Consider the following 57,403-nt stretch of genomic DNA (forward strand, 5'->3'; position numbering starts at 1 on the left):
CAGATGGAGCACCAGGATTTGTGAGAGGTATAAGGATTACTTCATACCCTACAGGTGTAGCTAGTATTGTGATCAATGGTGTAAGCTACTCCTCTGGAGTTGATTCAGACATTGCGTCTCTGATAGCCATGGAAATTCCTACCGATGAGTTTGGCAATCCTACGGTCTCGATCAGTGTTGATCCTACAGAAGATGGTGCTACAACTGTAGTGATACCTTTTGTGGCAATAGATAATCTAGGATACGAAAGTTTAAATACTGGAGAAGCTATTCTTAACCTTAATTTGGCATTGGAGATCATAGCCAATGACGATGATTTTGGTGTTCATCCAGTTGATTTCGGTGGAGAGTTGGGAAATATCCTTGCTAATGATCTTCTCAATGGAGCTTCAGTGGATATATCTCTTGTAGACTTTGAGGTCTTTGATTTGGGTGGGCTTCAGGGCTTGGTGATAAATGCTGATGGTACATTGTCATTGATACCAAGTCTTAATCCAGCAGGCACATATATTTTAGAATACAGAATTTGTGAGATTGCTAACCCGACTAACTGTGACACAGCAATTATTACGCTTGTGTTGGAGTCTCTAAGGGTTGATCTGTCTATAGCGAAGACATCGAATGAAGTAGAAATTTGGGAAGGTGATGAGTTTGAATACCAGATCAGAGTCAGCAACATTGGAGGAACTGATGCCACGGAGGTTGTCATCGAAGATGTACTTCCAAATGGAGTAAGCTTCCAAGGCCAATCCTTCACAAGCTCAGTACAGGGACTTCAGGTGAACTTCAGTGCACAAGGTGGCAGGTTAACATGGAGTGTACCATTTATGCCAGCAGATGCAGTAATCGATATTACGGTAAGAGTTAGTGCAGATGCCTTGAATGGAACTTCACCACTTACCATCACGAATGTGGTGACTGTGAGAAGTTCCGAAGAAGATGTGAACCCAGGTAACAATACAGATACAGATGTGAATACGGTAAGACCGTTCTTCATACCAAATGTGATCACGCCTGACGGTGATAGACGTAACGATACATTTGAGATCAAGGGTATCAACAAGTTTGTGAGCAATGAAATCGTCATTTTCAACAGATATGGTGATCATGTCTATGAGGCTAGCAATTATCGAAATGATTGGGGTGCCGATAAACTACCTGCTGGAACATATTACTACGTGTTCAAAGCCAAGGATAGAGCAGGGAGAGAGCACGTCTTCAAAGGATGGATCCAAGTGATGAAGGATTAATGATAGTTAAAAGCATCAAAAAGTTGCTGGGTAAATAAAAATCAACCAAGCTTGCTAGTGTAGATCACACGAGTAGGCTTGGTTTTTCTTTCTATAAGAACCAAGTATCAAATTCATCCTTCAATCCTCATCCTTCTAAAACCCCTAGCCCCAAAAAGGCAAACTGATTGTAGAAATGAAAACAATAATTATAAAAAATAGCTCCGTAAGATCTACTTGTAAATGCCAAGCTCAATAATACCTATCCACTAATCAAACCGCATAAAATTCGAAGGCTACTCATAAGGATCTAAAAATCAATGGGGTAATATTATTCTACAACAGAATACGCCTAGGAAGCAAAAGATTGATAGCTTTAAATCAACCATATATTCCGATAATCGATTGAATTATCAAATAAGAGATCTTGCTTCTACAAAATTCAAAATATAGATGTAGGTTGACGTTTAATAAATCGAACTCAGGTTATTAAGTACAAAGTGCCAAGTGTAATCTACAATCTACAATAGTCTCAACTTCTAAAAAGCCTCTCCAATAAATAAATAAAATCCTGATCCTTCTGCGGTAAGTGCGTAGTCAATTCTAGTGTAAATGTCTTTTTTTGGAAAAAGCAAGAATCTTAATCCACCACCAGCTGACCACACGATATGGTTTAGACTAAGATTGGTAAAATCTGGAAAAACTGTCCCTAAGCCTCCGAATACAGCAGCACCTATTCTGTTGGAAAATCCAAGTGGAAGGGGTAAAAAGCGCATTTCTACTTGTGAGGCAATTTGATTTTTGTCCCGAAACCTTCCTAAATAGTATCCTCTCATCATAGATTCTCCACCTAGCAAAGCAAGTTGATTAAATGGAACATCACCAGTGTTAAATTGAGCTAGTAACTGAGCAGCAAAAACGTTGTGCTGACCTACTGGCCTAAAAATTCTTGTGTCTGAAATAATTGTATTGAAACCAAAGGAGCTGACTGCTGGTGAATAGCGCAAATAGGCTAATTCTGAGAAAAATCCATCTCTTACATTGAGTACGTTGTGTCGATTGTCATATACGATCCCTGCACCAATGCCAAAATTAGTGGAACCACCACTTCCTAGGGGTAATTCGTAATTTGGGGCATTTGCTGTAGTTTTAAAATCCACTGCAGCTAACTTTTGAAAGTCAAACTCTACGCCTGCAAAGAGGTTTTTTGCTAATTTTCTCAAGACCCGCTCTTTTATCAAAACCTGATTGGCATCTACAAGTGCTAAATAATCAGGAGATGTACCCATACCAATTCCATAATATTTTAGTGGAAAGCTTTGAGCCCTTATATTCCCTAAAAAGAACCAGTTATTTTTGTCAGTATATATGGCGTGGTCTAATAAAAGTCCATATTGATTTTCCAAAGTAGCAAAAGTAAACCCATTGATTTCACTTAATCTATTGGTTGTATCTCTTTTGGTATAATAAACATACAACGTAGAAAATCCAATTTCCCAACTTGTCTCTGGAGTATAGGCTAAAGTTGGATATACTAAAAATTGTGGCTGACTAATTTCAGAAGTATCATTCAAGACCTTGTTCAGATACCTTTTTACAAATGACTGTCCATAGCCAAGTTGGCAAACTGATATCAAGAAGACTATTGATAGGATTTTTTTCATTGGAGAAAAAGAATAGATGAATTCGCCTTACAATGTAAGTAATGGACTTGTGTTCTACGTTGCCTGAGCATTTTTAATTTTTACTTTAAAAAAATTTCATTGATTGAAAACTTTGCAAGAGCATATTGAAATATCTGAAAATCAATGACTAATGCTATTTAAATCTTACTATTTTACCATGTGATTTTGAAGTCATTTTTTCAGGAATAGAAGCTGTAATTTCTTTATAGAGTAATTCGACAAGTTTTTGTTTCAAAAAGCTTCTTGTTAAAACAATACTCACTTCTCTAGTCGGTTCTTCTACAGCAAATGCTCTTAGCCTAGATTTTTCCTTATCACTCATGGACAATGTGGCTAATTCCGGGAGTAGCGTAACTCCTTTGTATTCATTTACCATGTTTTTCAAGCCTTCCAATGATCCACTTTCATAATGAAAATTCATTTTTTGGAATTTATCTTGATTACATAAGTTAAGTACTTGATCCCTGAAACAATGGCCTTGCTGTAAAACCCATAAATCTGTCGTGTCCAAATCTTCAATGCTTATTTTTTCTTTTGACAACAAGGGATGATTTTCTGAAAGATATGCATAAAATTTTTCGTAAAACATGGGCTTTTCTACAATGCCGTTTTCTTCTATGGGGGTGACAATGATTCCTAGGTCTATTTCATCATTCTTTAGTTTTCTAATCACTTCCTCTGTCACCATCTCTTCCACTTGAAGTTGGACTTTGGGGTATTTTTCTATAAACTTTTTGATAAATCTGTGCAAAAGATATGGAGCTAGCGTAGGGATTATTCCTAGTTTAATCACTCCACTGATATCACCCTTAAGTTGAGCTACGAGCTCAAATATCCCTTTGCTATGTGATACCACTTTTTTGGCTTGAGCAATGATTTGAGCGCCAGTTTCGGTCGGTATGACAGGCATTTTTGACCTATCAAATATGATCACATTAAGCTCTTTTTCTAGTTTACTGACCTGAGCACTGAGGGTTGGCTGGGTCACAAAGCAAGACTCTGCTGCATGGCCAAAATGTCTATGTTTGTCTACTGCGAGAATGTATTCCAATTGTTGGATCGTCATTGCACTTGATACGGATTTATTTGATTACTGCTTAGGTGCTCTTTACTCATCAGCTTGGTAGATTTGGAAAGTCAAGCTATAGAGAGGTTTTTAGTCCACTGTGATTTCAAGTTACAAATATAAAAATCTTTTTGCTTTATTTAGATTTGATTTAAATAATGATTAATTTTGCCCTCATTAAAATCAAATGCACAATAATAGAAGTTAACTTAACTCAACTAAAGTTTATAGTAAGTTTCTATTAAGAAATGGATGAAAATTAATTACGCTTTCTATTATTCCTATAGTTTAAAAAAATCAATCATATGAACAACATATTTAATTTTGTGATTTTTGGTTTTGCAATCTGCATTTTATTCTCATGTGGTGAGTCCTCCCAAGAAGAAGTGGTCAATGTCTACACTCATAGGCACTATGAAGCAGATCAGCAGCTATTTGATCAATTTACTGAAAAAACAGGAATCAAAGTAAATGTAGTAAGTGCAAGTGCGGATGAATTGATTCAAAAACTAGAATTAGAAGGGCCAAATTCTCCAGCCGATGTCTTGATTACTGTGGATGCTGGCCGACTACATAGAGCTGTGGATAAGGATTTGGTTCAAGCTGTGGAATCTGAAGTGTTAGATAAAAATATCCCAGCAAAGTTCAGAGAGCCAAACAACAAATGGTTTGGTTTGACTTTTAGAGCTAGAATTTTAGCCTACAGTAAGGAAAGAGTAGATCCTAGTGAATTATCTACTTATGAAGCTTTGACAGAAGAGGCTTGGAAAGGAAGAGTATTGACAAGATCATCAGAAAATATATACAACCAATCTTTATTAGCATCCATCATAGCTCACAAGGGCGAAGGAGACGCTGAAGAGTGGGCTAAAAAATTGCTAGCCAACATGGCCAGAGATCCCAAAGGCAGTGATAGAGATCAAGTGAAGGCCGTAGCCGCAGGGGAAGGAGATGTAGCTATAGTCAATACCTACTACATCGGTATCATGCTCAATGATGCCAATGAAGAAGAAAGAAAAGCTGCAGAAAAAGTTGCATTATTTTTCCCAAATCAAGAAGATAGAGGCACACATATCAATATATCTGGAGCGGCAGTTACAAAATTTGCTCCTCACAAAGAGAATGCGATTAAGCTCATTGAGTTTTTGTCAGAGGTAGATTCTCAAAATTTTCTTGCTAGTATCAACTTTGAATATCCTGTAAACCCTTCAGCAACCTACTCTGATTTATTAAAGGCATGGGGTGACTTCAAAGCAGATGAAATCAATTTAGCAGAATTAGGAAATCATAATAGCAAAGCTGTTGTGATTTTTGATCGAGTAGGTTGGAAATAAGAAGGAGTTTTGGATTTAGTAAAACGGAAATTTTATTGGTGGAATAAGTGGATAGGTTATGCGCTCCTAATTTTGGTGATCGTTGCTACACCTATTTTCACCATTCTATTCAAGTTATTTGCAAGTCCAGGTGAGAGTTGGTCTCATATTACCAACAACCTACTCATCGGATACTTTCAAAATACCTTGCTGCTACTTTTTGGGGTAGCAGCAATGACTTTTTTATTAGGAGTCAGTACAGCTTGGTTGGTATCAAACTATGAATTCCCTGGGAGAAAATACTTTGAGTGGTTACTGATTTTACCCTTAGGATTTCCAGGCTATATCATGGCTTATACCTATGTAGGAATCCTGGATTATACTGGTCCGATCCAAACCTTTTTTAGAAATACCTTAGAGATTACGTTTAAAGGAAGTTTAGTAGATATCATGAATCTTCCTGGGGCAATTTTTATTCTATCGATTACACTATTTCCCTATGTATTTTTGATATCAAGATCTTCATTTTTGCAGCAATCCAAGACCATGCAAGAGGCTTCTTTTCTGCTAGGTGCAAATAGGAGTAAGACTTTTTTTAAGATTGCACTACCTATGGCACGGCCAGCTATAGTGGCAGGGATTGCTTTAGCCTCCATGGAAGTTTTGAATGATTATGGTACAGTGAAGTATTTTGGAGTCAATACCTTCACGACGGGGATATTCCGTGCTTGGTTTTCCATGGGAGATGCAACTACAGCCATTTACCTTGCAGCAATCTTGATGGTATTTGTGTTTTTGTTGCTTTATCTTGAGTCAGTGCAGCGAGGAAATAGGAGGTATTCTAATGTGAATGGCTTAAGTAAGCCTACAGCGAGGATTAAAGTCTCATTAGCAAAGCAATACTTCTACACTTTACTTTGCACTTTTATTTTCATGATTAGCTTCTTGTTTCCCTTCCTTCAGTTGTTAAGCTGGGTTTGGTTGACCTATGATAAAGTAGTGGATGCTCAGTTCTTACTTTTGATTTACAGAAGTTTTGGTTTGGCAGCCGTTGCGGGATTGGCAGTTGTGTTTTTGTCTGTGGTTTTATTGTATGCATTGAGATTGAGTCCTTTCAAATGGGTAAAAAGTGTCACAAAAGTAGCAACCTTGGGCTACGCCATTCCTGGTGCTGTGATTGCAGTAGGGGTAATGATTCCTTTATTGGCATTTGATAAGTGGGTATACGACACCCTGCTGACTGCCCGTGTAGCCGGTCTTTTCCTTTCAGGGACATTATTTGCACTGCTATTTGCTTATATTGTACGATTCATGGCAGTAGGCTATAATCCCGTCGAAGCAGGCTTTCAAAAAATCGGTATCCATGTCAATGAGGCAAGTAGGCTCTTAGGTGCCAGAAGCACAAAGACACTTCGGAAAATAGACCTTCCTTTGATTAGAAACACATTATTGTCAGGTGTGCTTTTGGTATTCGTCGATGTTTTGAAAGAACTGCCATTGACCTTGATACTTCGCCCTTTCAATTATCAAACCTTAGCAACAAAAGCATTTGATATGGCAACCAATGAGATGATAGCAGAATCTGCAAACGCAGCACTGATAATCATACTGACTGGAATCATACCGATCATATTTCTCAATAGAATGATCAGGAAAAGAGATTTGTAATTAGAAAATATACTTCTTAGGATGCAGATTCTAACTTTAAAAGAAATCAACAAAAAATACGATCAAGCAAAGGATTTTGCTGTCAATAAAGTATCATTTTCTGTCAACGAGGGGGAAATATTGGCATTAGTTGGCGAAAGTGGTTCTGGTAAAACCACCTTGCTAAGACTCATTGCTGGGCTCGAGCATCCTGATCAAGGCACCATTGCGCTTAGTGGTCAGGTGATTGTAGAGGGAAGAAAGTCTGTGCCTTCTCATGAACGGAAGGTAGGGATGGTTTTTCAGGATTATGCGCTTTTCCCTCATTTGACGATTTTGGAAAATATCCTTTATGGCATTTCTAAACCGAGGAAAGAAGCTGATATCATTGCCAAAGAGACTTTAAAGTTGGTAGGGTTGACAGAAGATTATGGGAAATATCCCCATCAACTCTCTGGGGGTCAGCAGCAGAGAGTAGCGCTTGCGCGTGCTATAGCACCCAATCCAAGGATCTTACTTATGGATGAACCTTTTAGTAATTTGGATGCCTTGCTTAAAGATCAAGTGAGAGAGGAAATCAGACAAATCATCAAGATGACAGGAATCACTGCCATTTTTGTAACACATGATACAAAAGACGCACTGTCCACTGCCGATAGGATTGCCATCCTACACAAGGGGTATTTGCAACAGATTGATGTGCCTAAGAATCTATATGAGAGTCCTGTCAATCCATATGTTGCTAATTTTTTTGGTAAAAGAAATGAACTTATTGCTAATCCAAGTGAGGAGGGATTTTATACAAGTTTTGGATTTATAGCTGATCCTGATGCGAAGAAATACAAATCTAAGGTCAGGTTAATGTTCAGGCCAGAGCATGCTGAAGTGGTACAGCGGGAAGGGCAGCAATTGACAGGAAATATTGTCAAAGTTTCTTATTTTGGAAGCCATCAGCTGGTGAAGATCTCAGATGAACAGGGTTACAGTGTATCGATCAGAACCAATCCAGGAAGGGTATTTGATAATATGAGCAATGCCTTCTTTTACTTATGGAAATATGATGTCGAGGAAGCTTTCTAAAGTAATTTGAAACTTGTCTCTTATTTCACGACAAGTAGTCATAAGGAGTGAGACTCAGTGAGGAAATAAAAACAAAAGCTAGTCCAAAGGGCTAGCTTTTGTTTTTATTTTTGGGCTACCAGTTTATCAGCTGGAAAACTGATTGGTATATTGGCCAATAACTGAAGTTTTTCCATTCGAACCTGATCAAATGCCATTTGATTGGCTGGAAGAATAGGGTCGGATGGTGGGATTTTCTCCTGCAACCAATCTACTTGCTTACCATTTTTCCAAAATCTAAAACACAAATGAGGCCCTGTAGCCAATCCAGTAGCTCCTACATAGCCTATTACTTGACCTTGCTTGACCCGACTGCCTGGAGTCATTCCAGATGCTATCTTGGACATGTGTAAATATTGGGTAGTGTATGTACCATTATGTTTGATTTTGACATAATTTCCGTTGGCACTTGTGTATCGTGCTTCTACCACAGTTCCGTCACCTACCGTTCTGATTTCTGTTCCCGTAGGAGCTGCATAATCAGTACCTAAATGAGGCTTGTACCTTTTTTGGACAGGGTGATACCTGTTAAGATTGTACCTTGAGCTTATTCTTGTATACTTAAGAGGGTCTCTTAAAAATGCTTTTTTGAAACTTTTACCTTCTTGGTCGAAAAAACTAATCTCACCATTTTGTTCAAATGGAATAGCGTGATATTCTTCACCTTTATGCTCAAAGTAGGCAGCTTCTATGTCCGTAATTCCAATTACGTTTCCATCCACTACTTTTTCATGATAGACCACTTTGAATTTGTCTCCTTTTTGGAGTTTTTGAAAATCTACATACCAGCCATAAAGATCTGCAAATTGGTCAATCAAGTCATTAGTAATGCCCAATTTACTCATATTGACGGATAGATTCTGATCGATTTCACCACCTAGTTCTATTTTACGAAGCTCTACAGGTTTTTCTTCTTTGTAGATTTCGAGCTCGTTAAGTTTGAAAACAATATATTCTGACGGATTTGGCTCGTAGATAAAAAATTGAGCCTGCGAGGAATCTTTTTCAGTAAGAACAGTGAATTTTTTGTTGAAGGCAATTTTTCTGACATCAAATATGTCTTTGGACTTTTTTGCTATCTCATCGATGATTTGATAGGGGACATTGAATGGAGCAAGAATGGTGGAGAGGGTTTGATTTTTGCCGACATAACCTTCGATCACATCTAATTCGTTGATCTTGATGCCATAGAGAAGTAAGTCTTCCTCAGGTTCTTCTTCAAAGTGTTCCACCATCTGTTTCTGTTCATCTTCTCCACTGAGGTCATTCCAGAGGTAATATAGGCCACTTACTAAGGCTAAGGACAAAAGACCAACGCCAATCCAATTTTTTTGCATTCTTTTATTTAATTCGGGTTCTTATTATTCAAAGAAATTTAAATTTCGGTCAATATCCAAATCTAATTTGGATAGTTTTTTGAACAAATCATAAATTACAATTCCTTGAATTTGATTTACAGCTTACTGTTGAGGTAACGTCTAGCTTTTCAAAAGATTATAAATCATGGATAATTTTGTGATTTTTTTACGGGTACCTTTGAAGATAAACTTAATCATGAATTACTTCAGGTTCTGTATCAAGTCTATGTAACGATTCTTTTTATTTTGTTATTCGGGAATAAGCCACCATACATATTCTTAAATTGACTTTAGCATAGTGCTAAACTTTATATATCTTTGTCCACTTTAATATTAAAAGATTTTAAATCATGCTTAGAACTCATACTTGTGGGGAATTGCGCCTCGAAGATGTTAATAAGAAAGTAACCCTTGCGGGTTGGGTACAACGTGTCAGAAACAAAGGTGGACTAATATGGCTTGACCTACGTGACCGATATGGTGTTACTCAATTGATTTTTGAAGAAGGATCTACAGACAAAGCATTGTTGGATCAAGCAGCTTCTTTGGGTAGGGAGTATGTAGTACAAGCCACAGGCGAAGTGATAGAGCGAGCAGCAAAGAACGATAAAATGCCTACAGGAGATATTGAGATCAAAGCAACTGACCTCAAGGTTCTCAATGCGGCCAAAATCCCTCCGTTTATCATAGAAGATGAGACAGATGGGGGTGATGAGCTCAGGATGAAATATCGCTACCTTGACTTGAGAAGGAATGTGGTTAGAGAAAAGCTACAGCTTCGTCATAGGATGATGCAAGAGACAAGAAAATACATGGATGCTCAAAACTTCATCGAAGTGGAGACTCCTGTATTGATCAAGTCTACACCAGAAGGGGCAAGAGATTTTGTGGTACCTTCTAGGGTCAATCCAGGTGAATTTTATGCTTTGCCACAATCTCCACAGACCTTCAAGCAATTGCTGATGGTAAGTGGTTTTGACAGGTATTTTCAAATCGTGAAATGTTTCCGAGATGAGGATTTGAGAGCTGACAGACAGCCTGAATTCACACAAATCGACTGTGAGATGTCCTTTGTAGATCAAGAGGATATCTTAAATACTTTTGAGGGTCTTGTAAGACATTTGTTTACAAATGTCAAAGAGGTAGAACTTGAAGAGGTGAAGCGAATGACCTTCGCTGATGCCATGAAGTATTATGGTAATGACAAGCCAGATTTGAGATTTGATATGAAATTCTTTGAGTTGAATGATCTGGCCAAAGGAAAAGAATTCCCAATTTTTGATCAAGCAGAATTGGTAGTAGGAATTTGTGCTACTGGAGCGGCGGAGTACACGCGCAAGCAACTTGACGCTTTGACTGACTGGGTGAAGAGACCACAGATCGGTGCCAAAGGTTTGGTATACGTGAAATGCAATGAAGATGGGACTTTCAAGTCTTCTGTAGATAAGTTTTATAATCAAGAAGACCTGAAGGCATGGGCAGAGCTAGCCAATGCACAACCTGGTGATTTGATTTTGGTATTGTCTGGAGATGCGAAGAGCACCAGAAAGCAAATGTCAGAGTTGAGGCTCAAAATGGGAGAAGAACTAGGATTGAGAGATAGGAATGTATTCAAACCACTTTGGGTTGTGGATTTTCCATTGCTAGAATGGGACGAGGATACCAATAGATTCCATGCGATGCACCATCCATTTACCTCTCCCAAGAAAGAGGATATACCATTGCTAGAGACTGACCCAGGAGCTGTCAGAGCAAATGCCTACGATTTGGTGATCAACGGAGTTGAAATCGGAGGAGGATCGATTAGGATACACGATAGGGCTACTCAGCAGTTGATGTTTAAGCACCTTGGTTTTTCAGATGAAGAAGCTCAGAAGCAGTTCGGGTTCTTGATGGAAGCTTTCGAATACGGAGCGCCACCACATGGGGGAATAGCTTTTGGGTTCGATAGGTTCTGTGCAATCTTTGGAGGATCAGACTCTATCAGAGATTACATTGCATTCCCGAAGAACAATTCAGGCAGAGATGTTATGATAGATTCACCAAGTTCCATCGCAGAAGAGCAATTGAAAGAGCTGTCTATACAGCTGGATGTGAAAAAGTAAAATATGTTGATAGCCAAATTGTTAGTGATTAGTTAAACGAAAATTAGAAAGATTCATTTAGTATAATTAGCTATATTTGTCTTTTGAATTTACAGTTGGTATCGTTGATTTTGATGTTTATGAAAAGGATCTAAAAAAAGCTCTTCGAGATAAATCGGAGAGCTTTTTTGATAAAATGATTCGAAACTTTCTAAAGTAACATCAGCTAATTTATTCAATCATTAAACCAAATAAAGATATCTCATTATTTTTTCCATCATCAACTAAGATCAAAATTTTATTGTCTTCGATAGCTATAACTTCATACTGATTGACACTACTCAACCCGTTTTTTGAATTTTTAAGATTGCGTAAGGAAATGTACATTTTTCCATTTTTCTCAATAATAGGCATATTAGCATTTAAATTGGAAATCTCGTAAACATCTTTCATTTGGGCTTTCCATCCATTTCTAGCATAGTTTAACTCCATTTTTTTTATCAACTTTTTACCATTTACAGCTTGTTCAATGGCAGCCTTGCTTAGGCTTTCTGATTTAAGTACTCTAGCAGTATACATTGAAGTTTTTGAAAAAACAGAATTTTCTATAGACTGATTTGTAATAAAGATATGGCTTCCTCCCCTCATAGAAGCCTCGGTTTTCAATTTGCGCATTGCCCTATTATTGATGTTATTGATTGGGGAAAAAGAGAAAAAACCTTTTGCTTTAGAGAATATTAAATCTGACTTATGCAATTCTGTTGTTTCAGAAAAGTCATCTAGAATAATTATGTCTGTAGCCTCGGTGAAGCCTTTTAAGTTCCAATCATCAGATTGCGATAAACCCTTAAATGATAAAAGTAAGAGTAATGCTAGAATTAAAGGAGATTGTTTCATAAAGTTGTAGTTAATATAGTTATAGATATAAAGTCAGAAATGCATTAAAGTTGCTTACGTTTAAGTTAGTTTATTAGTTTGGAGCATTTTTGTGTTTTAATGAAAACTTGTAAAATGGACATGATTGATTGTAATTTGAAAATTACCTTATGTAATGAGCCCTAATCCCCATAATAATCAGCAGTTGTGCTATTGTATAAGTCCCCATCACCAATACACCAGATTCTGGGAATGACTGATAGAACATGTTGATAGCCAAAATCCCGTCCGAAACCAAGAAAAATAATGCACCCAGAAATACTTGCCAGAAGCTTGAGGGGTTTGTTTTGTTAAATCTTTCCCGAGAGATCGTCACCATAGCTACGAGGACAAGCATATAGGTGATTACTGGGATTTTTAGTGACCCAAGGTTGAATTGGATGAGAAAGTAAACATAGGCTGCCAGGATGCAAATAGGAAGGTTGTAAAGGAATAGTTTGATAAAATTGACATTTCCTATTTCAAAGGGTTTTTGCTGACTGATCTTGAAGCTGATGATATAGCAAAGATGTGCGACTAAAAAGGCTCCAAGACCATATAGAAAAAAGGCAGGAAAAATTAATAGCACATCGCCAAGCCATGAAAACACAATTGCACCTAAGATCATCTTTCTGATCAAAGTACCGGCAATGTTTTTACTAATCTGCCAAAAATAAACTCCCAAGGATATCATGATCAGCGGCTTGCTATATATCCTGTAGGATTCTAGGTTATCTATTATAAAATAGAGGTCTAAGAAGCATGCTAAAAGGTATAAATAGAGCCAAACGATATTTTTGTCACGCATAAGAGATTTCGGTTTGAGTAAGTGATTATTTTGGAAAGATAGCCAATTTTTAGAATCCCATACCGCTGACCGTGATAGTTAACATTTGGATAAAGATTACTTAACATGCACCAAGGTTGAAAAACATAATAGCAGTATCAATGGCCTTTTGAGTGGTTTAAACCGTTTGAAATGTAAAAAATGGGGCAAAAAGAAAATTTCCTTCTTTTTTCAATGTTAAGGAATTGTTAAGTAATATTGTGAATTAATGTTAAAACTTAACAATTACAAAAAAAAATACTTGTCAATGTCCTATACATTTGTACTCGGAAAAACTAAGTAAATCCTAAAACTGAAATTTTAAATTTTCCACAAAAACAAAAAATTATGAGGCAATCATTACTAAAGAGTTTATTTGCGATAGCGATGCTCGTATTCAGTACGGGGGTGGTGTTTTCGCAAGGTGTGACTACTTCTGGTCTTAACGGAAGAGTTACTGATGCAACAGGAGAGACATTACCTGGAGCAAATGTCGTTGCAGTACACTTACCTTCTGGTTCAAGATATGGTGCTGTGACTAATCAAGAGGGGAGATATTCTATCCCAGGTATGAGAGTTGGTGGTCCATACACAATAACCGTTTCGTTCATAGGTTTTGAAACTGCGGGCTATGAGAATGTTTATCTTTCTTTAGGTCAAACTCAAAGTATTAATGTCGAGTTAAGAGATGATGCTTCTGATTTGGATGAGTTTGTAGTGACTTCAGTACGGGATCAAATTTTTGATGGAAACAGAACTGGAGCATCTATTAGTGTGAATTCTGACGCAATCAACAGTTTACCAACAATCAGCAGAAGTATTCAGGATTATGCTAGACTTTCACCACTTGCCTCAACTAGAGGTAGTGGCATTTCATTCGCTGGTTCAAATAACAGATACAATCAGTTTTCTATAGATGGTACTGTAAACAATGATGTTTTCGGTCTTGCAGCTTCTGGGACAAATGGTGGACAAACTGGAACTCAGCCAATATCTCTTGATGCAATTGAAGAAATAAATGTTGAAATAGCTCCGTTCGATGTAAGAATGGGTGGATTTACCGGAGGTGGTATAAATGCAGTAACTCGTTCTGGAACAAATGAGATCAAAGGTTCTGCTTACTATTTTGTAAATAATCAATCATTGACTGGTACTGGGGTTCTTGAAGATACTGAAGGACAAAGAGTCCCAGATTACTCAGAAAGACAATACGGATTTAGAGTTGGAGGTCCAATCATAAAAAATAAGTTATTCTTTTTTGCCAACGCTGAACTTACAGAAAGAACGCAACCTAAGCTTTTTGGTATCGGAGAAGGATCAAATTTGACTCAGGCAGAAGTAGATCAAGTATTAAGTGTTATTAACAGAATTGCTCCTGGAGCTGATGTTGGAAATGCGAATAGATTCAATGAAGAGGATAAAACTCAAAAGTTCTTCTTAAGGCTTGATTGGAATATAAACGATAAGAACAAGTTTTCAATAAGACATAATTATGTTAATTCTGAGTCATTGAGCATTTTTAGAAATGCAAACACATTTGTTTTATCAGGTGGAGCTCAGTTTTTCCCAAGCACAACAAATACTACAGTTGCTGAATTGAATACTAGGTTTTCAAACTCAGTTGCAAATGAACTTCGTTTAGGTTACACAACTGTTAGGGATGATAGAGGTTATGTGGGTGATCCATTCCCATTTGTTAGAGTTGATTTTGGAAACAGAAATATCCAATTAGGTTCAGAGCAGTTTGGTACTGCAAATACTTTGAATCAGGATGTATTTACTTTAACCAATAACTTGAGTATTTATAAAGGTAAGCACACAATCACTTTAGGTACACATAATGAATTTTATAGTATCTATAATTTGTTTATTAGGCAAGCATTTGGTTCTTACAGATATGCTAGCCTTGATGATTGGTTGACAGTTGGTACGCCAAATGAAGCTTTTCCATTGACTTACGATTATTCATTCTCAAATGTACCTGGCCAACCTAACTGGGGTGCGGAATTTGGAGCAGCACAAATAGGTTTCTATGCACAAGACGAATATCAAGCTAGCGACAATTTACGCTTAACTTTTGGTGTAAGAGGTGATTTGCCAGTTTTCTTTGATCAACCAACTGCAAATGAAACATTTAACAATTCACTTGCTGCCACAAGGTATGGAGTTAGAACAGATGTAATTCCTTCATCCAATATTCTATGGTCTCCTAGAGTTGGTTTCAATTGGGACGTAAACGGTGATCAAACTTTCCAAGTACGTGGTGGTGCAGGTATATTCTCTGGTAGATTACCGTTTGTTTGGTTGTCAAATCAATACTCAAATACAGGTATAGAGATAGCAAGGCTTCAAGCTCAAAGAAGCCAAAATCAATTTCCTGCTAACTTTACATTTAATCCAAATCCATTTACTCAGCCAAATGCATCGGATTTAGGTCTACCGACATTTACATCTGAAATTAATGTTACTGATCCAAAATTCAAATATCCACAAGTATTCAGACTAAACCTTGGTACAGATTATAAATTTGACAATGGTGTAATTGTTACTTTGGATGGTATTTATACTAAAAATTACAATAATATTCTATATCAAAACCTTAATATTGCAGGTCTTGAAGATTTTAATTTTACTCAGTTCCAAGGTGCTGATAATAGACAAAGATTCAATGGCGCACGAATTAACCCTGATTTTACTGATATTATTTATCTAACTAATACTAATGAAGGTTATTCATATAATTTGAGTGCTCAAGTTAGTAAGAGATGGGAAAATGGATTCTATGCTAACATAGGTTATAACCACGGAGTATCAAAAGATATCAACCCTGGTACCTCTTCTCAAGCTGTTTCAAACTTTAGAGGAGTTCCGACATTTGGAAACCCTAATAATCCGGAGTTGTCATTTTCTAACTTTATGGTTCCTCACAGACTTATTGGTACTTTAACTTATAGAAAAGAATATGCTGGTTTCTTAGCAACTTCTGTAGGTATATTCTACAATGGACAGTCTGGTCTAGGTCAATCATTTGTTTACAACGGTGATATGAATAGAGATGGTGTACTTGGAAATGACCTAATTTTTGTTCCTGGGCAGAGAAGTGATATTCTTTTGTATGATAGATATGCTCTTTCAAATGGTCAGTGGGTTCTTCAAGCTTCTGCAGACCAACAGTATAATGATTTGATGGCGTTTATAGATAATGATAGTTATTTGAGTGGTAGAAAAGGTCAATATGCTGAAAGAAATGGTGGTAGGACTCCATTCGAGCATAGATTTGATATTCGCGTTGCCCAAGAATTCTTTACAAAATCTGCTGGGAAACTAGAATTTACTCTAGATGTATTGAACTTTGGAAATATGCTTAACAGCAATTGGGGACGTTCTTACAATGCAAACAATTCTCAACCAGTTTCAGTGGCCTCTTTTGGAAGTCAATCTGGAGGAGAGCCTAGAACAATCAATGGAACTGTTACACCTGTGCCTACAGATAGACCTGCTTACAAATCTTTTGTAAGTGGCTCAGATGAAACATTTGCAGTAAATGATTTCTTCTCAAGATGGAGAGCTCAGTTTGGTATTAGATATACATTCTAAATTTCATTTACTAAATCTTTTAAAAAACCCTCAAGAAATTGAGGGTTTTTTCTTTTTAATCTGACGAAGCTTTTTCATACCTTCATAACTTATTAACAAGCTATGAATCCAATTTTTCATCACCACAAGATTGACAGGACTGTATGGGCTGATGGGCAAGAATGTCTTTTCTTTAGCGGTACTTCCTACTTGGGAATGTCTGCTTCCGAGGATTTTGCTGCACTGGTTTCAATGGGGCTAAAACAATACGGTGTCAATCATGGTCTGAGTAGGTCCAATAATCTTAGGTTGAGCATCTATGAGGAGTTTGAGACTTTTGTAGCCAAACAGGCTGGAGCTGAAAAAGCCCTCGTGTATAGTAGTGGATACTTGGCAGGACAGGCTGCTTCTAGTTTGATAGCCAAAGATATGGATGCTATTTTTGTAGCACCTGCTACTCACCCAGCGATTTTTCCTTATGGGAATGCATATCACGTATATGATAGCTTAGCTGAATGGCGTCAATGCTGTCTTGATTATGCGTCGAATCATTCTGGTCAAAAGATAGCAATTTTCACTAATGCCCTAGATGCATTGAAGCCAGAAGTCTATGATCTCTCTTGGATTGCATCGCTTCCTGATACAAATAGCTACACACTTTTGATTGATGATAGTCACGCCTTCGGAGTGATCGGAGGTGATATATATGGGAGCTACAGTACTTGGAAGCATCTGCCTGTGGAATTGATTGTGTCTGGTTCTATGGGTAAAGGGTTGTCGATTCCCGCAGGAATAGTACTTGGGAGTGCGTCTTTTATCGATCGAATGGAAATGAACGCAATGTATCGAGGAGCTTCACCACCACCACCTGCTTTCTTGTGGGCATTTCTGAATGCCCAATCACTATATAAGGTACAGTTTAGAAAATTACAACATAATATCAAATTCTTTAAAAGCTTGATACATGATATTAATGTTCACTCAGGTGATTGGAATCTTCCTGTTTTTAGACTTTTGGATGAGGCGCATGTGAAAAGTCTACAGCAGCATAAAATTGTTTTTTCTTCATTTGCTTATCCGACAGATGATGATCCTGTCGTTAGCAGGATTATCATTTCTGCTTGGCACGAAGAAGGTGATTTGATGGATCTGAAAGATGCTTTGATGAATTAGTTTTGTTGTACAAAGGAAGTTCTGATAAGTTTTTGGATAGACCTTTAATGATTTAACAGGTCACTTCTATGCAGCTTTCATACTATTTTACTTGATTTTTCTACAAACAGTTAGTCCCGTTGGGACTTTTCAATAGGGGAGAGTTTCATTTTTTCTAGAAACATTTGTGGCTATAGCTCCATAGGTGCATACTGTTGATGGCAAGTGAAAGTTCAGGAATCAATAAAAGTAATTCATATACCATGTGCTACATTGTGAATACACGTAAACCCAAAATCACTAATTTCTCATATCAAATCCCCAGTTGAGTTTGTGTCTTAAGGTGTCGAAGAAATTGTATTTTGGAAACTTTACTAATTTGGCAACAAAATTAGCTTTTCTTACCCTAAGCTCATCACCTGAGTCTATGGTTGTAGATCTGGAGTCTAGTGATACGAGGAATTTTTCCCCTCTCCCTTCTACCTTAAAACACAGCGCAGCATCATCTGGCAAGATGATAGGTCTTACATTCAAGTTGTGGGGGCTGACAGGAGTGATGACAAAATTCCTCGCATCAGGGGTGATCAGTGGTCCTCCACAGCTGAGAGAGTAGCCAGTAGATCCCGTAGGTGTAGCGATGATCAAGCCATCTCCCCAGTAAGAATTGAGGTATTCTCCATCAATGTAGGTATGAATGGTGATCATGGATGAAGTATCTCTCTTGTGTATCGTAAACTCGTTCAGTCCAAAGTTGAGTCCATTGAATACTTGCTTGTCCGTATCAACAGCCACAAGTACGCGATTCTCAACAGTATAGTCTCCATTGATAAGCAAAGCGATTGCCTCATCTATTTCTTCTTTTGCTACAGTAGCCAAAAATCCTAATCTCCCAGAGTTGATACCCACGATGGGTGTTTCAAGCTTTCCGACATAGCACACTGTGTCTAGCAAGGTGCCATCTCCGCCTATAGAAAAGATGAAATCCATATCTGCTATCATCGCTTTAGATTGGATTTTTGAATAGCTATCTATGTTGGCTTGGTATTTTTTTAGGAGTTTAGAAAAAGTGTCGGTAACAAAGATATTTACGCCATGAGCCGTCAATGCTTTAGTTAGCTTTTCAATATGTGGCGTAAATTCTTCAGGGAAGCCAATTCCATGTATGGCTATATTCATTTGTTATTTCCTTTAGATATCCAAAAATCGGAATAAATTATCGATTCTTTCTTGATCTGTGTTTGATTCTTGTTCTTCTTGATAATGATCGATTACCCGATGGCCAAATCTCTCCAAAGTAGCTTTAATATGCCTAAGTTCAGATTTGTCTACCTTTAAAGTAACTTTTATCTTGCTATCATCAAGTGGGTCTACTGAAATGAAACTAGATAACACTTTGGCATTTTCTGATTCAATAATTCTGGAGATTTCGTACATGCTATAGTCAGACATCATCATAGACAAAACCAAAACAGCTCCTTGGGATTGTATAGAGAAGCTTTCTGCAAATGCAGAAACAGCATCTTCCATGGTTATTACTCCACGATAAGTTTGGTCGCGATCTAGAACTGCAACTATATGTGACTGATGATCTGAGGCTACACGAAGTACATCATAGATATGTTTATCACTAAAAACGAAACATGAGGCCATTTCTAAGTCAATTTCAGAAATTTTGAGATTGGGGTCATTTAAAGTGTAAATGAGCTCATCACTTACAAAGCCTTTGAACATTCCTTGATCCACCACAGGCAATACACATACCCTTATCTCTTCCATCCAAGTTAGAGCCTTTTGGGAAATGTCTGTATTCTTCAATGGCGGAATCAGGTTGTTGATAAATTCGTATGCCTGCATGGTCTAAAGGTATTAAATTACTCCTTAAGTTTAAACTCAAAATTGATATAAGAAGTTTGGTTTGGGTTAAATTCGATTTAAAACAGAAGACAGAAGACAGAAGATATAAGATATAAGATACAAGACTCAAGATACAAGACATGATACATCGCTCTTGTTTCTAGTTTTAAGACTTGATAGATAAATGAGCTTATTCTAATTTTGAAGCATTAGTCTCATGTAATAGCATTATTTCGCCCAAAGCATATTTCATTTATATCTGCATTTTTTCTAATCTCTCGTTTCTCGCGTCTCGCTTCTATTTTTAAGACACAAGAAAGCTTATTTTAAATTTGAAGCATTAGTCTCATGGTAGAGCATTATTTTGCCGAACCTGTCTACCCATAGGTAGAGGCATATTTCAACTTTATTTCGTCCAAGACATATTTCGATAAAATCTACAATCTGATCCCGATAGCTATCGGGACTAAAATCCAAAACCAACCATCTACCTCTCCAAAAAAGCCCTTACCGTGTCTATCACAGCTTTTGGCTGCTCGGCGTGTAGCCAGTGGCCAGCGTTTTTGATATAGATCAGATGGTGATTTGGGAAATACTTTTCGATGTCTTCTTTATCCTTTTCTTGAATATATTTCGAATCAGCTCCTCCCATAAACAAGGTCGGATTGTCAAATGAATTATCTTGATCCAAAGCTTTTCCTACTTCCTCTATCTTTTCATTGATTACTTTTAAGTTGATCTTCCATATAAATCTTCCATCTTTGTCTCTGCCCAAACTTTTCAGCAAGAACTGTCTTATGCCAGCTTCGGGAATATGCTTGGACAACTGATCATCTGCTTCTTTTCGTGATTTGATTTGTGCCAGATCCACTGACATCAACCCTTCCAGAATAGACTGATGATGTACTGGATAGTATCTCGGTGCGATGTCTGCTACGATCAGCTTCTTCACACGGTCAGGGTATTTCAAAGCAAAATTCATAACAGTCTTACCTCCCATAGAATGCCCCATCAAGAATGCATTATCAAGCCCCTCATCTTCCATAAGTTCCTTAAGGTCTTCTACCATTACATCATAATTCCAATCCTCACTTTGAGGAGAATCTCCGTGATTTCGCTGGTCTACAAGGTACAAGGTGTAATTCTTCTCAAGCTCTTTGGCTATGCTAAACCAGTTGTCGGCAGACCCGAAAAGCCCGTGAAGTATGATCAAAGGCTCACCAGAGCCGGTTTTTTTAAAGTTTAGTTTCATATAATTGTGTCTTTTACAAAGTCTACGTCTAACCTACTTGTCAAATTTCTAATTGTCTCCTATACATCTGAATGGTGTTTTCTAGACCATAATAAAGTGCATCACATACAAGTGCATGCCCTATAGATACTTCGTCAAGAAAGGGAATATTTTCTTTGAGAAATTTCAAATTATGCAAATCCAAATCATGGCCAGCATTGATCCCCAGTCCAAGTGATCTTGCCAATTCAGCTGCTTTGACGTATGGATTTACTGCTTCCTGTTTGTTCTTTGTAAATTGTACTGCATAAGGTTCAGTATAAAGTTCTACCCTGTCTGTTCCTGTAGTCTTTGCTGGTTCGAAGTATTTTTCTTCTGGGTCAATGAAAATAGAAACCCTTGTGCCATAGCCTTGTAACTCTGCTACCACATCCTTCAAGAATGATTGATGAGTGATCGTATCCCAGCCAGCATTGGAAGTGATGGCCGTAGGTGGATCTGGGACAAGTGTAGCTTGTGCCGGTTTTACCCTTTTGATCAGCTCCAAAAACCTTTCATCTGGATAGCCTTCTATATTGAACTCAGTAGTCACTGCTTCGCTCAAGTCCAATACATCTTGGTATCTTATATGTCGCTCATCTGGGCGTGGGTGCACTGTGATGCCTTGTGCACCAAACCTTTCCGCATCTAATGCTACTTGTACCACATTGGGATTATTGGCACCTCTCGCATTCCTGATAGTGGCTATTTTATTAATATTTACGCTTAACTTGGTCATTTTCCTAGATTAAAAGATAATTTTGTGGCAAATTTACACCTATAACACAAACAACAAGGTAATGAGTTTAAAGCTAAGTGTAGAAAGTGAAATAAAAAAAGCCATGTTGGCTAAAGACAAAGATAGGTTGCGCGCATTGAGAGCAATCAAATCTTTGATTATGTTGGAAGAGACAAAAGGAGGTGCTGCATCTGCACTATCTGAAGATGATGAGATGAAGTTGCTTACCAAAGCGGCTAAGCAGCGTAAAGATTCCGCTGATATTTATCAGCAACAAGGAAGAGAAGACCTGTATGCGGTGGAAGTTGCCGAACTTGAGATCATTTCGGAGTTTTTGCCTAAGCAATTGACAGAAGAAGAGCTTGCAGTTGAGCTGAAGCAAATCATAGCTGAGGTAGGTGCTACCAGCGCAAAGGATATGGGCAAAGTGATGGGGGCAGCAAGCAAGGCTCTTGCTGGGAAAGCTGATGGTAAGGCTATTTCAGCCAAAGTAAAAGAACTATTATCCTAAATTGATTTGGCCACGCTAGATTTTATCATTCTAATTATTCTTGCTATTGGTGCCTACAGCGGGTACAAGCAAGGCTTATTTGTTGGGGTGATTTCCATTGTGGCTTTTTTTCTTGCCATTTTGATGGCATTTCAATTGATGGATTGGGGGGCAGAGATGTTGGCTACTCGGGTAGAGAACCTTACATTTCTACTCCCTTTTATTTCATTCTTGATCATTTTTCTGATCGTGTTGCTCAGTGTCAGGGCATTGGGATTATTGGTCAAAAAAACCATAGACCTCACCATTTTGGGATCTTTGGATAATGTTGCTGGAGCAATTCTAGGTTTTTTTAAGACAGCCTTTGTCCTTAGTCTGTTGCTATGGGTTGCAAATTCTTTCGAATATGAGCTTTCAGCTGATTGGATACAGCAATCGTCTTGTTATGCTTACCTTCAGCCTATAGCTCCAGTTACTATTAACATCCTCGATGCCTATACGCCAATTGTCAAAGAGGCTGTTACATCTATTCAATTACTAGTAAATTCAGCTACAGATGCTACTCTTGATTGATAATTTTGATTCATTCTCTCACATATTGGCAGACTATATCAAGCAGACTGGGAAATCAATCAAGATAGTCAGAAATGATGTGAGTCTGGAAGAACTCAAAGAGTATTCCTTTGAAGGGATAATTCTCTCACCAGGTCCTGAAACGCCAGCAAAAGCTGGGAATTTGATGGGTATCTTGGCCTATTTTCAAGATAAGTTACCGATACTTGGGGTATGTTTAGGGCATCAAGCTATCGGGGAGTTTTTTGGGGCAAAGTTGGTAAAGGGTCTTAGGCCAGTCCATGGCAAGGTGCATAAAGTAATTAAAAAGACTGATCATCCCATTTTTCAACATATTCCAAAGGAGTTTGAAGTAACAAGGTATCATTCACTGATTCTTCAAAACCTTCCTTCATGTCTCGAGACATTGCTCACAACTGACCAAGAAGAAATCATGGCGATAGCACACAGAGATCTTCCAATCGTCGGTATTCAATATCATCCAGAGGCTCATTTGACGCAATATGGCTACCAGTTGATAAAGAATTGGGTTGAATTGTTGTAGGAGAGGCAGCGAGAGATTTAGAGGCGAGAGACGAGAAGCGAGAGACTAGAAATTGAGATACAAGAAACAAGAGCGACAGTGCAAGCTTATTCAATGATCCAGCTTGATTTTCATGCTCCTGAAAATTTCAAAACGCGAAATTTTCAGGCCAAACTTAGGTATGCCATCTTATTCATTGGGTTAAGTCTAATTAAAAGCATACATCTTCATTTGCATACTTTGAAGTTGGCATACTTGAGACTTTTTAAGTAAGCCATAAAAACTTTTATTTTTTTCTTAAAATTCTTGGAACATTATATATATAAATATATCTTTAGTTTTAAAATTTTAAATTATTTAATCATGAAAAAATCAAATTATTTTCGGTAATCGCAGCCCTTTCAGTATTTTCGTTTGTTGGGCTAGTTCATTTTGACAGTCAAGAAGTAAACGCAAGTTCTGGAGTGGATATTTGCGAGTACACTGCAAAGACTGGATGCACTACTCCTCAAAAAACTAATACTTGTCCTTGTGAAAGTAACGATACATTATCGATATTTTGATAGGTAATAGTTGAGTGATATAGCGGAGAGATCATATAGCATTCTTCCTCTGTATCATAGATCTATATTTTTGAAGAATCAAATTTCTTTAAATGAAAAAGACGATTTTATATAGCTTATTTTTGGCTCTGATCACTTTGTTTTTCTTGTCTTGTAAATCAGACACGACAATTGACAAAGTCTTGCTTTCTTATGAGGTTCTCGAAAGAATACAAATCCCTCTGGATAGTAGTGTATCCACAAGAACCATTAAAACTCAACTTATTGAAACGGACTCAACTCGTATTTTGGCCGTAATGCCTTCCAATACCATGAGTATTGACTTTTATGATTTAAAGAATGGTGAAAAATTCCATTCGATCAAATTCTCCACTGATGGGCGACATAGAGTCAATCGATTGAACGGATTTGAATATCTAAATGTAGATACCGTTTTTGTAGTGAACTACCCTCCAGCTATAATGATTTTTGATTTTGAAGGAAATAAAATTAATCAAGTCAAGATAGAAGGTGAAGACCAATACGTTCAATCTATCATGTCTACCAACTCTCTTCCGCTTTTCATTACTCAAGGTAAAATACTCGGTGCATACCCCTTTATTACTAGGTTTTGGGAAACTCCAAGTAAACAAGTCTCTGATTTTAAGCATATATATGAGATAGATAAAAAAAATGACTTATCATTAGCTTGGAAAGAATTTTATTTACCCAATGGATTTTGGGATAAAGGAAAAGTATCCCCTAGTTTTAGTTGGGCTTTAAAAGGTGACTCAATCCTTACTTTGTTTAACGAAGATCCAAGAATTCAGATTTTTTCTATCTCTCAAAATCGTGTTTTGGACTTGGTTGAATTACAAGCTCCTGAACGTTTTGAATTTGTAAGGTACTTCAAAAGACCTGATGGAAATAAAGGTGTTCTGAATGAACTTGATAAAGGCGTATTTAGAAATATCATTTATGATGCTTATAGAAAAGTTTATTATGTGTTTTATGATCTCCCAGCAAATCCAGAAAAGTATGTGATTCCTATATATGAACTTCATGTAGTCAGGCCCGATTTCAAAATCTTTGTCTTAGATGAAAAGTTTAATTATTTAGGGGAATCAAAATTTATCGATTTTGAAGGAGATTCCTATGGCGCTTTTGTAGGTAAAGCAGGGTTATATTTACCAGTCAATGGAGAGTACAATGAATATTATACTGAGGATTTTTTGCTCTTTGATGTCTTACATTTTAATCTAACCGCGAGTAATGAATAGGGCTAATTTTCTCATCGTTTTTTTAGTATTTCTTCTATTCCAATGTAGTTCAAAAAATGATGAATATGAATTCGTAAAAAAGAAATTCAATATCTCAAAAGAAATAGACTGGGTACTTGTAATCAATCCATCAGCTTGTAAAAGTTGCCTGAATTCTTTTTTTGAAGAATTTTCAAAGAAGAATCTTGATAATGATGGATCAATAATCATTTTAAGTCCAATTACAAAAGATTATAAGAACAACCCTCACTTATCTGAGCTAGGGATACCCTTATTTTTTGATAAAGATTTATTTTTTAATGAAAGACAATCACTTTAAGGTAACAGATGAGTTAATTCTATTAAGGCCTAATGTTTATTTTAAATTTAAAGTGAATGAAATTGAAAAATTGATCGAGCATATCCAGTTTTTCTAATTTTCCAATTTCTTTCTATTTTCCAATCTTTATGCTCACTTTACCAATGATAGGCTGAAAAGCGGATAGATTGACTGGCTCATTTAGCACATTTTGAAAAAATCAATAAATCTATTTAATTCGCAAAAAAATCGGGGTGTAGCGCAGTCTGGTAGCGTACTTGCATGGGGTGCAAGGGGTCGCTGGTTCGAATCCAGTCACTCCGACATAATTCAAATCCTTGTTTTTTTTGGCGAATTACTCGCATCTTTGTCCCATATATGGATTTTACCGATCCAATTCATTTATTACTTAGATAAAAATACTGTGATTCATTCCCAAAATAAGATTTCCACTTTTACCATTTGTATGATCGTGACTAGCATACTTTTTAGCCTTTTGATATTTTTTCATGGAAGTGAGTTCATTTCACTCACTGTCAATGCTTACCATAATCCTTTCTTGGATGTATTCTTCAAGTACAATACACATCTTGGAGACGGATTGATCTTTCTACTTTTCATACCCATTATCTTCATGCGAAAGTATGGCTATGGTTTGATGGTGAAATTGGCTGTAGTGATTCACATGATAATTGTTTTTGTGGGAAAGCAGATCATATTTCATGGTGAGCCGAGACCCATGAGTGTATTTGAAGGGATGTCAATTCACTTAGTGGACGGAGTGAAGATTGCCTACCTCAATTCGTTCCCATCTGGGCATTCTGCCACAGCATTTCTTTTGGCGGCTATACTTGCTTTAGGTAAACCAGTAAAGCCAGTTTATCAAGTCTTGATCTTTCTTGCTGCGGTGATTGTTGGTTTTAGCAGGGTTTACTTGATGCAACATTTCTTGATCGATGTCCTTGCAGGCATGTGGGTCGGTTACGGTTCATTTTGTATTGCGAGCTACTTGGTTGCTAAGTTTCCCGAATCTTGGCGAGAATTTCACTTGGGAGAATATTTTCAAGCCAAGTTTTCTGGTCGCTAGTCCTATTCACTCGGAGATCCTACAAGCTGAACAATTACAGATACAGGTGTTTCAAAAAGATCGTTTGCCTCGGTTAGTATTTTGAATGTGTAGCCCTCATCTTCAAATTGCTGAATTGAACTTTTCCTGGTGATTATCAAATCCCCTGTCTTGGCAGTCGCAGGATCTATCAAAGGAATAGGTCGCTGCAGGTAAAAGACAAAAGAAGGGTTTGGGATTCCATAGTAATAGATGTTTTCTTGACCTTCCCATACATGCTGTGTTTTGAGGACGGGGTTTTGCTTGTCTATAGCAGGCATCACCCAAAGTAGAAAAATAAGTGTGACCGTAGCCAAGCTAAAAGCAAGACTTCCGAAAGCATAAGGTAGTTTTTTTCTGAAAGTAAAGAAAAATGAAAGTGACAAGGGTATCAAGGCTATCAAAAAAAGATAGGCCATAGGGTGGATATCTTGGATATAGTCGATTTGCGCAAGTCCAAAACTCCCGCCAATTCCCAGTCCTAAGACCAATATTGTACTTGTAATGAGCAGGGTAAGTTGAATTTTTTGATTTAATCGTTCACTAATGAATATGGCCAATAGGATCATAAGCCAAGGATATGCTGGTGTGGTATAATTGGGCAGTCTCGTAGATGCAAAGCTAAAAAACATAATAACAGCTACAGCTGCAATACTTGCGAATAGCAACACATCAGATTTTTGTCCAATGGCCTCCTTTTTTGACTTCAAGACAAATCGAAAAGCAGCTGGAATGTATAGTACAAATGGGAATATACCCAATGCCACAAATAGCCATGTTTTCAAAAACAAGCCTCCATGACCTTCCATAGGTGCTCCAAATCTTGACAAATTATGGGTCAAGAAAAACTCTTCTAGCCAGTTGCCGCCTGTTCGGATACCTACGAGAATGTACCAAGAGCTAGCGATGGCAAGCAGCATCACGATAGGACCAATTCGGAACCATGGGCCTAGCCTAAACTCCCTTTTAAGAATGATAAAGGCAAGAAAAGTTACTGTATAAAGCAATATAGCAACTGGGCCCTTTGTCAATGTTGCCAATGCTAAGAAGGCGTAGGAAATGTATTGAAGTTTTGGTTCTTGGTAGTTGCCTTGATAGTATCTGAGTCCATACAGGTAAGATACTGTCAAAAAGGAGATCAGAAATGGATCAGGCACTGCCATGTGAAATTGGATCATCCAATGGATGTTTGCAATACTAAGTAGAAGGTAAAAGATGGTAGCTCGATCTCCAAACTGTTTTTTGAGGAAGGCAGCACACATCCCAATACAAAACAAACCAGCGAGTGCAGGGAAAAAACGAGCTCCAAATGGTGAATAACCAAAAAGCTTATACCCAGCCATAAAAAAGTAATAATGCAATGGAGGCTTATCAAACCTTGGCTGATCGTTGAAGGTTGGAAGGATAAAATCGTTCCTTTCTAGCATCTCATAAGCTGCCACCGCATTTTTTGCTTCATCTAGGGCATAGATACTTAGCTTTCCAATGCCAGAAAAGTGAAGCAAGACAAGTATGCCGAATAGTAGGATGTAAAGAATATTTTGCTTAGAAAGGGTCGAATTCATGTCCAAAATTAAGACATGAAATGGTAAATCCCATAAGCTTTCATTTTACTTGACGAATTTATCAAGTTTATCAAAAGAGAGTTTGGATTATATAATACCTAAAATCCGCAGACCTTTCAGGGTTTTATAGACCAATAATCAGTCGTTAGAAATATTCGAGGCAAACCAGGGAGGTCTATTGATGTTATAAATCAATTGATTTCAGCGTCCTCTTGCAGATAACAAGAATACTGCGATCAGTCCAAAGTGGGGAGGCTAAGCTTGTATTTTACTGCAACTAGTCTTATACTGATCACTACAGACATCGATATCAAAAGATTATAGTCCCTCTCAAGGCCAAAATGATTGAGTATCAAATATAGAATAGCTCCTGCAAGGCATGCGGAAGCGTAGATTTCTTTCCTGAAAAGTATCGGTATTTCATTGGTCAATGTATCTCGCAAAACACCACCCATTACAGCAGAAAACATCCCCATGATGGCAGCGATTTCTACACTTACACCAAGGCTTAGGGCTTTTTCGACACCAAGCACGGTAAAGAATCCAATCCCGAGGGTGTCAAATAAAAACATGGTTCTTCTCAACTTTAGCAAGTGTTTTTGGAAAAGGAAGGCAGCCAGGATTCCCCCAAAAATCGCATATAACACATGCACATCTCCAATCCACACCAATGGATAGCTGCCTAAAAGAATATCTCTCAAGCTACCACCACCAATCGCAGTGATAAATCCTGTGAAGCCAGCGCCAAACAGATCATGCTCTCGACCTCTTACAGCCAAAGCACCAGAAATGGCAAATACAAAGGCTCCTGCCAATTCTAATGGGTATTGTAAATCCAAAGCTTGCGTTTTTGTTAGTTTTAGCATGGCTAAGTTAAGCAAAATGAAGATTGGAAATGTAAGGTTTGTATGATTATTCACTCCCTATGTAGCGTTTGATTCATTCCTCTCGTCTAGTTGAAAAAATGTCACTATTATGAAATACTTGAAAATTAGCTTTTTACTTTGTTTGGTGATGGCCCTTGCTGCATTTCAATGTGAAGACATGTCTCCAAACGAAATGGTGGACTGCATCGATCCAAATAATAAATACAAAGATGTAGCTTGTCTTATGATCTATGATCCAGTATGTGGCTGCGATCAAAAAACTTATGGCAATAGCTGCGAGGCTCAAAGGGCAGGAGTAAAATCCTTCACAAAGGGAACATGTGAATAGTTATTGAAACATACATTTGCCTAATAAGAGAAGTGTTCTAAAATTTCCTAATCTCAAAGTAATCCTAAATTATCTGATTAGCAGTATTTACAGAAGCACAAATTTTAATGATTATCCGCAATTACACTAGAGAAAGATTTTTAGGTAAAAATGATTACTTCTGGATCAATTTCGAAAAGACAGAATAAAATATCTACTAATATCCAAAATCAACAAATATCTGAATCTTAAATTACTTAAAAGATCAGGTTAGCTATATTTTTACAGATATACATATTTTTTAAATTTTTCAGCATATTCCAAACTAGCTACTGCTCGATCTTGTTATAGACCCTATATGAAAGGATTCAGATTTACAAAGTATACACCTTCGCAGGATCCTGAGAAAAACAATTTCGAAAATCTCCTGCAGATTTTTTTGCAACTCGTTACCATGACTGGAGGGGACGTCGCTGAGGCACTCAGCTGGTTGACCAATCTTGATAAACAATACAATCTCACCAATGCCAGTTATGGTATAGGTGACTTTATTGATGAGCTCAAGTCAAAAGGATACCTTACGGAAGAGAATCAAAAAGGAGAGTTCAAAATCACAGGAAAAGCTGAGCAGACGATCAGGAAGTCTGCGCTGGAGGAGATTTTCGGGAAATTGAAAAAGTCCAAAGGAGGTCAACATAAGACTACCTTCTCTGGCCCAGGTGATGAAAAAGGGTCTGATAGGAGAAACTACTCCTTTGGAGATAATTTAGATCAGATTGCTTTGACAGACTCGCTACGCAACGCTCAGGTAAATCATGGTTTTTCTGGGGATTACCTTCTTACAGAAGATGATCTTGAAGTGGTCGAGAACGAAATGCGTACCCAGACTTCAACAGTTTTGATGATTGATATCTCTCATTCTATGATTTTGTATGGGGAAGATAGGATCACTCCTGCTAAAAAGGTGGCAATGGCTTTGGCGGAGTTGATCAAAACCCGTTATCCTAAGGATACCTTGGACGTGATCGTGTTTGGCAACGATGCCTGGCAGATTGAGATCAAAGATCTACCTTACTTGCAGGTCGGTCCCTATCATACCAATACAGTGGCAGGGTTAGAGCTGGCAATGGACCTTTTGAGAAGAAGAAAAAATCCCAACAAGCAAATTTTTATGATCACTGACGGTAAGCCTACATGCCTGAAGGTTGGCATAAAGTATTATAAAAATAGCTTTGGGATAGACAGTAAAATCCTCAATGAGACGCTGAAACTTGCTGCCCAATGTAGGAAATTAAAAATCCCAGTAACCACTTTCATGATAGCTTCTGATCCTTATTTGAAAGAATTTGTCAAAGAATTCACAAAAGTCAATAATGGAAATGCTTACTACAGCAGTTTGAAAGGACTTGGAGATTTGATTTTTGAAGATTATAGAAAAAATAGAACGAAAAGATTATAAAATGATGGAATATAGTCAATTGAATACAAAGGATTTGTTGGAAATCAGGACTTTGGGAGAGCTCAAAGCTGCAGGTTATACGTCAAAATCTATCAAAGAGGAATTGAGGCAAAATTTGATTAAAAGCATTAAGTCAGGGGAGAAGGTTTTTGAGGGGATCTGGGGCTATGAAGATACCGTGATCCCCGATATCGAGCGTGCCATACTTTCTCGGCACAATATCAACCTACTTGGACTAAGAGGTCAGGCGAAGACAAGAATAGCAAGAATGATGACATTTTTGTTAGATGAATTTGTGCCAGTGGTAGAAGGTTCTGAACTCAATGATGATCCTTTGATGCCTATCTCATCATTTGCTACCAGTCTCATAGCGACCAAAGGAGATCAAACGCCTATCACTTGGTGGCATAGGGCCGATCGATACACCGAAAAGCTTGCCACGCCAGATGTGTCTGTAGCGGATCTTATCGGTGATGTGGATCCTATCAAAGCAGCCACGATGAAGCTTTCCTACAATGATGAGCGCGTGATACATTATGGACTTGTACCACGATCGCATCGCTCTATTTTTGTGATCAATGAGCTCCCAGATTTGCAAGCAAGAATACAAGTAGCGCTTTTCAACATCCTGCAAGAAGGAGATATACAGATCAGGGGATTCAAGTTAAGGTTACCTTTGGACATACAGTTTGTATTCACTGCCAATCCGGAAGATTATACCAATAGAGGATCTATCGTGACACCTCTCAAGGATAGAATAGAGAGTCAGATCATTACCCATTATCCAAAATCAATAGAGATAGGAAAACAAATCACATCTCAAGAGGCTAATCTAGATGGAAAGCCATTGGAAAAAATCCACATGCCAGAGTTAATGAAGGACTTGATCGAGCAGATTGCTATAGAAGCTAGGCATAGTGAATATGTAGACGAGAAGAGTGGCGTTTCAGCCAGATTGACGATTTCGGCATATGAAAACTTGATTTCGGCAGCAGAAAGAAGACTCTATATTCATAATGAGCAAAATACAGTCGTCAGGGTATCTGATCTGATAGGCATCATTCCTGCGATCACAGGTAAAGTAGAGCTAGTCTATGAAGGGGAGCAAGAAGGTGCTGGGCTCGTAGCCTATAATTTGATAGGCAAGGCTATCAGGACATTATTTTCAGACTTTTTTCCTTCTCCAGAACAAAAGAAAAAAGAGAAGTCAGGAAATCCCTATGTGCTGCCATTATCGTGGTTTGGAGAAGGTAATACGCTTGATCTCATTGCTTCACAATCTGACAAAGCTTACAAATCCGCCTTGCATCAAGTTCCTGGATTGGAAGAAATTGTGACTACACATGTTCACGAGCTGACGGAGAAAGAAAGGGAGTTTTTTATGGAGTTTGCCTTACATGGCTTGGCTGAATATAGTCAATTGAGCAAAAAACTCCTAGATACAGGCATGCAGTTTAAGGACTTGTTCAGCTCGATGTTTGATATGGGAGCTCCAGATGAGGATGATTTTGAGGACGAAGAGGATCTTTGATCAAGCTGTCTTACACATTGCGTGCTCAAAATGTAGAAAGTTTTGCAAAGTTTATTGTTATATCCTAATGCAAAATATGCAATGAATGGACGGTTTTAAGCATAAAAAAGCCTTGCGCTTATAGAAAGATGCAAGGCTTTTTTATGCTTTTAGTAGTTTACTAAAATCCGCAGACCTTTCAGGTTTTTATTGACTTCCTATCAGTTGTTAGAAATGATCGAGTGAAACCAGGGAGGTCTATTATCACTATAAACCAATCAAATACAACATTGTCTTGCGTATTTAAAGAGTTTCTTAAAGAACTCTTTCCGCTTGATTGAAAAAGAAGTTGCCTTCGATGGCTGCATTTTCATCAGAATCAGATCCATGTACCGCATTAGCCTCTATGGATTTTGCGAATATCTTTCTGATAGTTCCTTCAGCAGCATCAGCTGGGTTGGTAGCACCGATAAGTTTACGGAAATCTTCCACGGCATTGTCTTTTTCAAGAATAGCGGCGAAAATTGGCCCAGATGACATATAAGCACAAAGATCCTTATAGAAAGGTCTTTCTTGGTGTACTTCGTAGAATTTTCCTGCAAGTTCAGCTGTCAATTTTGTTGCTTTCATTGCTACGATTTTGAAGCCAGCTTCTTCGATCATTTTCAAGATTGCACCAGAGTTGCCAGCTTCGAAAGCGTCAGGCTTGATCATGGTGAAAGTTCTGTTAGTTGCCATATTTATAGTATTGTTGCTTTTTTGAATTCGACTGCAAAAGTACATGAAATATATGAAGTTCCGAAAGAAGGAGGTTAATTCTCTGTTATCACCCTAAGCTAGAGAAGATTATGATAATTGGGAATTTTGAAAAATAATCATGACCTTTGCAAGCTGTCTTCTCTCAAAGGGAAACCACAAAAGCTTAAAAATGCAATCAATAGAGTTATTTAAAAATAAAATTGCCTCACCAGCCAAGATTGTAATTACTACTCATCACAAGCCAGATGCTGATGCATTAGGTTCGTCTCTTGGGTTAAAGAATTACTTAATCAAAAAGGGCCATGAGGTCAGCGTCATCACCCCCTCTGATTATCCTTCTTTTTTACACTGGATGAAAGGAAATGATGAAGTGATTAACTTTGAAGCTCCAGATCAGAAGGAAAAGGCCATTCAAGTTATCAAAGAAGCTGAAATCATCTTTTGTCTTGATTTTTCTTGCTTGAGCAGGTTACAGTCGATGGAAGAATATGTAAAAGATTCAGAGGCATACATTGTCAATATTGATCACCACCAAGACCCAAAAGATTTCAGTCAATTTAGGTATTGGAGTACTGAGGCAGCAGCCACTTGTGAGTTGGTTTATGAGCTGATAGTAAAGATCGGTGACAAAGAACTTTTGGACTCTGACATTGCGGATTGCTTGTATGCAGGCATCATGACAGATACTGGTGGATTTAGACATCCAAATACTACCAAGAATGTACACATGATTACAGCAGAGCTCATAGCCTTAGGTGCAGACAATACCAAGATTTCAAAGCTAATTTATGACACCAATAGCGTCAATAGGCTAAAGTTTATTGGTTTTGCTATTTCAAGAAGATTAACAATCAATCAAGATTTAAGAATCGCATACTTTGCCATTTCTAAAAAGGATTTGAAAAAATATGCCTCTCAGACTGGTGATACAGAAGGTCTGGTGAATTACGCTTTGTCTATAGACGGAATCAAAATTGCGGCCCTTTTTACAGAACGTGAAGATGGTATCAAAATCTCATTTAGATCTGTGGAAGATGTAGCTGTCAACAAGTTTGCTCAGGAGAATTTCAATGGAGGTGGACACAAAAATGCATCAGGCGGCAAGTCAGACTTGACTTTGACCGAAACAACAGAGAAATTTGAAAAATTAATCAAAGAGAATATTAATACTTTATACAATCAATTAGACCTCATCCATGAAAAAAATTAAAAGCGTTTTATTGTCAGCAGCAGTTCTAGCTGCGGCTGTTTCTATGTCAGCTTGTACCAAGACCAAGAAGACTACATCTGATGGCATAGAGTATACTTATATCAAAGAGGGAAAAGATAGCCCAAAAGATGGTGAGTATGTTTTATACAATTTGATTGCAATGACAAGTAGTGATTCTACTTTTATCTCAACTATAGATGATATGGCACCTCAAGTGTTCCAATACAAGGATTCAGCTAATACTAATCTTGGTGTAGAGGAGATCATCCTTGGGTTAAGAAAAGGGGATAGCATCACATTTGCTGCTCCGGCAGCCAAAATATTTGGTGAATTCAACGTGCCATTTTTCCTTAAAGCGGAGGAAGATGTGAAAATCAGACTGGGTGTAATTGATGTTTTGGATGAAGATGGCGTGCAAGCATATTTTACAGCACTTCAAGATGCACAGATGAAGAAGCAATCTGAAAAGGCCGCTAAGCAACTTGAAACGGATGTAAAACTGATAGAAGAGTATATTTCAAAAAATAATTTGAATGCTACTAAGACAGAATCAGGTCTATTTTACGTCATAGAAAGAGAAGGCAGTGGAGATCAGATTGAAGCAGGTCAGACAGCTGAAGTAGACTATGCAGGCTACCTATTGGACGGAACTATCTTTGATACAAGCAACAAAGAGAAAGCCCAAGCAGGCGGTGTCTACAATGAGCAAAGAGATCAAATGAATGGATATGAACCATTGGAAGTTCAAGTGGGTGTAGGTAGAGTGATTCCAGGATGGGATGAAGGTCTATCATTATTGAAAAATGGTTCAAAAGCTAAATTTTTGATACCATCTACTTTGGCTTATGGTGATAGACAATCAGGTGCTGTGATCAAGCCGAACTCCGTTCTGATCTTCGATGTCGAAGTAACGAATGTAAAATAATTTAAATAACTCTATGAAAAAGTTAAGCTTTCCAGTCATTGTAATCATGTTGTTCTTTTCATGTATCTCAGAACAGGAGAATTACAGTATCAGACTAGAACAAGATAAAGAAGCTATCCAAGAATATCTCGCTGAAAATCCAATCGATCATGTACATAAATTTGAAGATGTTAATAATGGCGTCTACATATTTTGGGAAGAGAAGATGGGTGGAGAGTATGAATTTGTATTAGGAGACACTTTGTTTATTGATTATACTGGTAAGTTGCTGACCAATAGGGTTTTTGACACTTCCTTAGAAAGCGTAGCAAGAGAAAATTCGATATTCAACTCTCAGAGAACTTACAAACCATTGGAATTTGTAGTTGGTAGAGATGGTTTAATAGATGGATTCTTGTTTGCTTTAAGTAAAATGCAACAAGGTGACAAGGTAGTTACTTTATTTCCTTCTTTGTTTGGCTATGGAAATCAAGCAAGTGGAAGTATTCCGCCAAATTCACCATTGATCTTCGAAATTCACCTTGTGAAGGTTGGTCAAGTGAAAAAAGACGATTAGAATTTAAAAATAAACTTTCTAAATGAGAAAATTACAGTTATTGCTATTGATTCCTATTATAGCATTCATCAGTTGTGAGGAGAGGAATCCTTTTGGACCTCCGCCTTACGATGTAGAAGGAAATCTAGCAAGAGACAGAGGGATTATTGATGATTATCTTGCAAATACTCCCATAGATAGTTTGTACAGAATTCATGATCGCTCTGGTGTGATAGTGATAGTGCAAGAAGAAGGTACAGGTTCTAGGCCTATTACTAACAGTGTAGTATATACAAACTATATAGGTAGCTTACTTGATGGAAGTATTTTTGACACCAACATTGAGTCAGTGGCGAGAGAAAATGATCTTCATACCGAAAATAGGACTTATGTTCCTCTTGTTTTTACAATTCCAGAATTAAACAGCACGGGATCTACCATACAGGGATTTGGCTTGGGCTTTAGAAGACTGAGATCTGGCTCCAAAGGGGTACTAATCATCCCTTCGCCTTATGGCTACAGAAATTCCGAATCAAACGAAAATATCCCGCCAAACTCTGTATTGAGATTTGATGTGGAGTTTTTGGGACTAGATTAAGGATAATATTCAAGAGGCAGCGTTTTCGCTGCCTTTTTTCTTTGGGATTGATTCGATATTTTTCTCTATATTGAGGTCAAAGTGAAGTTTTTAATGAAATAAGCCCAAGACCATATGAAGATCGCCTTAATAAAAGAAGGTAAACTCCCAGCTGATCGAAGAGTGGCATTCACTCCTAAGCAGCTTTTGGCCATTCAAGAAAGTTATCCAAACCTTAGTTTTAAAATTGAACCATCAGAGGTCCGGTCATTTGATGACGAGGAATATCGATCTTTAGGTATAGAAGTAAATGCAGATATTTCCGATTGTGACATGATGATAGGTATCAAGGAAGTTCCCATCAGTCAATTGATACCACAGAAGACCTTTGTGTTTTTTTCACATACCATAAAAAAGCAGCCCTTCAACCGACCATTGCTAAAGGCTGTTTTGGCAAAGCAGATTAGATTAATTGATTATGAAGTCATAAAAAATGAAGAAGGCGAGAGGTTGGTTGCTTTTGGAAGATGGGCAGGCATTGTGGGTGCGTATAATGGACTTTGGACCTATGGTCAAAAGTCTGGACTATACTCCATTAAACGTGCTTTTATGTGCTTTGACCGAGTGGAACTGGAGCAAGAGTTGTCAAAAGTAAAGCTTCCTCCTATCAAAATAGTAGTCACTGGTACGGGTAGGGTGGGGAAAGGTGTAGTAGAGGTATTGCTTTCTGCAGGAGTGGAGCAAGTTGATCGACAAGCATTTTTGACTTCATATTTTGATAGTCCTGTTTTCACCGTTCTTTCTTCGGCTGATTACAATAGGAGGAAGACAGATGGTGGATTTGATAGGTCTGAGTTTCATCAAGACCCCAGTCGCTATGAGAGCCATTTCTTGAAGTTTGCAGAGGTGAGTGATATACTTATGGCAGCAGCATATTGGGACAATCGCGCTCCAAAATTGTTCAACTTTGCCGATATTCAATCAGAGGATTTTAATATATCAGTCATTGCTGACATTACGTGTGATATCCACGGTTCTATCCCCACCACAATCAGAGCATCAAAGGTCTCAGATCCAGTGTATGATATAGACAGGGAAAGTTTTGAAGAAGTGCCTGCATTTGGAAAGCAACACAGCATATCTGTGATGGCTATAGATAATCTTCCCTCAGAGTTACCAAGAGATGCATCAGAAGCCTTCGGAGATATGCTGAAACAATATTTCCTACCTGAACTTACCAAAGAAGCTTCGCAAATCATCCGTCGAGCTACGATTGCAGAAAATGGGGAGTTGACAGATGATTTTTTATATTTGACAGATTATGTACAAGGTGATTAAACTAAAATTATGAAAAACATAGAGAGGTATATTGAGCAAACTGTATTGAAGCCAACATTAAAAGATGCTGATATAGAGCAAGTGGTGAAAGAAGCACTAGACTATGGCTTTGTTGGTGTTTGTGTACCTCCTTTTTGGGTAAAAAAAACCAAAAGAGAGCTTGGTGATTCTCATGTACAGTTGGTTACAGTCGTAGGATTTCCCCTTGGTTATCAACTTAGTGAAGCCAAAGCTTATGAAACAGAACTTGCCATCAAGGATGGAGCTGATGAGATTGATTTGGTTTGGTCACTTTCAGCTTATAAGTCTGGAATGAATTGGCCAAAAATTGAAATAGCTAAAATCAGTAATATCTGTCATCAACACGAGAAATTACTAAAAGTAATCATAGAAACTGCCTACTTAAGTCATGAAGAAATCATAGAAGCCTGCATGATTTGTAAAGACGCGGGTGTGGACTTTGTAAAGACTTCTACTGGTTTTGCTCCATATGGAGCAAAAGTAGAGCATATAGCTTTGATGAGAGAGCATCTTCCAAGCAATATTGGAATCAAAGCAAGTGGTGGAATAAAAACACTAGAACAAGCTACAGCATTGATCCAAGCGGGGGCAGATAGAATTGGTACCAGCTCAGGAGTGCAGATTGTGCAAGGCTGATTAGTTCTTTGCGGGGATTTCGCTTTTATTTACTTTTTTCTCGTTAGCTTGAGATTGCGTCATGTCTTCATTCCTATTGAAGTATATCAGTAAGAAGGGAATGATAAAAAATGTGAGAAGAATATATGCGAAACCTACTATTCGGGTTTTGACAGATTCTTTTCCAAGGTAGGTAGCTATTTTTACAGGAATATTTCTGATAGCATTAAACGGCATAAATATGAGTGCTCCAATTACATTGAATAGCAGATGCACGATTGCAATGCTGATAGCCGCCTCAGTATTGTAAATGGCTGCAATCAAAGCTGTGATCGTCGTGCCGATATTAGCTCCTATGATAAAAGGGAACACTTTGATCAATGATATCCTTCTATTGGCTACAGCTGGTACGATAAGAGATGTAGTCACTGTGCTAGATTGTACAGCAGAGGTGAAGAATATGCCGTAAAGAAAAGCTACTGCAGGACTTTTGAATATATGCTTACTTACTTTTTTGTAATTGTCGGAAATGAAAGTCTTGAAAACAGTGGCAGACAAAATCTTGATCGCACCAAACACAAGAAGCACACTTCCAATCAAAGCAATGATAGGATACTTGATCAAAGCAACCAACCATAGTGAAAAAGGTCTAGTGAAAAAGGCGTTGTATTTGATAGGCCCTTCTGTAGTGTTTTTAGATTCAAAAAAAGTGTGGGTTATAAACTGTGCTGTTTCACTCAAAAAACCAAAATAAAACTCCAAAGGGAACAAGATGATTACAGTAATGATATTGAATACATCATGAAGTACACCTGCAGAGAGGGCTTTTTTGAATTCACCTCTTTTCATAATGAAAGAAAAAGATACCAATGTACTAGTGATTGTAGTTCCTATATTCGCACCCATTACCAATGGTACTGCTTGTGTCAAAGTCAAGCTGCCTGAAGCGACCACAGCTACGATCATAGCAGTCACTGTAGAACTACTCTGAATCAAAGCCGTCATCAATAGCCCTATGAATAGCCCTACAAATGGATTATTGGTTGCTTGAAATACTTCTTTTGCCAATTCATTGTTTAGCTGAAGCATAGAAACTGTCAGCAGGTCTATGGAAAGCATAAAAAGCAACAGCGCAAATGCCATTTTCAAAAAGAAAAGTGCCTTATATGTATAATTGCCTGAATCTTTGCTAATAGTCATCGATCGAAAAAGCCACAAACCTGTGGTCTTACCCTATTTTAAGTTGCAAAGTAACAGTAGAAAACATAAAGTTGTCAGTGTTTAATATGAAGATATTGTTAATATTAGTAGCGTATTTTTAAATATAATTTGACTCATAGAAAAATTTTATCTCGTAGATTCTCTGAAATTTTTAAGTTAGTTCTGTAACTATCCATATTCCCCCATTTAGCGTGTAAGGTTCAGCCTGTTAAGAAATGGTATCATTGTCTTAACAATTTGTTAACATTTAAGCCAAATAATCTTCTTTACCTTTGTGACTGAAAATACTCATAAGCCACAAAATATTATGGCCAAGCTTAAAGATCAAAACATTAATCAGGACGCCTTATCCAAGGTATCTTACGCACTTTTTGATTTTACGAAAAAAGAAAAGTCATTTTTAATTATCACCTTGATACTGGTAACTATAGCAGGTATCATTACTCCATATACTTATGCAGCTATGTGGTTTGGATTTGCGCTTGCTGCATATTCAGCGATCGCAAATGATAGTATACAGACCATCGGGACTTTCATAGCTTCCAATCAAGAAAGAAAGTGGTATTGGCTTTGGTTGTTTATGGGGCTGATTTTTGTTGGCACTGTAACATTCAGTTGGTTTACATACAACGGTGATGTAAGTTATCAAAGACTGCAAGTACCGGGACTTGAAGAAGCACCTACAAGTTTTGTTTTCTTACAATTAGCTGCACCTATTGTTCTTTTGGTAATGACACGTATGAGAATGCCAGTATCTACGACATTCCTATTGCTCAATGTGTTTACCTACAAAGCAGGCACTATAGTAAGTGTTATGCAAAAAAGTTTTTTGGGGTATCTTTTGGCTTTTGTGATTGCAATAGCGGTGTGGTTTACTTTGGAGAAATTCGTTAAAACCTATCTTAAGGGTCAGGCAAAGCCTTATTGGTATGTACTTCAATGGATCACTTCTGGTACACTCTGGGCAGTATGGATCATGCAGGATGCTGCAAATATTGCTGTTTTCCTTCCTCGTCAGTTAAATGTATGGGAATTTGTAGCGTACACTGGTTTTGTATTTTTAGGTCTAGGATTCTTGTTTTATCTCAAAGGGGATAGGATACAAGGTATTGTCAATGAAAAAACTAGAGTCACTGACGTTAGAGCTGCAACTATAGTGGATTTAGTTTATGCCATCATATTGATCTATTTCAAAATGATAAGTAATGTTCCGATGAGTACCACATGGGTATTTATTGGATTATTAGGAGGTAGAGAATTGTCTATTGCATTGGCTAAATCTAAGAAGTTGACAAAAAGGAGAGCCAGGTTAGTACGTGCCTATAGATTGGCGCGAAAAGATATCATCAGGGCTCTGATTGGATTGTTGGTGTCCCTGATACTTGCATTGATCATTAATGAAGGTGTAAGGAAAGAGATATTTGACCTTATTTTCTAATCTACGTGAATGTATTTTATGAGATTTGGTTGCTTCATCGAGATCTCATTGAAAGATAACTTATAAGCGCAGTCGGTTTATCCACTGCGCTTTTTTATGCTTGTCTTTGAGATCATTGTTGTATTTTTGAGATATCATGGAGATGTACACGGACGAATATTTTATGAACGAAGCCATGAAGATGGCTCGGATTGCATTTGAGGAAGGTGAAGTGCCTGTAGGGGCAGTAATAGTGTGTCGCAATAAAGTGATTGCTAGAGCTTATAATCAGACTGAAAAGCTTACGGACCCAACAGCACATGCTGAAATGTTGGCTATTACAGCTGCGACCAATGCTTTGGGGGCAAAATATCTCACGGAATGTAAGCTTTATGTAACCTTAGAACCTTGTGTGATGTGTGGTGGGGCCGCATTTTGGTCTCAATTAGGTGAGCTGCATTTTGCGGCTACAGACCCCAAAAGAGGATATGGTAGGGTAGAGCCGAAGCTTTTGCACCCTAAGACTAAGGTGTTCACAGGTGTGATGGCTGATGAATCGAAGCAGTTACTTGATGATTTCTTTAAAAATTTGAGAAAATGAGCTTTTTCTTGGATATCAAGAACTATTTCTGGGAAGGCTGGGTTTATTGGATGTATGTTTATACAAAGAAATTAATTTTATTATTCACTATTAAACTATAAAAATTATGGCTTTTGAACTTCCAAAACTACCTTATGATTTTAATGCGCTAGAGCCGCACATCGATGCTAAGACAATGGAAATCCACCATGGAAAACATCACAATGCTTATGTTACTAACTTGAACAATGCCATCGCAGGCACTGACCTTGAAGGGAAGAGCTTAGAGGAATTGATGAAAGTGGCTGGTTCAAATGCAGCAGTGAGAAATAACGGTGGAGGTCACTATAATCACAGCTTGTTCTGGACTGTATTGGCACCAAACGGTGGCGGTCAGCCAACAGGTGACTTGGCAGCTGCTATCGATGCTAAATTTGGATCATTTGATGCTTTCAAGGAAGAGTTCAATAAAGCTGCTGCTACAAGATTCGGTTCTGGTTGGGCTTGGCTTTGTGTAGATGAGCGTAAAGAACTATGTGTATGCTCTACACCAAATCAAGATAATCCATTGATGGATGTAGCTGAGAAGAAAGGCTCACCAATCCTTGGCCTTGATGTATGGGAACACGCTTACTACCTAAACTATCAAAACAGAAGACCTGATTACGTTGGTGCTTTTTGGAATCTAGTGAACTGGGATGAAGTAAGCAAAAGATTTGCCGCTGCGAAATAATTTGTTGTTGCTATATATTTGAAACCCGTTGGTGTTAGCCTACGGGTTTTTTTATATACAAGACTTCCCTTTGCCGAAGGTTTTAGAGATTGGATCAGGTGTGATGTTAGACAATGCTGATGAATTAGTATTAGATAGCTTTATTTTTCAAGATAAATTGATCTTGATTTCTAATGTTGGGGATAAAAAATTTCCTGGTCAAAGATTTCTTGACGTATATGATGCCAAGACGTTGGAATATGGAAAATCTTACCCTCTGCCTGACTTGAATGATGCATTACCTGACGAAGGGTTTGCCTATGCAAGAGATCTTATTGGGATTTTATTTGAAGACATGATAGGGATTTTCAAGCCTTAACATCATGATACTTTTGTACCACTGTTCAGAAAGTGGACATTGAAACTGTACGGTATTGGGACAGGTTGTTCTTTTTTGTATTTTTTTAAATAGCTAATAATCAATAAATTATGTGTTTATTTTTCTATTGGCACTGCTTTTTCATTAGGAAGTGTACAAGAAATAACTCAGACACATAATTTGAATACCAATGAAAGTTACTATCCAAGTTTTTACTATTTTCTGTTTTTTCCTCATGGGACTAAGCAATGCAGCCGCCAAAGAGACTGGTCTCATCTTCGGTCAAGTCAAGGATCAGAAAGGTGAAGTATTACCTTTTGCCAATGTGATGCTCGTAGATGCAGAATCTGAATCCATGATTACGGGTGCGGTGAGTGATGATGCAGGTAAGTTCTCAATCGAAACAAGCCGATTTGGAAAAGTACGCTTGATCGTTTCTTCCATTGGTTTCGAAACGATGAAGACTGAAAGCTTCCAAATCAAAGCTGGAGATAGGTTGGATATGGGTTCATTGAGTATTCAGGAGGAGGTTTCCTCTTTGAGCGAAGTGACAGTGAGGGCTAATAGACCCGAAGTGATCATTGAGCCTGATAAGACTACTGTGAATATCGAAGGTACTGTAATGGCCGAGGGAAATACAGCCCTTGATGTGATCGGAAGATCTCCAGGGATCTATGTAGATCAAGATGGTAACATCAACTTGAACGGGAGGTCAGGTGTGACTGTGATGATCAATGATAGACCGTCTTACATGAGCGCGGAAGATTTAGCAAACTTTCTAAGAGCTATGCCCGCAGACAATATCAAAAGCTTAGAAATCATCAATAATCCAACTTCACGATTTGATGCTGAAGGTGCTGCAGGAGTGATCAATATCAAATTGAAAAAAGGGAATGTTGATGGTGTATTTGGAAGTGCTCAAGTAGGAGGACTATACAATGGACAGTTTGCACCTACCACAGGGCTTACCCTCAATGTGAAAAAAGGAAAATGGACCAATAATGCTAGCTTGAACTACAATGAGTACGCTGTATTCAATGATTTGGAGATAAAAAGAAACTTTCTATTACCAGAAGGATTGTCAGTCTTTGATCAAGATAGTCGAATCACTACCAGAAATAGAAACCTATTCTTCAACGGTGGCACAGACTATGAAATCAATAAAAATCACAGTGTAGGAATGAGTGTGCAAGCATCTAAGTCAAGTGGAAATGATGTAAGTCGAGCTTTGACACAAGTAACCAACCCGGGGACTACGGACAGAGATTTCCTCAGATCTATCAATGATAGCGAAGATGGTAGATACAGGTTGTTTGGAAACCTTCACTACGTAGGCCTGCTTGATACTTTGGGTACTAAAATCACAACCGACATAGATTACACCAAAATGCATTCAGATGCTACTGCAGTATTAGGTAATTATGTGTGGGTCAATGAGGCTGAGGACCAAGCGGACTTTGACAGAATCAGGAATATCAACAACATGGATTACCATATTTTCACAGCAAAAGTAGACTTCACCAAGCCATTTGGAAAAGGAAGGGTGCTAGAGACTGGAGTGAAGGGAAGCTGGGTAAAGTCTGATAACAATTTAGACTTGAGTAGATCGGTTGCGGAAGGTCCTTTTGTCACAGATCCCAATAGCAATAGATTTATCTACAATGAAAATGTGCTAGCAGCTTATGCTTCATACAAAGGTAAGTTTTCAGATAAAGTAGGTTTTCAAGCTGGGTTGAGAGGAGAGTATTCTGATATCCTAGGTACATCGGTCACCCTTGGCCAAGAGAATGCCCAACAATACTTCGATTTGTTCCCAAGCATGTTCATCCAGCATAAGGTAAGCAAAGACTATCAAATCGTGTACAACGCTAACAGAAGAATTACCAGACCGAACTACAGGTTACTTAATCCATTTGTATTCTACATTGACCCATTGACCACAGAGAGAGGGAATCCAAACTTAAGACCTCAATATGCTCATAACTTGGAAATGAACCATGTCATCAAAGGAGCTTATCAGTTTAGTCTTGGTTATTCATTGACTACGGATGTGTTTCAGCAGATTTTCGAACAGGATGTAGAAAGCAGGACGACCACGACTTACAATGCCAACTTGGACAGGTCTCAAAATGTAAATTTCAGAGGAATCATCCCAGTAGAGATTACCCCATGGTGGAATACCAGCAACATGGTACAAGTGAACTATGCCAAGTGGAAGTCTCAAATTGGAGATGCACTCTTGGACGTGGATCAGGTTTCATACATGGCGAGATCACAGCATAATTTCATCCTGCCAAAAGGATTCAAAGCAGAATTGATAGGGATGTATATGAGTCCAATGCTTTGGGGTCAGGCTACTATCGGAGCTATGGGGGGAATAGATGCTGGTATCACAAAGACATTTGCGAAGGACAAGCTTTCATTGACTGTAAATGGCACGGATTTGCTTAGAACCCAAGTGATCAGAGCCGATGTGCAATTCGACCAGATAGACACCTTTTTCAGACAATATAGAAGCAATCAAGGTGTGAGATTTACTTTGAGATACAAGTTTGCCAGAGGAGAAAGCTTCCGCGTGGCCAATAGAAGTGGTAGCTCAGAGGAAGTCGACAGACTAAATTAATGCTTAAAGCCAAAAAGAATTTTGGAAATTGGAGTGTGAATTATAAAGGTTAAATACAATCCGCAGACCCCTGCAACAACAAGCCCTGAAGGATCTTCAGGGCTTTGTATATATAAATTGATTTCAATTAAATCAAGGCCAGCATTTCTTCAAGCTCCATTCGAATCCATCTATAACAATCTCCTTATAACTTTGAGACCCTCTCTAGAGAATTATCAGTACATGAATAAAGGGATTATTACCACTTCATTCCATCCCTCGTTGTCTCTTTCGTAGATTACAATAGAACTACCTCCCGATCCTATACCAGCAGAATAAAAAGCATTCGACCAATAAAGGAAACAAAATCGGTCTGCTTCGCCAAAGAATACTGGCTTTGAGATTTCATAGTATTTCAAAGTATTTATACTACCTTCCTTAAGGCTGTCCATTTGTGCTAAGGGAGCGTGTAGAACATACTCCTTTTCCAAAAGTAGTAATCCGCTGGGAAGATCCGTCTTTTGAAATGTAAACTTGTCAGATGACATTTTCCAAACCTTTTGAAACTCATCTTCTCCGCTGAACACATCGAGCACAGACTTACTTTTCTCCCTAAAATATCTACCGGTATTTTGCTGTAATTCGTTGAATTGGTTCAAATTTTGTAATTTTGCCACACTTAGTTCCCGTACTCTAACGCTCCAGTCAAAGACAGCTTCTTCAACCAAAAAGACTATTGTATCCCTTTCAATTATTGGGAGAAAAATATGATCTATGAATTTGTGGACTTGAATGGTGTCTTCTGTCGATACTGTAAATTCAGTTTCGGAATCATTCTTTGCAGCTTTTCCACAGGAAATCAAGAGACTGATTAGGAATAAATAACTAAAAAATTTGATAACTATTGACATGCTTTATCTCCTTTAGGTGCAGTTCCCTGATAAGTGATCCCATTTCGCTCTGCATAGTATCTTCTGGATATTCTGTCCCGTTCAGCTGATGTCATTTGTTGGTACACATCCGTATCTTGAAGTCCACCCCATGCCATGTCTTTGAAGAATTGTTCATCATTAAGGAGACTTTGGGGATAATTCAATGATGATGCAAAAGTCTTAAGTTCTTCCGCTATGTCATTTATAAACGCACCTTCCACAAATAAATTATGATGAGCAGCATTGTAATTTACATTTCCAGAAACATTGTATTTATCTAAATAAGCATTCAATAGCCCATTAAGGCTTCGGTCTGATTGGGGAAACTTTTCTATAAATAATAAATAGGCGTGAAGCATTTCATGCATAATTGTACGTGCTATAGATAAATCTGTTGCTCCAGCATTGTTCCCTTGATGGATGTTAATCACCGCTGCGTTGTTTTGTATTTGAGGATGAGTCCAGGCAGTTGCTGTGCCACTGTTAACATATTTAAATTTCACATTGAAATTCATGTCAACAAGCAAACTATTGCCTTCGAACTTTTCAAATATCTTTTTGAATTCTTCTTTAGTACTGCCAATTAGTGTATTGATGAGTAATTGATGGCAGTTTGTTAAACCATTCATGTCAATCTGAACATCAAAGCCAGGAAAAGGGTAGTTGTTGCCAGTACCACTACCGCCACCAAATTCAGGATTAGGTCTTCCATTTCCAGATGGTGCTGAGCTGGATGGCATTGGGGAGTTGATGTTTTGTCCTTCTCCGTAATTGATAAAAGAACTTGTACAGCTGTTTACCCAAATGGATTGAAGCGAATTGACATGACCTTCACCAAAACCGTGAAAAGGGAAATCAAACCAGTAACCAGAGCAATTATAAGTCATATACAGGTTTGCAGTATGGTTTGATTTTTCAGGTTCTTCAGTTTGATAATAAAAATGTTTAGATAATCTTCCCTTCTCTACCTCAAACCCAATCAAATGCTTCTCTCCATAACTAAACATATCAATTCTGCCAGACCAGTTTTTTGGGATCTTGTGGTAGGTCATTCCCTTTGATTTTTCGCCATAGCTAAAGTACCTTGCAGTCAGGATAGCATATCCATCAGTTCCATCGTTTTTTTCTACGAATAGCATAGTTTCTTCTATAAGTTCATCTGAGCGATCTCCGTATTGTTGATGAAATTCAGTTGGCATGATACCACTTTGCTGACTGATGTTGATTTCATATACTTTTCGACCATCTGGGAAATAGTACTCACTAAATTTTGACCAGTCTGGTTCTTTTTCAAAAAACGGAAGGATCAGGTTTTTGTCAATCATTCTGGCATTGTGAACTTGCTCTTTAGCAAGCAATTCCGCTTTGTTAGTTTCGAACCAGTTTTTTAATTCAATGGTCTTAAGCTGATCGAGCTCGGTAAGCTGAAGATTTTCCTGTTGATCTAGACAAGATACTGCAATTAGTAAAACGACTGCTAGCCAAATCTTTTTGACCAAACTGAAAATTCTTACATTAGCGTTGTTTGTTCGGGGGGGGAGTAAAACTTAGTTTCATAAATAATAAGTTAAGATTAAAATAGTGTTATAAAAGTTAATAATGATAGATATATGTAAAGTTTATTTAGTTTCAAAATTAAGGTTGATTTTTTGCATTAGTTAGCTTTCAATGTTTACCCTCAAGGAAATCGCCTATAGGAAAAACCCTCCGAGGGTTCAAGATTGAATTAATATCATTTGATCAAGTTAGACCTATGGATTTAGAAAAAGATTAACCCTCGAAGGGTTCTTTTGCTTAAGGATTGTAAAAAAAGACTTCTTTGTGTTTGCCCTTGTATTGATGATTTTCCTCGTCTATAAACTTAGCCGTTTACCTACACCTACCCAACAAATCACCAATAAGCTAATCTCCACGAAACAGAACATCATCATCTATCCTACTAAATCTAAAATCTAATCCCGATAGCTATCGGGACTAAAGACACCCATTCTCTACCTCCCCGTTCCCAGCTCAATGGTATGGCCAAAGAACAAGGCATTGATAAAGAGCTTGCTTGTGCCACGCCAAAACCCACGGAAATTTGGATTGTCTACAAAACCAATGATACGGCCTTCACCAAGTTTATTGATCTGGACTATAGCCGACTCATTGATCAAACCCAAATTAGAAGGATGTACGTATCCACTGGCTATTGAATTATCTGTGTAGATAACTGGGTTGCTTAACGAGTTTTTGTTAGGGATCATAAATAAGTTGTTGTCTCTAAAGGTGTATATATCATCAGTTTCATAACCATAAGCCAATGGATGACTTCGGTCCAATTGAGCATGAAAAATAGCACCTGTAGTCATTCTTGCTCCTAATGCAGCATTGTAGTCAGCATAACTTGTAGAATCATTATTCACAATAGGGGGCATTGGTTTGAATGAAAAGTTGGCTAGCTTATGATGATTTAACCAAACAAGTGCCTCTCCTCTTCCGATCAAAAGACCACCCGTGCTGATCCATTCCTTGAGACTTTCCACGGCTGGTCCACTCATTTGCTCATAGTCTCCACTCGGCATGATGATAATATTGTAGCGGGATAGATCTGCTTCATCAAGATTACCGATAGGGAAAAGCGTCAATGGTATGCCGAGCTTTTGATCGAGAAGATGCCAGATTTCTCCTGCTTCTTGACCATCCACTCCTTCCTCTACTAGCAAGGCTACCTTAGGCGTTTGTAGAAGATCTAGGCTTATTATATTGGTGTTTTCATCATCTGATGTCTCTGTTGTTATAGCATGGATATCTATTCCGTATTTTTCAGCCACCTCCTTCAAGTCTTCATAGTTTGCTACAGTTGAAGAATCGGCACCAACTTTACTAATAACAATAGCCCCACGATCAAACTTTAAGTCCTTGGAAATCTCCAACTCTTGGTGATTTACACCTACTGAATAATTTTTCCGCATCAATTCATAGGTTGCCTTAGGAGCTAAGTATTCATTCCATTCAAATGCGAAAGCATTAGCTTCAGCATCACCTATAAGTTCACCCTTGACTTGAGCATGATCTTTGTCGATGAGTTCCACACTTGCCAAGTTTAAGATACGGCTGCTAAGGGCCATAGATTTCAAATTGTATGCCATGGGCATAGTCCAAGCAGTGATGTCTTGGAAGATGCTATCTTGAAGGCTGGTGTTTTCCTCAAATATCCCTTTGATAAGCCTGTATTGTGGCTGTGTCAGCGGGACGATAAAGGACTTGTTTTTCTCGAAAGGAACACTATTTACTATGATGTCCTCATTGAGGGTGAAGACATTGATGCCATGATGGGTGATCATGGTAGCCAATGAAGTAGCACTATGACCATCTTTTGAGCTTCCAAAAATATACGCTTTATTGGTGTCATTATTTGCTTCTTTTTTTGCCTCGGCATAGAATTCCTTTAAGTAGCTATTCAGTTCCTTCCGCATTTCCATCGTGGCTTTTATGGAAGAAACTGTACTCGTGAAATGATTCCGTATATTATTTTCAAAAGTACCAATACCCAAAACTTGCTCTTGTCGCTGACTTCTTGAATATGCCTGCTCTAAAAATAATCCAACAGAACCTTGTATATCTGCATAAGTGGCACCCTTTCCATAGTAAAAATTATCGAGGTAATCTTGGCTATGGCCTTGTAGTCCTACACTATCCAGCATGCTCTTGTTATAATCTCTTATCTTTCGCTTCATATCTTGGACTTTATCAGGGATCAATGGGTGATATACGAAAGGGATATTTTGGTTCAAAGAGTAAGTTATATTTGAGCTGATTTCATGAAAATCCAACTGAACATTGGGTAGCCAATCTTGAAAGACTGCGACTCTATTGCGAGACTCCACTTGCTCTAGAGGAAGCCAATCTTTGTTGAGGTCATACCAATAGTGATTTGTCCTTGCGCTAGGCCATGGTTCATGGAGACCTCTTTGTGCGGGGTCTTCTAAGAAATGATAACTTTTGTTGGCATTGATCCATGATGCAAATCGACTATATCCATCAGGGTTCAGAGATGGATCGATGATGATAACAATTTTCTCAAGGTCAGTTTTCAATTCTTGAGCTGCAGCATAATGATAAGCAGCGAGAAGAGATGCATTAGTGGTAGATGCCTCATTTCCATGTACACCATAGCCTGCAAAAACCACTGCGGGCATATTTTCTATATTGATGTTTAGATTTGCTAAGCGAAGTTTTTTTCTTTCAGCTTTTATCTTTTCGAGATTTTTCAAGTTTTCAGGACTACTGATGATCACATTGATTTGTGGTCTTTTTTCATAAGTCCTTCCGATTTCTTGGATGATTACCCTGTCGGAGGCTTGAGCCAGTGCTTTCATATACATCACCACCTGATCATGTGATACATGCCAATCTCCAAGTTCAAAACCCAAAATCTCTTTGGGGGTTGGTATTGAAGAATTGTAAGTTGTGTTTTCTGGGAGAAAATATGAAATATCTGTCTGAGAAAATGCAATGCTACTGAATAAACATAAACTCAAGACAAGGCGAATTTTCCTCATGATTTTTTGTGGTTTGGTGCTTCTTTATTTTTTAAAGTAGATTTTTTTTACAATATTCGGTAAATTTCAAGCTTGCATATAGGGGCTTAACGATAAGATTGATGGATTTAATATTCCGGATCTTTTTGCTAAGTCTGAATCTAGTTAATCTATTGAAGTATGCTAAGCAAAGGAAATGGGCATGGGTTGAATATCGGAAAAGCGAATTTAAAGATAATTCTACGAATCTGCTTTGGTTGCTGTTGCTGATTTTTCTAAATCATCTAGCATCATTTCTATATTTCTATTTCTTACTTGAACAGACAACATTCACATGGACTTACTCATGATTGGTGGATTAAATTCCTTCTTGTTAATTTTTGGTATGATGATTGGTATTGCATACCTAGTATTTTGGATTATTACTTTGGTCAATGCCACTCAGTCTTCATTTATTGAAGAAAACATGAAGCTGATATGGATATTGATAATATTGTTTGCCAATCCCGTTGGAGCTGTTATTTATTGGGTGGTAGCGCCAGGACAAAAGAAAAAATATTTTAAACCTTTAAATAAATAATAATATGTTTGGATTAGGAATCGTAGGCCTTTTGATATATGCCTACACCATTTATGACGTGTTGACGAGGAATTTTCGTGGAGGTAATGATAAGATCGTTTGGATCTTAGTAGTTCTGTTTTTGCCACTTTTGGGGACGCTGTTGTGGTTCCTTTTTGGTAGAAAGGGCACTAGCTGATCTTGAATAGATTGAATGCAACTTAAAAAGCTCAACTGTAATTCAAAATAGGTCTTGGGAGTATTTTAGGCTTCTTGAAACAGAAAAAAGCAGCGATTGATCGTTTTTAAAGGTGGATAATTTTACCTTTAGCATCAGTTGCTGCTTTTTTTTGTCTTGATATGATGGTACTTCAGTGATGTTTTTTCTTTGATGAAAAGAGAATGTCTATTCATCAAAAGTATGTCCTCTAATCACCACCTCCCGTGCTGTAGGTCTTGGCCAGTGCTGATTCTAGATCAGGATACCTGAATTGAAAACCTGCCTCTTCTATTTTTTTTGGAGAAACCTTATTTCCTCCTAGTACCATCTGTGACATTTCACCTAGCATGACTTTAAGTATGAAGGCTGGTACACCAATGTTTACAAATGTCTTATTGACTTTTTTTGCAGCTTCCTGAGTAAGCGTGTGATTGGTGCTAGGTTTAGGTCCTACGGCATTGAAAATGCCCTCTACACTTTCATTTTCCGCTGCAAAGACAAACATTCTTGCAAGGTCTTCTAGCTGTATCCAGCTCATCCATTGCTTGCCATTCCCAAGTGGAGCTGCTACGGGAGGTTTGAGCATTTCGACTAGAGCACCACCATTTTTATCAAGTACAATACCGATCCTAAGCAGGACTGTTCTGATACCTAGTTTCTCAATTTTTCCACTCTCAGTCTCCCAAGCTGTCACTACTTGAGCTAAAAAATCTTGACCCGATGGACTGGTCTCAATCATCAATTTGTCACCCGTGTCAAACCCATAATACCCAACGGCACTGGCTGCTATATAGCTATTAGGCTTTTTCTTACTTGCTTCAATTGCTTGCCTGATTAATTGTGTAGAGTGGGTTCTGCTTTGAAGTATGTCTTGTTTTCTTTCTGCTGTCCACCGCTTATCTGCCACCCCAGAGCCTGCTAAGTGAATGATGATGTCAGCCCATTCGATAGCTTCGGAATCTATCTTCATTTGATCGATATCCCAAAAAAATGATTTTTGTTTATTTTCTTTTGGTGATCTGCTCAGCCAGGCGACTTGATGCCCTTTTTTTTCTAAGTGTAAAGTAATTCGCTGTCCGATAAGACCTGATCCTCCAGTAATCAAAATTTTTTTCATGGCGTTTTAGCTTTATGTTTAAAGAGTATTTGCATGGTATTTGTTTAGTTTTAACTAAAATTTAACCAAATTCCTTTCTATAGGAAAAATATTTGCAGTTTTTTGCACAAAATTTATTAGAAAAATGAAAAAAATATTACTGAGCAGTTTTTTGATCTTTTTAATCAATCTATCTGTGTTTTGCCAAAATCAACAGGACAGTGTAAAAAATGAAGGACTCAAAGTCGAGAAATTGACTTATCAACAGCAACCTGGACTAGCTTTAGCTGCTTCAAAGATCTTTTTTTCAGAGAAGCGGTATTCGATTTCAGGATTTGGTGAAGCTTCCTCTGTCAATTACATAGGGCCCAAAAATACCAGTGCGGGTGATTTAGAATTGTATTATACCAATTTATACAGGTTTGCGACTTTTTTTGGATACCGGATTACTGATAAGATCATTTGGAACTCAGAAGCCCAGATTGAATATCTTCACGACGGTAATAGCGAGGGTCACACAGAATTTTTGTTTGAGGCATTTATTGATTACTTATGGAAAGACTACCTGAAGGCTAGGGTAGGTTATTTTCCTCTTCCTATAGGTTATGTCAATAATAACGACGAGCCGGTGATGTTTTATTCTGTAAATCGATCAGAGGTTGAGCGATTGATTACTCCGACGACATGGATTGAATTTGGGGCTATGTTTTATGGGAATTTCACAAGTGATCTGAGCTATGCATTAGGAATCTCGCAAGGCCTAAATGCCGCCGAATACCTCAGTGGTTCATGGATCAGACAGGGTAGGGTGATCACTTTCGGACTTCCAAAGACTTTATCTTTTACACCTCAGCTGAATTATTCAGGAATTCCCCATACTACTTTGAGTGTCTCGGGTTTTTTTGGAAATTCAGGACAAGAGCAAACAGTGCTTGTCAATGGGCAAGAGCAGACGGTGGAAGCACCTGTGCGTATAGGTACTGGATATGCTAAGTATGAGCGTGGCCCATGGAGATTTGTTACAGTAGGTACTTTGGGAAGTCTAGGAGGTACAGATGATATTGCACAATTGACACTTAATGAAAACGGTACATCTCAAATTCTTGGAGATCAAACCATGGGTTATCTTTTTGAATTGGGTTATGACTTGTTGCCTCTGATTAAGCCCGTGAGAAGGCATAGAGAGGGCTTTTTGTATAATGCGGAAGAATTTAAATTGCCAGTGTTTTTGAGATTTGAGCGTTTGGATACCCATAGACGTTTTGATAATAGACTTATACCCATAGGCAATCCTAATGATGTCTCATTTGTTCATAACAATCTTAGAATTTGGACACTAGGGACTAATTTTAATCTAAAGGAGAATCTTGTATTGAAAGCAAATTATCAATTTCGAAAAAACTTGGCTAATGGTGTGCAAGCCCTAGCTGAAGGGGACAGGGTAGAGTTTGGGTTTGGATTTATATTCTAAAGGATTAAATTTGCGTTATAAGGCGATGGGGTTCCGCCTGATAACCGCCCACTTTGGTGCTGATGACTCCTACTTCAACTTATTTATTCATCGCATTTCAATCAATGATTGAAGTCATTTAACCTATTAGCATGTTGAAGCAGGTTGTTTCTTTCTCGAAAATCAAAGATTTTTCTAAAGAAGAGTTTATTCCTAATTTTATTTTCACCGTAAAATGGTTGCTTTTGGCCACTATGGTAGGTTTGTTGGCTGGTTCTGCATCCGCTTTTTTTCTAGTGGCTCTGGAATGGATGACAAACTACAGAGAGGCTAATGTCTGGATCATTGCTTTGTTACCCCTTGGTGGGCTCTTGATAGGATGGGTGTATCATCAATATGGCGAAAGTGTAGTCAAGGGGAATAATCAACTACTGGAAGAATTCTACAATCCTCAGAAAACAATTCCCTTAAGGATGGCGCCTTTGGTGCTGTTTGGGACATTAGCGACGCACTTGTTTGGTGGATCTGCTGGAAGAGAGGGTACAGCTGTACAGATGGGAGGAGCTATAGCTGATCAGTTTACAAAATGGCTCAAATTGACCAAAGACGATCGTAAAATTTTGATCACGATTGGGGTAGCGGCGGGTTTTTCATCAGTCTTTGGTACGCCTTTGGCTGGTGCAGTTTTTGCGCTAGAGTGGCTTGTCATTGGAAGGATAAGGTACGAGTCAATATTGCCTGCATTTATAGGTGCATATGTGGCAGATTATACTTGTGCAGTTTTCTGGGATGTTCACCATACGCATTATCAAATCCCCGCAGTCCCAGAATTGTCAATGCAGGTATTGATTTGGATTATTCTTGCGGGTATCTGCTTCGGTCTTGCAGGAAGACTATTTGCGAAAGCAACTCACTTTTGGGCTGCTTTTTTTAAGAAAATCATCAAATATCCTCCATTAAGGCCTGTTTTTGGGGGGGGGATGGTTGCTTTGTTGGTGCTCGCTATGGGCACTACAAAGTACATTGGGTTAGGTGTTCCTACAATCGTAGATGCTTTCTCAGAAGACCTCCCTTGGTATGATTTCTTAGCCAAAATCGGCATGACCTCACTTACTTTGGGGGCGGGATTCAAAGGCGGGGAAGTTACACCATTGTTCTTTACAGGAGCCACTTTGGGTAATGCCTTGTCTTTTTTGATTCCATTACCAGTTGCATTGCTAGCAGGGATGGGGTTTGTGGGGGTATTTTCAGGGGCTACCAATACACCATTAGCTTGCACCCTAATGGGGATTGAGCTATTTGGAGCTGATTCAGGTATTTTTATTGGCGTGGCTTGTGTTATAGCCTACTTGTTTAGTGGCCATGCTGGGATCTACAATTCACAGGTTATTGGTTCACCTAAAAGTGCTCAACATTCTAAGCATAAAGGTAAAAACCTTGGAGGGATGTGATGCTAAATGGTACCTCTTGTGTTTTGATAGACTTAAATATTCTCATAAAAAAAGGGGAATTAACCCCTTTGATCAAATTTTCTGAAAATCAGCTGAAGAAACTCATCCACAGGCTCTGAATTTTTGTCCCAGCTCAATTCACCTACATATCGCTCATTGATGAGTTGTACAGCTTCCATAAAGCTATCACATTGATCTATAGATTTTAGCGCATGTTTCATCAAGTCTGGATTTCCATCAAATAGCTCCTTAGTGAACATAAAGCGCTGGTTGATACCTACACTTTCCGATAGCTCATGGATAGTGCCTTTCATGATGCTGTATTGCTCTGATTCAAATCTTGCCCATGTCTGAAGTGGATCTATAGCCTTACTGGGATCTACTGCCTTGAATGCTTGTGTTGTAGCTGGTGCTTCAACTGTCGCAAACTCTTCTTTTATATCTGTGTCTTCCTCAAGTTCAGGTTTTGAATCCTCTATTTTTTCTAAATTTTCCCCTTCTTGAATCTCTTTGAAACTTTCCTTGGACTCACTTTGAGAAGTCTCTACTGATTGCCCTGGAGAATCGATAGGGGTATTTGAAGAGCTTTCTGCTGCTTCAACTTTAGCCTCTATTCTTTCAAATAAAATGTCGTAATCTAAATACAACACCTCCTTCAATACGTCTAAAAGCTCTTCTGGCCTTTGGAGTTGGTCTTTTTGAACTTCGTAATTGTTGAATAGTACTTTTTTATATGCAGCTGTATCTTGAGACATTCCTGCCCGATCTACTAGATTGCTGACCAAAGTTTCATGCCATTTGAAATACTTCATATTTTCTTTCAAAAATTGATTTACCTGGTGACCTTCCAGCTTTTCAAATTCACTTTTGTAAAATGTAATGGGATCCAAAGCTAAAATGATAGAAAAAGCGACTGCTTCCATCAGCAAAGGTTCAAAATTAGTCCTGTCAATCTTGATAGATCGAGAGAGAATATTCATGAAATCTTGCAAAGCTTGATGAACATGATTGTCTCTATAATCAAAATATGGACTCGATTTAAGTTTTTCTAATTCAATCTGCCAGTTCTCGAAAAGGGACTTTATCACAAAGTAATTCACCTGTTTGCTTGGTGTAAGGTTCAAGATCTCAGAACCAGTGATGTATTTTTTTGATGAAAAATACTTCTCACTTATCTTCTTCGAAAACTCCAGTGCATAGTTTTCTAAATATTTGCTGTTAATTTTAACACTCATAAGTTGGGAATTTAAAATAATCGAAGCATAAATCATGCTGAAAATCATCATAGAGAATCTATACAGTCGAGAAATAAAGACTCTAGAAACCGATTGTAAAGTTATAGAATTAATTCATGAAAACTACATCGATTGGATGCATGCTTGTGGGAAAAAAGGTAGGTGTACTTCTTGCAAAATGATCGTCGTGGAGGGTATGGAGAATCTGAGTGAACTTACAGAAAGGGAGATTTTTTATAGAGAAAATGGTAGATTGACTTCCAAGGAAAGACTAACTTGCCAAGCTGAATTGAAATCAGGGACTATTAAAATCCGAGTCGCTGATGTCAATAAGTTTCCGCATGTGGATTATGGGGAAGGATAGAAGCGAGAGATTAGAAACAAGAAGCAAGAAACAAGAAGCAAGAAGCAAGAAGCAAGAAGCAAGAAACAAGATGCAAGAAATAAGAAATAAGAGCGATTTGAGATGAAATATGCTTGGGCGAAATAAAGTTGAAAATATGCCACTACCTATGGGTAGACAGGTTCGGCGAAAAAGGCTTTCTCTTGTTCATCTTTTGTAAAGTTAGCCGACACACATAAGTGAACAGTTTCAAAAATATTGGGTTAAGCTATCTTCGTCTCTCGCCTCTCGTTTACATCTTATGTCTTGTATCTTGTGTCTTGTGTCTTGA

The 57,403-nt window shown here is 38.0% G+C and carries 49 protein-coding genes, 1 tRNA gene and 1 riboswitch; of the genes, 32 read left to right on the plus strand and 18 right to left on the minus strand.

Going from position 1 to position 57,403, the window contains the following annotated elements:
* A partial coding sequence (locus MM214_RS17530) for a T9SS type B sorting domain-containing protein (RefSeq protein WP_241297474.1) occupies nucleotides 1–1,250 on the plus strand: 1,250 nt, incomplete at its 5' end.
* Nucleotides 1,251–1,768: 518 nt separating this feature from the next.
* On the opposite strand, the gene MM214_RS17535 is transcribed toward MM214_RS17530, so the two are convergent.
* Nucleotides 1,769–2,893, minus strand: a complete 1,125-nt coding sequence (locus MM214_RS17535) for a BamA/TamA family outer membrane protein (protein WP_241297475.1) — start codon at nucleotides 2,891–2,893, stop codon at nucleotides 1,769–1,771.
* 154 nt (nucleotides 2,894–3,047) lie between these two features.
* Nucleotides 3,048–3,980 (minus strand): hydrogen peroxide-inducible genes activator, encoded by a 933-nt coding sequence (locus tag MM214_RS17540; protein WP_241297476.1) that lies wholly within the window; start codon nucleotides 3,978–3,980, stop codon nucleotides 3,048–3,050.
* Between the two features lie 305 nt (nucleotides 3,981–4,285).
* On the opposite strand from MM214_RS17540, the gene MM214_RS17545 reads away from it, so the two are divergent.
* Genes MM214_RS17545 through MM214_RS17555 form a run of 3 tightly spaced genes read left to right on the plus strand, consistent with a single transcriptional unit; the run spans nucleotide 4,286 to nucleotide 8,020 of the window.
* Nucleotides 4,286–5,314 (plus strand): Fe(3+) ABC transporter substrate-binding protein, encoded by a 1,029-nt coding sequence (locus MM214_RS17545; protein WP_241297477.1) that lies wholly within the window; start codon nucleotides 4,286–4,288, stop codon nucleotides 5,312–5,314.
* 9 nt (nucleotides 5,315–5,323) lie between these two features.
* Nucleotides 5,324–6,961 carry an ABC transporter permease gene (locus MM214_RS17550; protein WP_241297478.1) on the plus strand — a complete coding sequence of 546 codons (1,638 nt, stop codon included), beginning with the start codon at nucleotides 5,324–5,326 and terminating at the stop codon, nucleotides 6,959–6,961.
* A 21-nt stretch (nucleotides 6,962–6,982) separates the two neighbouring features.
* Nucleotides 6,983–8,020: an ABC transporter ATP-binding protein gene (locus tag MM214_RS17555; RefSeq protein WP_241297479.1), complete on the plus strand. Its 1,038-nt coding sequence runs from the start codon at nucleotides 6,983–6,985 to the stop codon at nucleotides 8,018–8,020.
* A 104-nt stretch (nucleotides 8,021–8,124) separates the two neighbouring features.
* On the opposite strand, the gene MM214_RS17560 is transcribed toward MM214_RS17555, so the two are convergent.
* Nucleotides 8,125–9,396: a peptidoglycan DD-metalloendopeptidase family protein gene (locus tag MM214_RS17560; RefSeq protein WP_241297480.1), complete on the minus strand. Its 1,272-nt coding sequence runs from the start codon at nucleotides 9,394–9,396 to the stop codon at nucleotides 8,125–8,127.
* A gap of 371 nt (nucleotides 9,397–9,767) precedes the next feature.
* On the opposite strand from MM214_RS17560, the gene aspS reads away from it, so the two are divergent.
* Nucleotides 9,768–11,522 (plus strand): aspartate--tRNA ligase, encoded by a 1,755-nt coding sequence (gene aspS, locus MM214_RS17565; protein WP_241297481.1) that lies wholly within the window; start codon nucleotides 9,768–9,770, stop codon nucleotides 11,520–11,522.
* 210 nt (nucleotides 11,523–11,732) lie between these two features.
* On the opposite strand, the gene MM214_RS17570 is transcribed toward aspS, so the two are convergent.
* Nucleotides 11,733–12,398: a hypothetical protein gene (locus tag MM214_RS17570; RefSeq protein WP_241297482.1), complete on the minus strand. Its 666-nt coding sequence runs from the start codon at nucleotides 12,396–12,398 to the stop codon at nucleotides 11,733–11,735.
* A 142-nt stretch (nucleotides 12,399–12,540) separates the two neighbouring features.
* Complete coding sequence (locus tag MM214_RS17575; protein WP_241297483.1) at nucleotides 12,541–13,224, minus strand: lysoplasmalogenase; 684 nt, start codon at nucleotides 13,222–13,224, stop codon at nucleotides 12,541–12,543.
* 366 nt (nucleotides 13,225–13,590) lie between these two features.
* Here MM214_RS17575 and MM214_RS17580 point away from each other — a divergent pair, with 366 nt between their 5' ends.
* Nucleotides 13,591–16,839: a TonB-dependent receptor gene (locus MM214_RS17580; RefSeq protein WP_241297484.1), complete on the plus strand. Its 3,249-nt coding sequence runs from the start codon at nucleotides 13,591–13,593 to the stop codon at nucleotides 16,837–16,839.
* Nucleotides 16,840–16,941: 102 nt separating this feature from the next.
* Nucleotides 16,942–17,991: an aminotransferase class I/II-fold pyridoxal phosphate-dependent enzyme gene (locus MM214_RS17585; RefSeq protein ID WP_241297485.1), complete on the plus strand. Its 1,050-nt coding sequence runs from the start codon at nucleotides 16,942–16,944 to the stop codon at nucleotides 17,989–17,991.
* 279 nt (nucleotides 17,992–18,270) lie between these two features.
* On the opposite strand, the gene MM214_RS17590 is transcribed toward MM214_RS17585, so the two are convergent.
* From MM214_RS17590 to MM214_RS17605, 4 genes are all read right to left on the minus strand, one after another.
* Nucleotides 18,271–19,146, minus strand: a complete 876-nt coding sequence (locus MM214_RS17590) for an NAD kinase (RefSeq protein ID WP_241297486.1) — start codon at nucleotides 19,144–19,146, stop codon at nucleotides 18,271–18,273.
* 12 nt (nucleotides 19,147–19,158) lie between these two features.
* Entirely contained in the window at nucleotides 19,159–19,824 is a 666-nt protein-coding gene (locus tag MM214_RS17595; protein WP_241297487.1) for a CBS domain-containing protein, read from the minus strand.
* 487 nt (nucleotides 19,825–20,311) lie between these two features.
* Nucleotides 20,312–21,076 (minus strand): alpha/beta fold hydrolase, encoded by a 765-nt coding sequence (locus MM214_RS17600; protein WP_241297488.1) that lies wholly within the window; start codon nucleotides 21,074–21,076, stop codon nucleotides 20,312–20,314.
* A gap of 40 nt (nucleotides 21,077–21,116) precedes the next feature.
* On the minus strand, nucleotides 21,117–21,833 hold the full coding sequence (locus MM214_RS17605; RefSeq protein ID WP_241297489.1) for a pyridoxine 5'-phosphate synthase: 717 nt from the start codon (nucleotides 21,831–21,833) through the stop codon (nucleotides 21,117–21,119).
* A gap of 61 nt (nucleotides 21,834–21,894) precedes the next feature.
* Here MM214_RS17605 and MM214_RS17610 point away from each other — a divergent pair, with 61 nt between their 5' ends.
* From MM214_RS17610 to MM214_RS17635, 6 genes are all read left to right on the plus strand, one after another.
* Nucleotides 21,895–22,344 carry a GatB/YqeY domain-containing protein gene (locus MM214_RS17610; protein WP_241297490.1) on the plus strand — a complete coding sequence of 150 codons (450 nt, stop codon included), beginning with the start codon at nucleotides 21,895–21,897 and terminating at the stop codon, nucleotides 22,342–22,344.
* 6 nt (nucleotides 22,345–22,350) lie between these two features.
* Entirely contained in the window at nucleotides 22,351–22,896 is a 546-nt protein-coding gene (locus MM214_RS17615; protein ID WP_241297491.1) for a CvpA family protein, read from the plus strand.
* On the plus strand, nucleotides 22,880–23,440 hold the full coding sequence (locus tag MM214_RS17620; protein WP_241297492.1) for an anthranilate synthase component II: 561 nt from the start codon (nucleotides 22,880–22,882) through the stop codon (nucleotides 23,438–23,440). The genes MM214_RS17615 and MM214_RS17620 overlap by 17 nt, the downstream gene beginning before the upstream one ends.
* A 634-nt stretch (nucleotides 23,441–24,074) precedes the next feature.
* Nucleotides 24,075–25,241, plus strand: a complete 1,167-nt coding sequence (locus MM214_RS17625; RefSeq protein ID WP_241297493.1) for a DUF4221 family protein — start codon at nucleotides 24,075–24,077, stop codon at nucleotides 25,239–25,241.
* Nucleotides 25,242–25,789: 548 nt separating this feature from the next.
* Nucleotides 25,790–25,863, plus strand: a tRNA-Pro gene (locus MM214_RS17630).
* 148 nt (nucleotides 25,864–26,011) lie between these two features.
* A complete protein-coding gene (locus MM214_RS17635) occupies nucleotides 26,012–26,626 on the plus strand; it encodes a phosphatase PAP2 family protein (RefSeq protein WP_241297494.1) in 615 nt (204 codons plus the stop codon).
* Nucleotides 26,627–26,628: 2 nt separating this feature from the next.
* Here MM214_RS17635 and MM214_RS17640 read toward each other — a convergent pair whose 3' ends face one another.
* Both MM214_RS17640 and MM214_RS17645 read right to left on the minus strand, forming a co-directional pair.
* Nucleotides 26,629–28,209, minus strand: coding sequence for an ArnT family glycosyltransferase (locus MM214_RS17640; RefSeq protein ID WP_241297495.1), 1,581 nt, complete (start codon nucleotides 28,207–28,209; stop codon nucleotides 26,629–26,631).
* A gap of 236 nt (nucleotides 28,210–28,445) precedes the next feature.
* Entirely contained in the window at nucleotides 28,446–29,048 is a 603-nt protein-coding gene (locus MM214_RS17645; RefSeq protein ID WP_241297521.1) for a trimeric intracellular cation channel family protein, read from the minus strand.
* A gap of 136 nt (nucleotides 29,049–29,184) precedes the next feature.
* On the opposite strand from MM214_RS17645, the gene MM214_RS17650 reads away from it, so the two are divergent.
* The 3 genes from MM214_RS17650 to MM214_RS17660 all read left to right on the plus strand — a co-directional run bounded on the left by MM214_RS17650 (nucleotide 29,185) and on the right by MM214_RS17660 (nucleotide 32,393).
* A complete protein-coding gene (locus MM214_RS17650) occupies nucleotides 29,185–29,424 on the plus strand; it encodes a Kazal-type serine protease inhibitor family protein (protein ID WP_241297496.1) in 240 nt (79 codons plus the stop codon).
* A gap of 337 nt (nucleotides 29,425–29,761) precedes the next feature.
* Complete coding sequence (locus MM214_RS17655; RefSeq protein WP_241297497.1) at nucleotides 29,762–30,862, plus strand: vWA domain-containing protein; 1,101 nt, start codon at nucleotides 29,762–29,764, stop codon at nucleotides 30,860–30,862.
* 4 nt (nucleotides 30,863–30,866) lie between these two features.
* Complete coding sequence (locus MM214_RS17660; RefSeq protein WP_241297522.1) at nucleotides 30,867–32,393, plus strand: P-loop NTPase family protein; 1,527 nt, start codon at nucleotides 30,867–30,869, stop codon at nucleotides 32,391–32,393.
* A 294-nt stretch (nucleotides 32,394–32,687) separates the two neighbouring features.
* On the opposite strand, the gene MM214_RS17665 is transcribed toward MM214_RS17660, so the two are convergent.
* A complete protein-coding gene (locus tag MM214_RS17665) occupies nucleotides 32,688–33,110 on the minus strand; it encodes a nucleoside-diphosphate kinase (protein ID WP_241297498.1) in 423 nt (140 codons plus the stop codon).
* A gap of 190 nt (nucleotides 33,111–33,300) precedes the next feature.
* Between MM214_RS17665 and MM214_RS17670 the strand changes: the two genes are divergently transcribed.
* From MM214_RS17670 to deoC, 6 genes are all read left to right on the plus strand, one after another.
* Nucleotides 33,301–34,341: a DHH family phosphoesterase gene (locus MM214_RS17670; RefSeq protein ID WP_241297499.1), complete on the plus strand. Its 1,041-nt coding sequence runs from the start codon at nucleotides 33,301–33,303 to the stop codon at nucleotides 34,339–34,341.
* Nucleotides 34,328–35,266 carry an FKBP-type peptidyl-prolyl cis-trans isomerase gene (locus MM214_RS17675; RefSeq protein WP_241297500.1) on the plus strand — a complete coding sequence of 313 codons (939 nt, stop codon included), beginning with the start codon at nucleotides 34,328–34,330 and terminating at the stop codon, nucleotides 35,264–35,266. Before MM214_RS17670 ends, MM214_RS17675 begins: the two co-directional genes overlap by 14 nt.
* A gap of 13 nt (nucleotides 35,267–35,279) precedes the next feature.
* A complete protein-coding gene (locus tag MM214_RS17680) occupies nucleotides 35,280–35,822 on the plus strand; it encodes an FKBP-type peptidyl-prolyl cis-trans isomerase (protein ID WP_241297501.1) in 543 nt (180 codons plus the stop codon).
* 22 nt (nucleotides 35,823–35,844) lie between these two features.
* Nucleotides 35,845–36,399, plus strand: a complete 555-nt coding sequence (locus MM214_RS17685; protein ID WP_241297502.1) for an FKBP-type peptidyl-prolyl cis-trans isomerase — start codon at nucleotides 35,845–35,847, stop codon at nucleotides 36,397–36,399.
* A gap of 114 nt (nucleotides 36,400–36,513) precedes the next feature.
* Complete coding sequence (locus MM214_RS17690) at nucleotides 36,514–37,716, plus strand: NAD(P)-dependent oxidoreductase (protein WP_241297503.1); 1,203 nt, start codon at nucleotides 36,514–36,516, stop codon at nucleotides 37,714–37,716.
* 9 nt (nucleotides 37,717–37,725) lie between these two features.
* Nucleotides 37,726–38,373 (plus strand): deoxyribose-phosphate aldolase, encoded by a 648-nt coding sequence (deoC, locus tag MM214_RS17695; RefSeq protein WP_241297504.1) that lies wholly within the window; start codon nucleotides 37,726–37,728, stop codon nucleotides 38,371–38,373.
* Here deoC and MM214_RS17700 read toward each other — a convergent pair whose 3' ends face one another.
* Nucleotides 38,374–39,552, minus strand: a complete 1,179-nt coding sequence (locus tag MM214_RS17700; protein WP_241297505.1) for a Na/Pi symporter — start codon at nucleotides 39,550–39,552, stop codon at nucleotides 38,374–38,376.
* A gap of 328 nt (nucleotides 39,553–39,880) precedes the next feature.
* Between MM214_RS17700 and MM214_RS17705 the strand changes: the two genes are divergently transcribed.
* From MM214_RS17705 to MM214_RS17725, 5 genes are all read left to right on the plus strand, one after another.
* The gene (locus MM214_RS17705; protein ID WP_241297506.1) at nucleotides 39,881–41,011 is read left to right on the plus strand and encodes a hypothetical protein; all 1,131 of its coding nucleotides are present in this window, start codon (nucleotides 39,881–39,883) and stop codon (nucleotides 41,009–41,011) included.
* Between the two features lie 136 nt (nucleotides 41,012–41,147).
* Nucleotides 41,148–41,591: a nucleoside deaminase gene (locus tag MM214_RS17710; RefSeq protein WP_241297507.1), complete on the plus strand. Its 444-nt coding sequence runs from the start codon at nucleotides 41,148–41,150 to the stop codon at nucleotides 41,589–41,591.
* 106 nt (nucleotides 41,592–41,697) lie between these two features.
* Nucleotides 41,698–42,303, plus strand: a complete 606-nt coding sequence (locus MM214_RS17715) for a superoxide dismutase (RefSeq protein ID WP_241297508.1) — start codon at nucleotides 41,698–41,700, stop codon at nucleotides 42,301–42,303.
* A 31-nt stretch (nucleotides 42,304–42,334) separates the two neighbouring features.
* Nucleotides 42,335–42,661, plus strand: a complete 327-nt coding sequence (locus MM214_RS17720) for a hypothetical protein (protein WP_241297509.1) — start codon at nucleotides 42,335–42,337, stop codon at nucleotides 42,659–42,661.
* A 190-nt stretch (nucleotides 42,662–42,851) separates the two neighbouring features.
* Nucleotides 42,852–45,284 (plus strand): outer membrane beta-barrel family protein, encoded by a 2,433-nt coding sequence (locus MM214_RS17725; protein ID WP_241297510.1) that lies wholly within the window; start codon nucleotides 42,852–42,854, stop codon nucleotides 45,282–45,284.
* Nucleotides 45,285–45,499: 215 nt separating this feature from the next.
* Here MM214_RS17725 and MM214_RS17730 read toward each other — a convergent pair whose 3' ends face one another.
* The 3 genes from MM214_RS17730 to MM214_RS17740 all read right to left on the minus strand — a co-directional run bounded on the left by MM214_RS17730 (nucleotide 45,500) and on the right by MM214_RS17740 (nucleotide 50,739).
* On the minus strand, nucleotides 45,500–46,174 hold the full coding sequence (locus MM214_RS17730; protein ID WP_241297511.1) for a hypothetical protein: 675 nt from the start codon (nucleotides 46,172–46,174) through the stop codon (nucleotides 45,500–45,502).
* Nucleotides 46,165–47,694, minus strand: coding sequence for a hypothetical protein (locus MM214_RS17735; protein WP_241297512.1), 1,530 nt, complete (start codon nucleotides 47,692–47,694; stop codon nucleotides 46,165–46,167). The genes MM214_RS17730 and MM214_RS17735 overlap by 10 nt, the downstream gene beginning before the upstream one ends.
* Nucleotides 47,695–48,186: 492 nt before the next feature.
* Nucleotides 48,187–50,739, minus strand: a complete 2,553-nt coding sequence (locus MM214_RS17740; RefSeq protein WP_241297513.1) for a M14 family zinc carboxypeptidase — start codon at nucleotides 50,737–50,739, stop codon at nucleotides 48,187–48,189.
* 313 nt (nucleotides 50,740–51,052) lie between these two features.
* Here MM214_RS17740 and MM214_RS17745 point away from each other — a divergent pair, with 313 nt between their 5' ends.
* Together MM214_RS17745 and MM214_RS17750 are read left to right on the plus strand one after the other, a co-directional pair.
* Nucleotides 51,053–51,298 (plus strand): PLDc N-terminal domain-containing protein, encoded by a 246-nt coding sequence (locus MM214_RS17745; protein WP_241297514.1) that lies wholly within the window; start codon nucleotides 51,053–51,055, stop codon nucleotides 51,296–51,298.
* Between the two features lie 4 nt (nucleotides 51,299–51,302).
* The gene (locus MM214_RS17750) at nucleotides 51,303–51,476 is read left to right on the plus strand and encodes a PLDc N-terminal domain-containing protein (protein WP_241297515.1); all 174 of its coding nucleotides are present in this window, start codon (nucleotides 51,303–51,305) and stop codon (nucleotides 51,474–51,476) included.
* 229 nt (nucleotides 51,477–51,705) lie between these two features.
* Here MM214_RS17750 and MM214_RS17755 read toward each other — a convergent pair whose 3' ends face one another.
* Entirely contained in the window at nucleotides 51,706–52,614 is a 909-nt protein-coding gene (locus MM214_RS17755; protein ID WP_241297516.1) for a TIGR01777 family oxidoreductase, read from the minus strand.
* Nucleotides 52,615–52,738: 124 nt separating this feature from the next.
* Between MM214_RS17755 and MM214_RS17760 the strand changes: the two genes are divergently transcribed.
* Complete coding sequence (locus MM214_RS17760; protein ID WP_241297517.1) at nucleotides 52,739–54,064, plus strand: hypothetical protein; 1,326 nt, start codon at nucleotides 52,739–52,741, stop codon at nucleotides 54,062–54,064.
* 12 nt (nucleotides 54,065–54,076) lie between these two features.
* Nucleotides 54,077–54,143, plus strand: a riboswitch (Fluoride riboswitch).
* A 52-nt stretch (nucleotides 54,144–54,195) separates the two neighbouring features.
* Nucleotides 54,196–55,494, plus strand: a complete 1,299-nt coding sequence (locus MM214_RS17765) for a voltage-gated chloride channel family protein (protein WP_241297518.1) — start codon at nucleotides 54,196–54,198, stop codon at nucleotides 55,492–55,494.
* A gap of 59 nt (nucleotides 55,495–55,553) precedes the next feature.
* On the opposite strand, the gene MM214_RS17770 is transcribed toward MM214_RS17765, so the two are convergent.
* Nucleotides 55,554–56,729 (minus strand): hypothetical protein, encoded by a 1,176-nt coding sequence (locus tag MM214_RS17770; RefSeq protein ID WP_241297519.1) that lies wholly within the window; start codon nucleotides 56,727–56,729, stop codon nucleotides 55,554–55,556.
* A gap of 34 nt (nucleotides 56,730–56,763) precedes the next feature.
* Here MM214_RS17770 and MM214_RS17775 point away from each other — a divergent pair, with 34 nt between their 5' ends.
* Nucleotides 56,764–57,093 carry a 2Fe-2S iron-sulfur cluster-binding protein gene (locus MM214_RS17775; RefSeq protein WP_241297520.1) on the plus strand — a complete coding sequence of 110 codons (330 nt, stop codon included), beginning with the start codon at nucleotides 56,764–56,766 and terminating at the stop codon, nucleotides 57,091–57,093.
* Nucleotides 57,094–57,403: the final 310 nt, after the last annotated feature.

The sequence above is a fragment of the Belliella kenyensis genome (genome assembly GCF_022549675.1).
GTDB lineage: Bacteria > Bacteroidota > Bacteroidia > Cytophagales > Cyclobacteriaceae > Belliella > Belliella kenyensis.

Coding starts and splice junctions, on each gene's coding strand:
- MM214_RS17535 (WP_241297475.1), bottom strand. CDS start 2,893: ATGAAAAAAATCCTATCAATAGTCTTCTTGATATCAGTTTGCCAACTT.
- MM214_RS17540 (WP_241297476.1), bottom strand. CDS start 3,980: ATGACGATCCAACAATTGGAATACATTCTCGCAGTAGACAAACATAGA.
- MM214_RS17545 (WP_241297477.1), top strand. CDS start 4,286: ATGAACAACATATTTAATTTTGTGATTTTTGGTTTTGCAATCTGCATT.
- MM214_RS17555 (WP_241297479.1), top strand. CDS start 6,983: ATGCAGATTCTAACTTTAAAAGAAATCAACAAAAAATACGATCAAGCA.
- MM214_RS17560 (WP_241297480.1), bottom strand. CDS start 9,396: ATGCAAAAAAATTGGATTGGCGTTGGTCTTTTGTCCTTAGCCTTAGTA.
- aspS (WP_241297481.1), top strand. CDS start 9,768: ATGCTTAGAACTCATACTTGTGGGGAATTGCGCCTCGAAGATGTTAAT.
- MM214_RS17570 (WP_241297482.1), bottom strand. CDS start 12,398: ATGAAACAATCTCCTTTAATTCTAGCATTACTCTTACTTTTATCATTT.
- MM214_RS17575 (WP_241297483.1), bottom strand. CDS start 13,224: ATGCGTGACAAAAATATCGTTTGGCTCTATTTATACCTTTTAGCATGC.
- MM214_RS17580 (WP_241297484.1), top strand. CDS start 13,591: ATGAGGCAATCATTACTAAAGAGTTTATTTGCGATAGCGATGCTCGTA.
- MM214_RS17585 (WP_241297485.1), top strand. CDS start 16,942: ATGAATCCAATTTTTCATCACCACAAGATTGACAGGACTGTATGGGCT.
- MM214_RS17590 (WP_241297486.1), bottom strand. CDS start 19,146: ATGAATATAGCCATACATGGAATTGGCTTCCCTGAAGAATTTACGCCA.
- MM214_RS17595 (WP_241297487.1), bottom strand. CDS start 19,824: ATGCAGGCATACGAATTTATCAACAACCTGATTCCGCCATTGAAGAAT.
- MM214_RS17600 (WP_241297488.1), bottom strand. CDS start 21,076: ATGAAACTAAACTTTAAAAAAACCGGCTCTGGTGAGCCTTTGATCATA.
- MM214_RS17605 (WP_241297489.1), bottom strand. CDS start 21,833: ATGACCAAGTTAAGCGTAAATATTAATAAAATAGCCACTATCAGGAAT.
- MM214_RS17610 (WP_241297490.1), top strand. CDS start 21,895: ATGAGTTTAAAGCTAAGTGTAGAAAGTGAAATAAAAAAAGCCATGTTG.
- MM214_RS17620 (WP_241297492.1), top strand. CDS start 22,880: ATGCTACTCTTGATTGATAATTTTGATTCATTCTCTCACATATTGGCA.
- MM214_RS17625 (WP_241297493.1), top strand. CDS start 24,075: ATGAAAAAGACGATTTTATATAGCTTATTTTTGGCTCTGATCACTTTG.
- MM214_RS17640 (WP_241297495.1), bottom strand. CDS start 28,209: ATGAATTCGACCCTTTCTAAGCAAAATATTCTTTACATCCTACTATTC.
- MM214_RS17650 (WP_241297496.1), top strand. CDS start 29,185: ATGAAATACTTGAAAATTAGCTTTTTACTTTGTTTGGTGATGGCCCTT.
- MM214_RS17655 (WP_241297497.1), top strand. CDS start 29,762: ATGAAAGGATTCAGATTTACAAAGTATACACCTTCGCAGGATCCTGAG.
- MM214_RS17660 (WP_241297522.1), top strand. CDS start 30,867: ATGGAATATAGTCAATTGAATACAAAGGATTTGTTGGAAATCAGGACT.
- MM214_RS17665 (WP_241297498.1), bottom strand. CDS start 33,110: ATGGCAACTAACAGAACTTTCACCATGATCAAGCCTGACGCTTTCGAA.
- MM214_RS17670 (WP_241297499.1), top strand. CDS start 33,301: ATGCAATCAATAGAGTTATTTAAAAATAAAATTGCCTCACCAGCCAAG.
- MM214_RS17675 (WP_241297500.1), top strand. CDS start 34,328: ATGAAAAAAATTAAAAGCGTTTTATTGTCAGCAGCAGTTCTAGCTGCG.
- MM214_RS17680 (WP_241297501.1), top strand. CDS start 35,280: ATGAAAAAGTTAAGCTTTCCAGTCATTGTAATCATGTTGTTCTTTTCA.
- MM214_RS17685 (WP_241297502.1), top strand. CDS start 35,845: ATGAGAAAATTACAGTTATTGCTATTGATTCCTATTATAGCATTCATC.
- MM214_RS17690 (WP_241297503.1), top strand. CDS start 36,514: ATGAAGATCGCCTTAATAAAAGAAGGTAAACTCCCAGCTGATCGAAGA.
- deoC (WP_241297504.1), top strand. CDS start 37,726: ATGAAAAACATAGAGAGGTATATTGAGCAAACTGTATTGAAGCCAACA.
- MM214_RS17700 (WP_241297505.1), bottom strand. CDS start 39,552: ATGACTATTAGCAAAGATTCAGGCAATTATACATATAAGGCACTTTTC.
- MM214_RS17705 (WP_241297506.1), top strand. CDS start 39,881: ATGGCCAAGCTTAAAGATCAAAACATTAATCAGGACGCCTTATCCAAG.
- MM214_RS17710 (WP_241297507.1), top strand. CDS start 41,148: ATGGAGATGTACACGGACGAATATTTTATGAACGAAGCCATGAAGATG.
- MM214_RS17715 (WP_241297508.1), top strand. CDS start 41,698: ATGGCTTTTGAACTTCCAAAACTACCTTATGATTTTAATGCGCTAGAG.
- MM214_RS17725 (WP_241297510.1), top strand. CDS start 42,852: ATGAAAGTTACTATCCAAGTTTTTACTATTTTCTGTTTTTTCCTCATG.
- MM214_RS17730 (WP_241297511.1), bottom strand. CDS start 46,174: ATGTCAATAGTTATCAAATTTTTTAGTTATTTATTCCTAATCAGTCTC.
- MM214_RS17740 (WP_241297513.1), bottom strand. CDS start 50,739: ATGAGGAAAATTCGCCTTGTCTTGAGTTTATGTTTATTCAGTAGCATT.
- MM214_RS17745 (WP_241297514.1), top strand. CDS start 51,053: ATGGACTTACTCATGATTGGTGGATTAAATTCCTTCTTGTTAATTTTT.
- MM214_RS17750 (WP_241297515.1), top strand. CDS start 51,303: ATGTTTGGATTAGGAATCGTAGGCCTTTTGATATATGCCTACACCATT.
- MM214_RS17755 (WP_241297516.1), bottom strand. CDS start 52,614: ATGAAAAAAATTTTGATTACTGGAGGATCAGGTCTTATCGGACAGCGA.
- MM214_RS17760 (WP_241297517.1), top strand. CDS start 52,739: ATGAAAAAAATATTACTGAGCAGTTTTTTGATCTTTTTAATCAATCTA.
- MM214_RS17765 (WP_241297518.1), top strand. CDS start 54,196: ATGTTGAAGCAGGTTGTTTCTTTCTCGAAAATCAAAGATTTTTCTAAA.
- MM214_RS17770 (WP_241297519.1), bottom strand. CDS start 56,729: ATGAGTGTTAAAATTAACAGCAAATATTTAGAAAACTATGCACTGGAG.
- MM214_RS17775 (WP_241297520.1), top strand. CDS start 56,764: ATGCTGAAAATCATCATAGAGAATCTATACAGTCGAGAAATAAAGACT.